General features: G+C 72.5%; 49 protein-coding genes, 1 tRNA gene and 1 pseudogene (1 of these 51 only partly in view). 31 read left to right on the plus strand and 20 right to left on the minus strand.

Features of this window, described 5'->3' with window-relative positions; genetic code table 11:
• Positions 1-1046 (minus strand): annotated as a pseudogene (locus IH25_RS0126795) (BTAD domain-containing putative transcriptional regulator); the annotation flags it as partial.
• A gap of 321 nt (positions 1047-1367) precedes the next feature.
• On the opposite strand from IH25_RS0126795, the gene IH25_RS0126800 reads away from it, so the two are divergent.
• The 5 genes from IH25_RS0126800 to IH25_RS0126820 all read left to right on the plus strand — a co-directional run bounded on the left by IH25_RS0126800 (position 1368) and on the right by IH25_RS0126820 (position 5758).
• On the plus strand, positions 1368-2486 hold the full coding sequence (locus IH25_RS0126800; RefSeq protein WP_078844431.1) for an LLM class flavin-dependent oxidoreductase: 1119 nt from the start codon (positions 1368-1370) through the stop codon (positions 2484-2486).
• 193 nt (positions 2487-2679) lie between these two features.
• Complete coding sequence (locus IH25_RS0126805; RefSeq protein ID WP_051754128.1) at positions 2680-3156, plus strand: type VII secretion target; 477 nt, start codon at positions 2680-2682, stop codon at positions 3154-3156.
• A 10-nt stretch (positions 3157-3166) separates the two neighbouring features.
• A complete protein-coding gene (locus tag IH25_RS0126810; RefSeq protein ID WP_030615793.1) occupies positions 3167-4780 on the plus strand; it encodes a hypothetical protein in 1614 nt (537 codons plus the stop codon).
• 10 nt (positions 4781-4790) lie between these two features.
• Entirely contained in the window at positions 4791-5348 is a 558-nt protein-coding gene (locus IH25_RS38650) for a protease inhibitor I42 family protein (protein WP_051754129.1), read from the plus strand.
• 23 nt (positions 5349-5371) lie between these two features.
• Complete coding sequence (locus IH25_RS0126820; RefSeq protein ID WP_030615799.1) at positions 5372-5758, plus strand: hypothetical protein; 387 nt, start codon at positions 5372-5374, stop codon at positions 5756-5758.
• On the opposite strand, the gene IH25_RS0126825 is transcribed toward IH25_RS0126820, so the two are convergent.
• Positions 5727-7217, minus strand: coding sequence for a CehA/McbA family metallohydrolase (locus tag IH25_RS0126825; protein ID WP_394298452.1), 1491 nt, complete (start codon positions 7215-7217; stop codon positions 5727-5729). The two genes, IH25_RS0126820 and IH25_RS0126825, sit on opposite strands and share 32 nt — an antisense overlap.
• Positions 7218-7312: 95 nt before the next feature.
• On the opposite strand from IH25_RS0126825, the gene IH25_RS0126830 reads away from it, so the two are divergent.
• Together IH25_RS0126830 and IH25_RS0126835 are read left to right on the plus strand one after the other, a co-directional pair.
• A complete protein-coding gene (locus tag IH25_RS0126830; protein WP_030615805.1) occupies positions 7313-9898 on the plus strand; it encodes a bifunctional FO biosynthesis protein CofGH in 2586 nt (861 codons plus the stop codon).
• A 58-nt stretch (positions 9899-9956) separates the two neighbouring features.
• A complete protein-coding gene (locus tag IH25_RS0126835; protein WP_037655668.1) occupies positions 9957-10523 on the plus strand; it encodes a hypothetical protein in 567 nt (188 codons plus the stop codon).
• Here the strand turns inward: IH25_RS0126835 and IH25_RS0126840 are convergent.
• Positions 10520-11035, minus strand: a complete 516-nt coding sequence (locus tag IH25_RS0126840) for a DUF2165 domain-containing protein (protein WP_030615811.1) — start codon at positions 11033-11035, stop codon at positions 10520-10522. The two genes, IH25_RS0126835 and IH25_RS0126840, sit on opposite strands and share 4 nt — an antisense overlap.
• Positions 11036-11238: 203 nt before the next feature.
• Here IH25_RS0126840 and IH25_RS0126845 point away from each other — a divergent pair, with 203 nt between their 5' ends.
• Positions 11239-12354, plus strand: coding sequence for an ADP-ribosylglycohydrolase family protein (locus tag IH25_RS0126845; RefSeq protein WP_030615814.1), 1116 nt, complete (start codon positions 11239-11241; stop codon positions 12352-12354).
• A 6-nt stretch (positions 12355-12360) separates the two neighbouring features.
• Here the strand turns inward: IH25_RS0126845 and IH25_RS0126850 are convergent, their stop codons facing one another.
• The 3 genes from IH25_RS0126850 to IH25_RS0126860 all read right to left on the minus strand — a co-directional run bounded on the left by IH25_RS0126850 (position 12361) and on the right by IH25_RS0126860 (position 18672).
• Positions 12361-13920 carry a sodium:solute symporter family protein gene (locus IH25_RS0126850; protein WP_030615817.1) on the minus strand — a complete coding sequence of 520 codons (1560 nt, stop codon included), beginning with the start codon at positions 13918-13920 and terminating at the stop codon, positions 12361-12363.
• 233 nt (positions 13921-14153) lie between these two features.
• Positions 14154-15989 carry a hypothetical protein gene (locus tag IH25_RS0126855; RefSeq protein ID WP_030615819.1) on the minus strand — a complete coding sequence of 612 codons (1836 nt, stop codon included), beginning with the start codon at positions 15987-15989 and terminating at the stop codon, positions 14154-14156.
• Positions 15990-16200: 211 nt separating this feature from the next.
• Entirely contained in the window at positions 16201-18672 is a 2472-nt protein-coding gene (locus IH25_RS0126860; RefSeq protein WP_051754130.1) for a D-alanyl-D-alanine carboxypeptidase family protein, read from the minus strand.
• Positions 18673-18853: 181 nt separating this feature from the next.
• Between IH25_RS0126860 and IH25_RS0126865 the strand changes: the two genes are divergently transcribed.
• The 3 genes from IH25_RS0126865 (at position 18854) to IH25_RS0126875 (ending at position 21178) form a co-directional block, all read left to right on the plus strand.
• The gene (locus IH25_RS0126865) at positions 18854-19606 is read left to right on the plus strand and encodes a GOLPH3/VPS74 family protein (protein WP_030615825.1); all 753 of its coding nucleotides are present in this window, start codon (positions 18854-18856) and stop codon (positions 19604-19606) included.
• Positions 19607-19940: 334 nt separating this feature from the next.
• Positions 19941-20798, plus strand: a complete 858-nt coding sequence (locus tag IH25_RS0126870; RefSeq protein ID WP_030615828.1) for a helix-turn-helix domain-containing protein — start codon at positions 19941-19943, stop codon at positions 20796-20798.
• 188 nt (positions 20799-20986) lie between these two features.
• A complete protein-coding gene (locus tag IH25_RS0126875; protein ID WP_030615831.1) occupies positions 20987-21178 on the plus strand; it encodes a DUF397 domain-containing protein in 192 nt (63 codons plus the stop codon).
• A gap of 189 nt (positions 21179-21367) precedes the next feature.
• On the opposite strand, the gene IH25_RS0126880 is transcribed toward IH25_RS0126875, so the two are convergent.
• Together IH25_RS0126880 and IH25_RS0126885 are read right to left on the minus strand one after the other, a co-directional pair.
• Positions 21368-21877 (minus strand): glutathione peroxidase, encoded by a 510-nt coding sequence (locus IH25_RS0126880; RefSeq protein WP_030615834.1) that lies wholly within the window; start codon positions 21875-21877, stop codon positions 21368-21370.
• Positions 21878-21926: 49 nt separating this feature from the next.
• Complete coding sequence (locus tag IH25_RS0126885) at positions 21927-22961, minus strand: ArsR family transcriptional regulator (RefSeq protein ID WP_030615837.1); 1035 nt, start codon at positions 22959-22961, stop codon at positions 21927-21929.
• 111 nt (positions 22962-23072) lie between these two features.
• Here IH25_RS0126885 and IH25_RS0126890 point away from each other — a divergent pair, with 111 nt between their 5' ends.
• Complete coding sequence (locus IH25_RS0126890) at positions 23073-24266, plus strand: MFS transporter (RefSeq protein WP_051754131.1); 1194 nt, start codon at positions 23073-23075, stop codon at positions 24264-24266.
• Positions 24267-24399: 133 nt separating this feature from the next.
• The gene (locus IH25_RS0126895; RefSeq protein ID WP_030615843.1) at positions 24400-25131 is read left to right on the plus strand and encodes a ferritin-like domain-containing protein; all 732 of its coding nucleotides are present in this window, start codon (positions 24400-24402) and stop codon (positions 25129-25131) included.
• A gap of 517 nt (positions 25132-25648) precedes the next feature.
• Here IH25_RS0126895 and IH25_RS0126900 read toward each other — a convergent pair.
• Positions 25649-25870 (minus strand): hypothetical protein, encoded by a 222-nt coding sequence (locus tag IH25_RS0126900; RefSeq protein WP_030615846.1) that lies wholly within the window; start codon positions 25868-25870, stop codon positions 25649-25651.
• A 518-nt stretch (positions 25871-26388) separates the two neighbouring features.
• On the opposite strand from IH25_RS0126900, the gene IH25_RS0126910 reads away from it, so the two are divergent.
• The 6 genes from IH25_RS0126910 (at position 26389) to IH25_RS0126935 (ending at position 32787) form a co-directional block, all read left to right on the plus strand.
• Positions 26389-27030 (plus strand): HAD family hydrolase, encoded by a 642-nt coding sequence (locus IH25_RS0126910; RefSeq protein WP_030615849.1) that lies wholly within the window; start codon positions 26389-26391, stop codon positions 27028-27030.
• 62 nt (positions 27031-27092) lie between these two features.
• Complete coding sequence (locus tag IH25_RS0126915) at positions 27093-28274, plus strand: helix-turn-helix domain-containing protein (RefSeq protein ID WP_030615852.1); 1182 nt, start codon at positions 27093-27095, stop codon at positions 28272-28274.
• 303 nt (positions 28275-28577) lie between these two features.
• Positions 28578-28982, plus strand: a complete 405-nt coding sequence (locus tag IH25_RS0126920) for an ATP-binding protein (protein ID WP_051754132.1) — start codon at positions 28578-28580, stop codon at positions 28980-28982.
• Positions 28983-29007: 25 nt separating this feature from the next.
• The gene (locus IH25_RS0126925) at positions 29008-29322 is read left to right on the plus strand and encodes a hypothetical protein (RefSeq protein ID WP_030615858.1); all 315 of its coding nucleotides are present in this window, start codon (positions 29008-29010) and stop codon (positions 29320-29322) included.
• A complete protein-coding gene (locus tag IH25_RS0126930) occupies positions 29319-30086 on the plus strand; it encodes a hypothetical protein (RefSeq protein ID WP_051754133.1) in 768 nt (255 codons plus the stop codon). The genes IH25_RS0126925 and IH25_RS0126930 overlap by 4 nt, the downstream gene beginning before the upstream one ends.
• Positions 30087-31188: 1102 nt before the next feature.
• Complete coding sequence (locus IH25_RS0126935; RefSeq protein WP_245172893.1) at positions 31189-32787, plus strand: DUF4041 domain-containing protein; 1599 nt, start codon at positions 31189-31191, stop codon at positions 32785-32787.
• A gap of 320 nt (positions 32788-33107) precedes the next feature.
• Here IH25_RS0126935 and IH25_RS0126940 read toward each other — a convergent pair.
• A tRNA-Arg gene (locus IH25_RS0126940) sits at positions 33108-33180 on the minus strand.
• A gap of 125 nt (positions 33181-33305) precedes the next feature.
• Between IH25_RS0126940 and IH25_RS0126945 the strand changes: the two genes are divergently transcribed.
• Entirely contained in the window at positions 33306-34235 is a 930-nt protein-coding gene (locus IH25_RS0126945) for a squalene/phytoene synthase family protein (protein WP_030615866.1), read from the plus strand.
• Here the strand turns inward: IH25_RS0126945 and IH25_RS0126950 are convergent.
• Positions 34213-35880, minus strand: coding sequence for an IclR family transcriptional regulator domain-containing protein (locus IH25_RS0126950; RefSeq protein WP_030615869.1), 1668 nt, complete (start codon positions 35878-35880; stop codon positions 34213-34215). The two genes, IH25_RS0126945 and IH25_RS0126950, sit on opposite strands and share 23 nt — an antisense overlap.
• Before the next feature lie 124 nt (positions 35881-36004).
• Entirely contained in the window at positions 36005-37315 is a 1311-nt protein-coding gene (locus IH25_RS0126955; RefSeq protein ID WP_030615872.1) for a M6 family metalloprotease domain-containing protein, read from the minus strand.
• 278 nt (positions 37316-37593) lie between these two features.
• Between IH25_RS0126955 and IH25_RS0126960 the strand changes: the two genes are divergently transcribed.
• A complete protein-coding gene (locus IH25_RS0126960) occupies positions 37594-38241 on the plus strand; it encodes a TetR/AcrR family transcriptional regulator (protein WP_030615874.1) in 648 nt (215 codons plus the stop codon).
• A gap of 184 nt (positions 38242-38425) precedes the next feature.
• Positions 38426-39964, plus strand: coding sequence for an MFS transporter (locus IH25_RS0126965; protein ID WP_030615876.1), 1539 nt, complete (start codon positions 38426-38428; stop codon positions 39962-39964).
• Positions 39965-39987: 23 nt separating this feature from the next.
• Here IH25_RS0126965 and IH25_RS0126970 read toward each other — a convergent pair whose 3' ends face one another.
• Positions 39988-40497: a MarR family winged helix-turn-helix transcriptional regulator gene (locus tag IH25_RS0126970; RefSeq protein ID WP_030615878.1), complete on the minus strand. Its 510-nt coding sequence runs from the start codon at positions 40495-40497 to the stop codon at positions 39988-39990.
• Positions 40498-40604: 107 nt separating this feature from the next.
• On the opposite strand from IH25_RS0126970, the gene IH25_RS0126975 reads away from it, so the two are divergent.
• Complete coding sequence (locus IH25_RS0126975; protein WP_030615879.1) at positions 40605-41396, plus strand: dioxygenase family protein; 792 nt, start codon at positions 40605-40607, stop codon at positions 41394-41396.
• Between the two features lie 54 nt (positions 41397-41450).
• Here IH25_RS0126975 and IH25_RS0126980 read toward each other — a convergent pair whose 3' ends face one another.
• A complete protein-coding gene (locus IH25_RS0126980) occupies positions 41451-41969 on the minus strand; it encodes a GNAT family N-acetyltransferase (protein WP_030615882.1) in 519 nt (172 codons plus the stop codon).
• A 191-nt stretch (positions 41970-42160) separates the two neighbouring features.
• Here IH25_RS0126980 and IH25_RS0126985 point away from each other — a divergent pair, with 191 nt between their 5' ends.
• Positions 42161-43159, plus strand: a complete 999-nt coding sequence (locus tag IH25_RS0126985; RefSeq protein ID WP_030615883.1) for a sigma-70 family RNA polymerase sigma factor — start codon at positions 42161-42163, stop codon at positions 43157-43159.
• Positions 43160-43704: 545 nt separating this feature from the next.
• The gene (locus tag IH25_RS0126990; protein ID WP_051754135.1) at positions 43705-44355 is read left to right on the plus strand and encodes a TetR/AcrR family transcriptional regulator; all 651 of its coding nucleotides are present in this window, start codon (positions 43705-43707) and stop codon (positions 44353-44355) included.
• A 117-nt stretch (positions 44356-44472) separates the two neighbouring features.
• Here IH25_RS0126990 and IH25_RS0126995 read toward each other — a convergent pair whose 3' ends face one another.
• Positions 44473-45453, minus strand: coding sequence for a helix-turn-helix transcriptional regulator (locus IH25_RS0126995; protein ID WP_030615888.1), 981 nt, complete (start codon positions 45451-45453; stop codon positions 44473-44475).
• Between the two features lie 63 nt (positions 45454-45516).
• On the opposite strand from IH25_RS0126995, the gene IH25_RS0127000 reads away from it, so the two are divergent.
• From IH25_RS0127000 to IH25_RS0127020, 5 genes are all read left to right on the plus strand, one after another.
• Entirely contained in the window at positions 45517-47052 is a 1536-nt protein-coding gene (locus IH25_RS0127000; protein ID WP_030615890.1) for an MFS transporter, read from the plus strand.
• 213 nt (positions 47053-47265) lie between these two features.
• Positions 47266-48027 (plus strand): DeoR/GlpR family DNA-binding transcription regulator, encoded by a 762-nt coding sequence (locus IH25_RS0127005; RefSeq protein ID WP_030615892.1) that lies wholly within the window; start codon positions 47266-47268, stop codon positions 48025-48027.
• The gene (pfkB, locus tag IH25_RS0127010; protein WP_030615895.1) at positions 48024-48971 is read left to right on the plus strand and encodes a 1-phosphofructokinase; all 948 of its coding nucleotides are present in this window, start codon (positions 48024-48026) and stop codon (positions 48969-48971) included. Before IH25_RS0127005 ends, pfkB begins: the two co-directional genes overlap by 4 nt.
• Before the next feature lie 154 nt (positions 48972-49125).
• Positions 49126-51279 carry a PTS fructose transporter subunit IIABC gene (locus tag IH25_RS0127015; protein ID WP_030615897.1) on the plus strand — a complete coding sequence of 718 codons (2154 nt, stop codon included), beginning with the start codon at positions 49126-49128 and terminating at the stop codon, positions 51277-51279.
• Positions 51280-51408: 129 nt separating this feature from the next.
• Positions 51409-51669 (plus strand): hypothetical protein, encoded by a 261-nt coding sequence (locus tag IH25_RS0127020; protein ID WP_030615900.1) that lies wholly within the window; start codon positions 51409-51411, stop codon positions 51667-51669.
• A 55-nt stretch (positions 51670-51724) separates the two neighbouring features.
• Here the strand turns inward: IH25_RS0127020 and IH25_RS0127025 are convergent, their stop codons facing one another.
• The 4 genes from IH25_RS0127025 to IH25_RS0127040 form a co-directional block, all read right to left on the minus strand.
• Positions 51725-52471: a DUF6227 family protein gene (locus IH25_RS0127025; protein WP_030615903.1), complete on the minus strand. Its 747-nt coding sequence runs from the start codon at positions 52469-52471 to the stop codon at positions 51725-51727.
• Between the two features lie 157 nt (positions 52472-52628).
• Positions 52629-53843: a L,D-transpeptidase gene (locus IH25_RS0127030; protein WP_030615907.1), complete on the minus strand. Its 1215-nt coding sequence runs from the start codon at positions 53841-53843 to the stop codon at positions 52629-52631.
• A gap of 137 nt (positions 53844-53980) precedes the next feature.
• Complete coding sequence (locus IH25_RS0127035; protein ID WP_030615910.1) at positions 53981-55006, minus strand: P1 family peptidase; 1026 nt, start codon at positions 55004-55006, stop codon at positions 53981-53983.
• A 36-nt stretch (positions 55007-55042) separates the two neighbouring features.
• The gene (locus IH25_RS0127040) at positions 55043-56281 is read right to left on the minus strand and encodes a low temperature requirement protein A (RefSeq protein ID WP_030615913.1); all 1239 of its coding nucleotides are present in this window, start codon (positions 56279-56281) and stop codon (positions 55043-55045) included.
• A gap of 133 nt (positions 56282-56414) precedes the next feature.
• Here IH25_RS0127040 and IH25_RS0127045 point away from each other — a divergent pair, with 133 nt between their 5' ends.
• Entirely contained in the window at positions 56415-56597 is a 183-nt protein-coding gene (locus tag IH25_RS0127045) for a hypothetical protein (protein ID WP_030615916.1), read from the plus strand.
• 73 nt (positions 56598-56670) lie between these two features.
• Here IH25_RS0127045 and mscL read toward each other — a convergent pair whose 3' ends face one another.
• Positions 56671-56790, minus strand: partial view of a large conductance mechanosensitive channel protein MscL gene (gene mscL / locus IH25_RS0127050; RefSeq protein WP_030615919.1) — the end only. 360 nt of this gene lie beyond the right edge of the window; the window shows 120 of its 480 coding nt (coding positions 361-480); the start codon falls outside the window, past its right edge; its stop codon occupies positions 56671-56673.

A 56790-nucleotide genomic window follows, 5' to 3' on the forward strand; every position in this document is an offset into this window, starting at 1 on the left:
GGCGTTGTCCAGCAGGACCAGCACCCGCCGGCCGCGCAGCAGGGAGCGGTACAGCGCCGACCGTTCCTCCAGGGAGTCGGGGATCGCCGAGTCGGCCGTACCCAGCGCGCGCAGGAAGGAACCGAGCACCGTCTCCGGCTCGGCGGGACGCGGGCCCGTGCCCTGGAGGTCGACGTACAGCTGTCCGTCGGGGAAGGCGGACCGCGCGCGGTGGGCCACGTGCACCGCCAGGGTCGTCTTGCCGACGCCGGGTCCGCCTGGAGGATGCGCTGCTGGAGGTCGCTCAGGCCGGGGCACGGGTCGACCCCGAGCTCCTCGGCCAGCAGGCGGCGGGTGTCCGCGTACACCGCGAGGGCCTCCGCCTGCCGGCCGCTGCGGTACAGCGCCAGCATCAGCAGTTCGCGCAACCGCTCCCGCAGCGGGTGCGCCGCCGTCAGAGCGGTCAGTTCCGAGACCGCCTCGGCGTGCCCGCCCTGCTCCAGGTCCATGTCCAGGCGGCATTCCAGGAGTTGCAGCCGCCACTCCTCCAGCCGGGCCCGCTGGGTCTCCGCGTACGGGCCGGGCACCCCGGCCAGCGGCTCGCCGTCCCACAGCGCCAGCGCCTGCCGCAGCAGCTTGCGGGCCGTGCCGAGATCGCCGGCGCCCCGCGCCTTCTCCGCCTCCGCCGCCAGGTCCTGCGCCACCGACGCGTCCAGCGCGCCCTCGCCCAGCCCGCGCACCGCGTACCCGCCGGACTCGCTGACCAGGACCCCGGGGTCGAGGATCTTGCGCAGCCGGGACGCGTACGTGCGCACCGCCGCCAGCGCCTGGGGCGGAGGCTCGGATCCCCAGAGCGCGTCGATCAGCTCGGCCGCCGTGGCCGTACGGCCCTCCCGCAGCAGCAGCGCGGCCAGCAGGGCGCGCTGCTGCGGGGAGCCCGTGCCGAGCGCCTTCTCGCCGCGCCAGGCCCGCACCGGACCGAGCACGCCGAAGCGCAGCGTGCCGGTCTCCGCGGTGGCCGCGGAGCCGGCGCGCCGCTGCTCGGGTACTCGCGGCCCACCGTCCATGCGTTCGTCCCCCTCGGCATCACGAACAACCCCGTCAGTTTGCCTTGTTCCGGGCGGTTGCGTCAGCCGTGCGAGACACCGATCACAAGGGCACGGCCACGGGACACAAGGCCCTCACGCGTTCCACAGGGTTCTCACACCCCCTTCGCGCGGCGGGGAGGGCCGGTCCGCGTAGCTGACGAGCCATCAGGTCAACGCTTCCATGCGCCGCCTGGAGGCCATGCGCCGGCCGTCGTCCCTTGACGGTCACGGCGGCCGGTGCGAGAGTCGCCCGACAGCTCCCTGACGGTCTGTCAGAGACTCTGAGGACGGTGAACCGCCGTGGAATTCGGGATCTTTGTACAGGGATACGTGGGCAAGCGCGCCGGGACCGACCCGCTGGCCGAGCACAAGGCGCTGATGGAGGAGACCGAGTACGTCATCCAGGCGGACAAGTCCGGCTTCAAGTACGCCTGGGCCTCCGAGCACCACTTCCTGGAGGAGTACTCGCACCTGTCCGCCAACGACGTCTTCCTCGGCTACCTCGCCCACGCCACCGAGCGGATCCACCTGGGCTCCGGGATCTTCAACCCGCTGGCCCAGGTCAACCACCCGGTGAAGGTGGCCGAGAAGGTCGCCATGCTGGACCACCTCACCGAGGGCCGTTTCGAGTTCGGCAGCGGGCGCGGCGCCGGATCGCACGAGATCCTCGGCTTCCTGCCCGGCATCACCGACATGAACCACACCAAGGAGATCTGGGAGGAGACGATCGCCGAGTTCCCCAAGATGTGGCTCCAGGACGAGTACGCCGGCTTCCAGGGCAAGCACTGGCAGCTGCCGCCGCGCAAGGTCCTGCCGAAGCCGTACGGCAAGTCCCACCCGGCGATGTGGTACGCGGCCGGGTCCCCGCCGTCGTACGCCATGGCCGCGCGCAAGGGGCTCGGGGTGCTCGGCTTCAGCGTCCAGAAGGTCTCCGACATGGAGTGGGTGCTGGAGCAGTACAAGACCGCGATCGTGGACGCCGAGCCGGTGGGCGACTTCGTCAACGACAACGTCATGGTCACCACGACCGCGATCTGCGCGCCCACGCACGCCGAGGCCGTCGAGACCGCGGTCGGCGGCGGGCTGCACTACCTGCCCTCGCTGGTGTTCCGCTACCACGACACCTTCCCCCGGCCGGAGGGGTTCCCGGTGTGGCCCGAGACGCTGCCGGAGTACACACCCGAGTTCGTGGAGCTGCTGATCGAGGAGGAGCTGCTGGTCTGCGGCGACCCCGACGAGGTGCTGCGCCAGTGCGAGCGGTGGGAGCGGGCCGGGGCGGACCAGCTGACCTTCGGGCTGCCGGTGGGGGTGCCGAAGGAGGAGACGCTGCGGACGATACGGCTGATCGGGGAGCACGTGATCCCGAAGATCGACACGGATCCGGTGCACCGGACGTCCCGATTCCGGGCTGCCGCTTGATCGCCGTCGCGGGGTGCGGGTCGTCTGCGGTCGGTCGCGCGGTTCCCCGCGCCCCTGCTTTCCTCCCGGAGCCGGAAAGGTTCATGGTGGGGCAGTGTGGCGGCTCGGTGCGGGGCCTGTGACACCCCGACGGCCCCCCGAACGGCGCGTGTTAGCCTCCCGCAGCCAGGGAGCAACGCGACGGGGGAGCTTGATGGGCGCGTCCACGGACGGCTACACGGTCAGGTCCGGCATGGCCGGGCAGGCGTCGGAACTGGACGGCGCGGGCGACGACGCCGGGCACGTGGCGGAGGCGGTCCGCCCCGTCGGGAACCAGGCCGCGGACACACTGGGCGGCGCCGAATCCGCCGCGGCGTTCGACGCGTTCGCCGCCGCCTGGGAGGCGGAGGCGACCACGCTGGAGTCGGCACTGCGCGAACTCGCGGACAAGGTCCGCGCGGCCAAGGGCGCGTACGGGGGCGCCGACCACACCGTGGCGACCCGCGCGGCGGCCGTCCCCGGCGGCGGCCCCACCACGATGCCCACCCCCGCGGGCGGCGGCACCGTCACCACCATGCCCACCCCGGCGGGCCCCGGTGCCGTGACCACCATGCCCACCCCGGCCGGCGGCGGCGCCGTCACCACCATGCCCGTGCACGCCGAGCGGCCGTCGGCCCTCTCGCGCTACTGAGAGGCGGACCATGACCGGATTCCTCGGCCCGCTGGACTCCCCGGCGGCCCGTCGCTCCTGGCTGGCCGGCCTGCGCGACAGCATCCCCAAGGCCACCTCCAAGAACGACCTGCTGGACCGGATCGACGGCGCCCTGTTCGTCCCCGCGCCGCAGGGCGACCCCGCGACCCTGGAGGCGCTGGGCAAGCGCTATCGCGGCCAGGTCGACAAGGCCGGCGATCTGCACGACCGGGTGAACAAGGTGGCCCGCAAGGGTCTGCCAGAGGTGTGGACCGGCAAGACCAGCGTCCTCGCCGCCGACGGGGTGGCCGCCGCCGCGCGGGCCGCGACGGACATGGCCGAGGCGTTCGACGGCGGCGCCAAGGCGCTGTACGCGCTCGCCGACGCCCTCGGCCACGCCCAGCGGCAGGACGCCGACGGCCGCGCCCGGCTGGAACAGGCCAAACGGCAACTCGGCCCCAAGGAAGGCTTCTTCGACATCGTCGACCGCATGATCGAGACCGACGAGGAGAAGCAGGCCCTCGTATCGGCCCGGTCGGCCGCCACCGAAGGCGTCGACCTGATGCACAAGGCCGCCGTCGCCGCCGACGACGCCGTGCGCGCCGCCACCCGGGACCTGAACAAGTGGGCGGCCGAGGCCCGCGCCGGGAAGCTGCGCACCGGCGGGCTGTCCGCGGTGGACCGGCTGATGCTCGCCGACACCAGCGGCAAGGCCGGCGCCGCCGAGTACAACGAGATCCTCACCGCCGGCGACCTGGAACGCTCCGGCCGGGCCATGGACCGGCTGCCGGCCGCCGACCGGGCCCGGATGGACCAGCTGCTCGCGGGCGCCGGGTCCCCGCAGGAGAAGGCGTACCTGATGAAGGCCCTCGCCGCCGGCCACAGCGTGGACGACATCGAGACGTTCGGCCGGAAGATCCACGGCAAGGACCCGGCCTGGCTCCAGCAGCACCTGTCCCCGATCGTCACCCAGGGCGACAGCCTGAAGGACGAGGGCGTCGACGCGGGCAGCGGCGCCAACGTCAACACCGACCTGCAGAGCTTCCGCGGCCAGCAGTGGGCGCAAGGAGGCGACGGCCGCGAGGGCACCTGTGTGGCCTCCTCCACCGTCACCGCCCGCGCCATGGTCGACCCCGTCTACGCCCTCTCGCTCACCGGCGGCCCCAGCGGCCAGGAGAACGACCCCGCCGCCTTCCGCCGCCGCCTGGTGGACGAACAGCACCGGGTGCACACCGAGGGCCACGGCGGCGCCAACTGGGACGGCATGGTCCTCGAAGGCAAGACCGAGGTCGTCAACAAGGAGATCAGCCCCGAGACCGGAAGCGCCTACGAACTCCACGAGGTCAAGAGCGCGGACGCCCGGCGCAACGTCCTGCCGGAGATAGAGAAGGCGGTCGCCGAGGGCAGGCCGGTGCCGATCGGTGTCGAGGGCTACGAGGCGGACGGCACCCGGCACGGACACGCCATGATGATCATCGGCCAGGAGGGTGACAAGCTGGAGATCTACAACCCGTGGGGCCAGACCACCTGGGTCAGCGAGGACGACTTCGTCAACGGCGGCATGGCCAAGGCCAGCAACAGCCAACTGCCCGACGCCTACGCGGTGCACCTGCCCCAGGACTGAGAGACCGACCATGACCTCCCGCACCACCCGGCTCGCCCCGGCCGCGCTCCTCGCCCTGCTCGCCCTCACCGGCTGCGGCACGGACGACGGCACCACCGGCGCGCCCACCCCCACCGTCGGCAGCACGAGCAGTGTGCGGGCCACACCGAGCGGCGGCACCGAGTACGGCACCGAGCGGCGCGACATCACCGTGCGGCCGGGCGAGCGCTTCTCCCTCACCGTCCCGTCGGCCCCCACCCTCGGCGAGCACTGGTACCTCGCCGACCCGCGGCCCGACAAGGCGGTGCTGGCCCACCGGGGCGAGCACACCACCGGCGACCGGAGCGAGGCCGACGGCAGCACCGGCTCCACCCGCTCCTTCGACTTCACCGCGCTGGCCCGGGGCCGTACGACGGTACGGCTGCTGCACTGCCCGCTGCACACGTGCACCGGCCCCGGCCCCGACGACCGCTCCACCCTGGGCCCCAGTCCCAGCGGGCCCCCGTCCCCGTACCCCACGCTGACCGCCGACCCGCACGCCCACGGCGCCGGCGCCGGCTACTACGTCTTCACGATCACCGTCCGCTGACCCGGACCGGAACCGAGGCCCGCATGCCCCCTTCGCCCGACTCCCGCACCGACGACGAGGTGCTGGCCGCCACCGACGTCGCCGGCCTGCTGCGCCACGGCCTGACCCAGGACGCCTTCCGCACCGCCCTGTTCGGCGACGGGGCGGTGGCCGCCGCAGTCACCCTGGACCGGCTCGGCGTGCTGCCCCGCTCCCTGGCGTTCCTCGCCGGGATCGTCCGGGCGGGCGGACTCGGGTACGCCGCCGAACTGCCCGAGCCGCTGCCGTCCCCGGAACCGGCCGCCCTGCTGCGGGAGTGGCTGGGCGGCGCCGCACCGGCCGCCGCCACCCCCGAGGCCGAGGAACGCGCCGCCCGCTGGCTGGAGGCGGTCGCCGAGATCATCGCGCTGCGCCGGGCCACCCGCCGCTGACCGCTCCGAGGAACACCGGGTTGGTGAACGCGGCCATCGCCCCCGGCACCGGACCCGGCGCCGTCTCGTGCCGCACCTCGGCCCGGACGTAGGCCGCGCGGGCCGGGGAGGTGCGCCACTCCACGGTCCCCGTGCCGGACCCCGGCAGCGGCTCGCCGGTGAACACCAGGCCCTGGTCGGTGAGGAACCGCACCGCGCAGCGCGGCGCGCCGGACACCTCCAGCCGCACGGTCACCGGGGTGTCCGGGGGCACCGCCAGCCGCTCCCCGATCCCGGCCCGCTCACCCCCTGCCGCCGTGACGGAGAAGTCCAGCGAGACATGGCGCGACTCGGCCACGTAGGACCGCCCGGCCCGCAGCCCCTCCTGGATCGCCTCCCGGGTCAGGGCGTCGGCGAGGACGACCGTCTGGGGCAGCCCGACCACGTCCGGATCGCGGTGGGCGTCGCTGTTGCCCATCGCGGGCAGCCATGCCCGCTCGCCCCGCGCCGCCGCCACCAGCCGCGCGTCCCAGCCCGCGAGCGCCAGTTCCTCGTCGGGCGTCCACACCCCGTTCCACACCTCCACGGCGTCCGCCTCCGCGAACCCGAACCGCCAGGAGCAGCCCACGCAGTCGCCGTGCGGATGGGCCGGCACGACCAGACCGCCGGCCCGCCGGATCGCCCGCGCGAAGTGCGCCCAGCGGCCGTCCCGGGCCCGGTAGCGCCAGTCGACGAAGGTGCCCGGGTCGGTGCCGAGCGCGAGCACGTGCCCGTTGCGGGTGGTGACCTCCTCGCCGAGCAGCACCAGCAGGTCGTCGCCGGCCGCGTCCGCCCAGTGCGGGTGCGCGGCGTTGGTGTTGTGGTCGGAGCTGTTGACGAAGTCCAGCCCGGCGGCGCGGGCCAGCGCCGCGATCTCGGCGGGGGTGCGGCGGCCGTCGGAGTGCACGGAGTGCAGATGGCAGTCGCCCCGGTACCAGTCCCGCCCCCGCCCCCGGGCCCGGCCGGGCGGATACACCGGTTCGGGTGTCGTACCGGCCGCCCCCTCGGTCAGGGTGACGGTCACCTCGTAGGCCAGCCCCTGCGGGGCCACGGTGTAGGGGCCGAGGGCGATGTGCCAGGTGCCGGGGGTGAGCGGTCCGGGCAGATATCCGGGGGTCGCCGCGTCGGCCCGCACGAAGAACTCGCTGCGTGCCCCGCCCGACCATCCCCGGAACCCCCGTCCGCCCACCTCGGTCCCCCGTGGGTCGAACAGCCCGATGTCGAGCGCGTTGCCGGGGGTGCCGGGCGGGACGGGGGGTTTGTCGTAGGTGTAGGTGACTTTCAACTCTGCCGTGCCCGCCGGGACTTCGAAGGGAAGGTACGCGAAGTCGGGCGAGCCGGGTGCGAAGGTGCCGCGCAAGGTCGTCACCCGTCCACGGTAGGCACCCCGAAGGGGCGCGGGACAGTATCGATTTGCGGCACCGCCGCGCGGACGCGACAAGCCACGACGGACCCGCACGCACCCACGACGAGAACCCGCCCCCCTCGGCGCCCCACCCCCGCCGGCATTGATCACCGCGACCGTATGCTCAAGAGATGACGACTTCCGCGACCTCCGGAACCGGCCCCACCGAGAACTCCATGCGTCGCGCCCTGAAACGTGCCCGGGACGGCGTCGCCCTCGACGTCGCCGAGGCGGCGGTGCTCCTTCAGGCACGCGGTGCGGACCTGACGGATCTCGCCGCCTCCGCCGCCCGGGTGCGGGACGCGGGCCTGGAGGCGGCGGGCAGGCCCGGCGTCATCACATACTCCAAGAGCGTCTTCATCCCCCTCACCCGGCTGTGCCGGGACAAGTGCCACTACTGCACCTTCGCCACCGTCCCCGGCAAGCTGCGCCGCGCCGGCCACGGCATGTTCCTGTCGCCCGACGAGGTGCTGGACATCGCCCGCAAGGGTGCCGCCCTCGGCTGCAAGGAAGCCCTGATCACCCTCGGCGACAAGCCCGAGGACCGCTGGCCCGAGGCGCGCGAGTGGCTGGACGCGCACGGCTACGACGACACCATCGCCTACGTCCGCGCCATCTCCATCCGCATCCTGGAGGAGACCGGCCTGCTGCCCCACCTCAACCCGGGGGTCATGACGTGGACGGACTTCCAGCGGCTGAAGCCGGTCGCGCCGAGCATGGGCATGATGCTGGAGACGACCGCCACCCGGCTGTGGTCCGAGCCCGGCGGCCCGCACTACGGCTCCCCGGACAAGGAACCGGCGGTCCGGCTGCGGGTCCTGGAGGACGCCGGGCGCTCCTCCGTGCCGTTCACCTCCGGCCTGCTGATCGGCATCGGGGAGACGTACGAGGAGCGCGCGGAGTCGCTGTTCGCGCTGCGGAAGGTCGCCCGCGCCTACCACGGCATCCAGGAGCTGATCATCCAGAACTTCCGCGCCAAGCCGGACACGGCGATGCGCGGCATGCCGGACGCCGAACTGGACGACCTGGTCGCCACGGTGGCCGTCGCCCGGCACATCATGGGCCCGAGCGCCTGCCTCCAGGCCCCGCCGAACCTGGTCGACGCCGAGTACGAGCGGCTGATCGGCGCCGGCATCGACGACTGGGGCGGGGTCTCCCCGCTGACCATCGACCACGTCAACCCCGAGCGCCCCTGGCCGCAGATCGAGGAACTCACCGAGCGGTCCCGGGCGGCCGGCTTCGAGCTGCGCGAACGCCTGTGCGTGTACCCGGAGTTCGTGCGCCGGGGCGAGCCCTGGCTGGACCCGCGGCTGCGCCCGCACGTGTCCGCGCTGGCCGACCCGGAGACGGGCCTGGCCCTGCCGGACGCGGTCGTCGAGGGCCGGCCCTGGCAGGAGCCGGAGGAGGTGTTCACCGCCACCGGCCGCACCGACCTGCACACGGCCATCGACTCGGAGGGCCGCACCGGCGACCGGCGCGCCGACTTCGACGAGGTCTACGGCGACTGGGAGGCGCTGCGCGAGGCGGCGGCCCCCGGCATGGCCCCGGAGCGGATCGACGCCGATGTGCGCGAGGCGCTGCGCACGGCCGCCGACGACCCGACCCGGCTGACCGACGCCGAGGCGCTGGCCCTGCTGCACGCGGACGGCCCGGCGCTGGACGCGCTGTGCCGGGTGGCCGACGACGTGCGCAGGTCGGCGGTCGGCGACGACGTCACCTACATCGTCACCCGCAACATCAACTTCACCAACGTCTGCTACACCGGCTGCCGGTTCTGCGCCTTCGCCCAGCGCCGCACGGACGCCGACGCCTACACGCTGTCGCTGGAGCAGGTGGCGGACCGCGCCCAGCAGGCGTGGGAGGTCGGCGCGGTCGAGGTGTGCATGCAGGGCGGCATCCACCCCGACCTGCCCGGGACGGCGTACTTCGACATCGCCAAGGCGGTGAAGAAGCGGGTGCCGGGCATGCACGTGCACGCCTTCTCGCCGATGGAGGTGGTCAACGGCGCGACCCGCACCGGCCTGTCGATCCGCGAGTGGCTGACGGCCGCGAAGGAGGCCGGGCTGGACTCCATCCCGGGTACGGCGGCGGAGATCCTGGACGACGAGGTCCGCTGGGTGCTCACCAAGGGCAAGCTGCCCACAGCCACCTGGATCGAGGTCGTCAAGACCGCCCACGAGCTGGGCATCCGCTCCTCGTCCACGATGATGTACGGGCATGTGGACCAGCCCCGGCACTGGCTCGGCCATCTGCGCACGCTGGCCGGCATCCAGCGGGAGACGGGCGGCTTCACCGAGTTCGTGACCCTGCCGTTCATCCACACCAACGCCCCGGTGTACCTGGCGGGGATCGCCCGTCCGGGCCCGACCCTGCGGGACAACCGGGCGGTGACGGCGATGGCCCGGCTCCTGCTCCACCCCTGGATTCCCAACATCCAGACAAGCTGGGTCAAACTGGGCACGGAGGGGGCGGCGGAGATGCTCCGCTCCGGCGCGAACGACGTCGGCGGCACCCTGATGGAGGAGACGATCTCCCGCATGGCGGGCTCCTCCTACGGCTCGTACAAGTCGATCCGCGACCTGATCGCGGTGGCCGAGGCGGCCGGCCGCCCGGCCAGGCCGCGCACCACCCTCTACGGCGAGGTCCCCGAGGAGCGGCGGCGGGCCGCCGAGGCGTCCGACGGACACCTGCCGGAGCTGCTGCCGGTCCTGGACTGAGTACGATTGTCCGACCCCCGATGCTGGACGGGGCCCCGTAGCGGAGGAGATGCGTCCCGTGGCTGCCCGACTGCCCTCGTGGGCCTGGGTCACCGGTCTGACGGCGGGGGCGACCGCGGTCGTCGTCGCCCTCGCCGTACAGGCGGACGCCGGGCCGCATCCCACGGCCGCCGCCGTGGCCCGGCCCGGCTCGTCGGCGCCGGCGACCCCGCACCCGTCCGCCTCGGCGCACACCCCGCAGGCGCCCGAGCTGCCGGACGACTCCGGCGACGGCCGCCGGATCGTCTACTCGCTGGGCGCCAAGCGGGTCTGGCTGGTCGACGCGACCGGCAAGCCGATCCGCACGTTCCCGGTGTGGCCGGGCACGGTCGCCCCGCGGCCCGGCCGCTACTCGATCACCCTGCGCACCCAGTCCCTCAAGGGCTCGGACGGCGTGGAGATCGAGCACGTCATGTACTTCACCAAGGCGGACGGCGTGAACGTCGCCTTCTCCAACGCGCTGGACGGCTCCTCCCCGCCCCCCGCGAACGGCCAGAAGCTGGGCGGCATCCGCCTGCACAAGGAGGACGGGGCCGCGCTGTGGTCCTTCGGCGACCAGGGCACCCGGGTCGCGGTCGTCGACTAGCGTCCGTCCCCGTCCGCGGCCCCCCGGGCGGGGAGCTGGTTGACGACCAGCGCGACCCCGCTGATCAGGAAGATCCGGGTCGCCGCGTCCAGGCCGTTCCACGCCTCCGACTGCCACATGGCGAACCACTCGCCGCCGATGGCGATGAACCCGCCGCCGAACAGCAGCATCAGCATCAGCAGCCCGTAGGTGGACCAGCGCCGCGCGGAATCGTCCCTGCCGCGCGCCCACAGCCAGGTCCCCCTGATCAGCAGCAGGGCGGCCACGCTCTCCCACACGATGATCAGCACGTACGCGGTGTCCTCCAGGGCCGTGCTCGTCACGGCCCGCCACTTCAGATTGCCGTCCTTGAACGTCGTGTCCATCGACAGCACGTGCCGGACGTAACTCTGGTTGGTCCCGAAGTCGGTGATGTTCCCGAAGGCGACCAGGGCGATGTAGAGGGCGAGTATGCCGGTGAGCACCCCGGCGGCGAGCCTGAGGCCCGTGGGGCGGTGGGGAGTGGTGGTCATGGCTGGATTCTCTCCCGGCCAACACCGGCCTCGCCCGCAGGGATTGAGCCAGAGGCCCGGTGAACCCCCAGGATCGCCGGGGCGAACGCGGCCGGTCCGCCGGACAACGACCCGTGGGGGAGGTTTTGTCCGGCTGAACGGACCGTTCCCGGTCGATTACAGTGCTGCGCGTCGTACAGGCGGGCGGTGCCAGGGGAGGTCTGGTGGGGGTGACGACCGGTGCCGTCTGGGGCCGTGCCGAACAGCAGGACTATCGCAGCAGGGTGCGCGGGACCCTGCTCGGGGTGGCGGTGGGCGACGCGCTCGGCGGGCCCGCCGACACCCTCTCCCTGGACGGGATCCGGGCCGCGTACGGCGGTGCGGGGCTGCTCGACCTGGCCCCCGGGTACGGCCGGCGCGGCAGCGTCACCCACCACACCCAGCTGACCCTGTTCACCGTGGACGGGCTGATACGCGCCCAGGTACGGCGGGACACCGGCGCCTGGCACCCGCCGACCGATCTGCACCGGGCGTATCTGCGCTGGGCGGCCACCCAGCGGGACTGGGGTCCCGACGAGCGCCGCGCGGAGGACGGCTGGCTGGCCCGCGAGGAGTGGCTGTACGCCCGCCGCGACCCCACCCGCGCGCTGCTGACCGGGTTCGGCGACCGGACCATGGGCACGCCGGAGTCCCCGAAGAACCCGGACGAGATGGGCCCCGAGGCGGTCGCCCGCTCGGCTCCCTTCGGGCTGCTCGTCGGCTGGGAGCCGCAGCTCGTCGTCCAGCTGGCCGTGGAGTGCGCGGCCCAGACCCACGGCCATCCCGTCGCCTGCCTCTCGGCGGGCGCGTACGCCGTGATCGTGCACGGGCTGGCCCGGGGCGACAGCCTGGACGGCGCCGTGCAGCGGGCGCTGGCCCTGCTCACCGCCCGCCCCGGCCACCAACCGGTCTGCGACGCCCTCCAGCACGCCCTCGGCGCGGTACGGCAGGGCATGCCGACCCCGGCCCGGGTGGAGGAGCTGGCCGGCGACGGCACGGCGGACGGGCTGCTGGCCGCCTCCGTGTACTGCGCGCTGGTGGGGGAGGACGTACGGCACGGGCTGTGCCTCGCGGTCAACCAGAGCGGCCCGTCGGCGGCGGCCGGCGCCCTCACCGGGGGCCTGCTCGGCGCCCTGCACGGCGAGACGGCCCTCCCGCCGGCCTGGCTGGCCGAGCTGGAGGGCCGCCCGACACTCCTCGAACTCGCCGACGACTTCGCGATGGAGATGACCCAGGGCCCGGCCCTGCACGGACCCTCCGGGGCGTCACCGGGCTGGCTGGCGCGCTACCCCCGGGCGTGAGCGGCCCTACGGCGCCCCCACCACGTCGTCCCCCGCCTTGGCCGGTACCGGGACCGCCGCCGCCCCGCCGCCGTCGGTGTTCACCTTCTCTATGACCGCCAGCCGCTCCGGGGTGTCCTCCGGCTTCAGGTAGCCGATCAGGACGTACAGGACCAGGGAGACCGCGAGCGGCACCGAGACCTGGTACTGGAGCGGCACACCGCCGTCCACGTTCCAGTTGATGGGGTAGTTGACCAGCCAGAAGGCCAGCAGGCCCGCCGCCCAGCTGGTGAGCGCCGCCGTCGGTCCGGAGCGGCGGAAGGCGCGCAGCAGCCCGAGCATCATCGGGATCGCGATCGGACCCATCAGACCGGCCACCCACTTGATGACGACCGTGATGATGTCCTTGAACGCGGGGGAGTTGACCTGGGTCGCGACCGCCATGGACAGGCCGAGGAAGACGACCGTGGTGACCCGGGCCGCGATCAGCCCCGAACGCTCGCCCCAGCCCCGCGCCCTGGCCGACAGCACCGGCGCGAGGTCCCGGGTGAAGACGGCCGCGATCGCGTTGGCGTCGGAGGAGCACATGGCCATGGTGTGGGAGAAGAATCCGACGATGACCAGGCCCAGCAGCCCGTGCGGCAGCAGCTGTTCGGTCATCAGCGCGTAGGAGTCGGAGCCGTCCGGCTTCTGCGCCTTCACCAGCAGCGGGGACATCCACATCGGGAAGAACAGGACGACCGGCCAGACCAGCCACAGGATGGCCGACAGCCGGGCGGAGCGCTCGGCCTGGCGGGCGCTGCCGGTGGCCATGTAGCGCTGGGCCTGGTTCAGCATGCCGCCGTTGTACTCGAACAGCTTGATGAACAGGAACGCCAGCAGGAACACGGTGCTGTACGGGCCGACCAGCGGCTTGCCGTGGCCGTGCAGCGCGGGCTCGTCCCAGGCCCCGAGGAAGCCGATGTGCTTGTCGTTCAGCTTCACCACGACCGCGATGAACATGGAGATGCCGGCCAGCAACTGGATGACGAACTGGCCCAGTTCGGTCAGCGCGTCCGCCCACAGGCCGCCGATCGTGCAGTAGACGGCGGTGATCGCGCCGGTGATGAGGATGCCCTGGTTCAGCGAGACCCCGGTGAACACCGACAACAGCGTGGCGATCGCGGCCCACTTGGCGCCCACGTCCACGATCTTCAGCAGCATGCCGGACCAGGCGAGCGCCTGCTGGGTCGGCAGGTTGTAGCGGTTCTTCAGGTACTCCAGCGGAGAGGCCACATGGAGCCGCGAGCGCAGCCGGTTGATGCGCGGCGCGAACAGCTTCGACCCGATGGCTATGCCGAGCGCGATGGGAAAGGACCAGGTGATGAAGGAGGTGACGCCGTAGGTGTAGGCGATGCCCGCGTACCCGGTGAACATCACGGCGCTGTAGCCCGACATGTGGTGCGAGATGCCGGACAGCCACCAGGGCATCTTGCCGCCGGCCGTGAAGAAGTCGGAGACGTTGTCCACGCGCTTGTGCGACCAGACGCCGATCGCGACCATCACACCGAAGTAGCCGATGAGCACGGCCCAGTCGAGACTGTTCATGTGCCCGATCGTGGTTCCGCTCACATGAACGCGACAAGCAATCGTAAGGTCAAGTCGCGGTAAAATCGTTCGTTGTAGTGACCCTCATTCACATCTATGAACTCGCATGTCCGAGTCGTCCGCGGCGTCCTTCCACCGGGAGGCGCCGGGCGGAGCACTTCACCGGGCTGGACGAGCAGGTGTCCGCGGCCACGGACACCCGCGTCACCGAGCCGCGCGACCGACCGTCGCCGTCACTTCAGCCCGTCCGGGCACGGCGTACCGCGCGGCAGCTGGTACGGCGCGGCCAGCCGGTACGTCCCGGCCTTCGGCGCCACCAGCACCGTCCACCGGTCCCCGTTCGCGTCCTCCGGTGTCTGCGTGAGACATCCGTTGACGTTCCGGTAGGTCTTGGGCGTGCCGGAGGACTCCTGCGGCGGCTTCAGGCTCTTGCCGTGCTCGTCCACGACGCTCAGCCACGGCGAGTACGGGATCCGCACCAGCACCCGGCCGGGCTTGCGCACCCGCAGCGTCATCTCCACCTGGTCGGCGCGGTCCACCACCGCGTTCGGCTCGGCGAGCGGCGCCGGGTCGGTCACCTTGAACAGCTGCCAGTTGGCGTCGCCCCAGACCTGCTTCAGATACGGCATCCCGCTGCGCAGCAGCTCCCGCTCCCGCTGGCCGCCGGACCCGTCCAGATCGTCCTTGGGCAGCACCACGTAGTGCACGGCCCAGCGCTTCAGCCACTCGTGGTAGCTGGCCGAGTTCAGCGTGTCGTCGTAGAAGAGCGGGTTGCGCTCCATGTCGGCCTGCCGGTTCCAGCCGCGGGCCAGGTTGACGTACGGCGCGAGCGCGGAGGCCTCGCGGTGCGAGCGGGCCGGGACCACCTCGACGCGGCCCTTCTCGGCGCCGCCCTTCTGCAGCTCGTTCACCAGCGGGGCCAGCTCCCGCGCCCAGGAGGCGGCCGGGGTGGTGTGGATGATGTCGTCCACCGACTTGTAGCCGAGCCAGCCGACGAAGCCGAGGAAGGCCAGCACGGTCAGGTACCACTTGCGCGACTTCGGCACGGTGTACGGCAGCGCCGCGATCAGGGTCGCGCCCGCGAACAGCATCGGCAGCCGCGAGATGTTCGATCCGATCTGCGAGCTGATCAGCCACACCAGCACCACGGCGACGCTGTAGACGGCCGCCGTCAGCCGGACGGTCACCCACCGCTTGGGCACCAGGAACAGGCACAGCAGGCCGTACAGCAGCGGCATGACCACCGAGCCGAACCCCATCGGCTGGGTCCCGGAGAACGGGAACAGCCAGGCCGACACCGCGACCACCGCCGACGGCGCGAGTCCCAGCGCCCAGGCGCCGGGCCGCCGCTTCTGGAGGAACAGGGAGACCGCGACCAGCCCCACGAACAGCCCCGCCACCGGCGAGCCCATCGTGGCGAGCGCCGCCAGCGGGGCGGTGACCAGGGCCTTCGCCCAGCGCTTGGTCCGCCACCGGTACGGCCAGCAGAACACCGCCGCGACCGCGCCGAGCGCGAACATCATGCCGAGCCCGAAGGTCACCCGCCCGGAGATCGCGTTGCACAGGAGCGCGAAGACCCCGGCGAGCGAAGCCCACAGCGGGTTCCGCACCACCCGGGAGCGGATCAGCACCAGCGTCAGCAGCCCCGCCGACACGGTGCCGGCGATCATCATCGTCGTACGGACCCCGAGCACCGACATCAGATACGGCGACACCACGCTGTACGACACCGGGTGCATGCCGCCGTACCAGGCGAGGTTGTACGCCGAGTCCGGGTGCCGGCCGACGAACTCCGCCCACGCGTCCTGGGCGGCGAGATCACCGCCGCTGTTCGCGAAGGTGAAGAACCAGATGATGTGCAGCACACCCGCGAGGGCCGTGACCGACAGCACGGGATGCCGCAGCAGACGCCGGCGCAGCGCCCCGAGCGCGGTGTCCGCTTCCGCGGCCCGGCCGGAGGGCACCTCGGGGGTGCCGCCGTCCGCGCCGTTCCCGGACAGGCGTATTCGCGCACCGGCTCCCGGGCCCGGTTCGGCGTCGTCGGCGCGTGTCGGCTCCGCTGTGGCCACTGAAGGCACTCCCCGTGTCCCGTCTTCTGTTCTCGGCCGCTTCCACGGTGTACCCGGCCGCTTTCCGATTTCTTCCGGTTCTTCCAGTTCGCGGCCCTGTCTTGCGTGACCGGCGACCTGCCCCGATTCGTGACGCTAGCACGCACCCCGTCGCCGAGGCTCCCGGGTTGGGGGCCGGTGACGGGGTGCGGGGGCGGGGGCGGTCCGGTGATCAGCCCAGACGGGTCAGCTTGGCGCCGAAGCCGGGCTCGGCCAGATCCTTCTTCAGGGCCACCGGAACCTTGACCGCGGCGGCCGTGCCGTCACCCACGGTGAGCGTGCCGACCCGGGTGCCGGCCTTCGCGGTGTGCGGCACCGACCCGGAGGCGAAGGTCAGCCTGACCTTCAGGCCCGCCCAGCCGACCGCCGTGACGTCCTCGGTGACCACGATGGGGGTGTGACCGCCGAGCCGGTCGTCCACATAGCCGACCACATCGCCCTTCTTCAGGACCTTCGTGGAGGTCAGGTCCTCCCGGGCGGCGAGCAGCGCGGTCTTGCTGACCTTGTTCGCGGTGTCCAGGATGTCCGGCTTGTGCTGTCCGAGGATCGCGCCGACGATCGTCACCGTCTGCCCGCCGACCTTCTTGCGGTCGGCGAACAGCAGGTTGCCGCCGGCCGCGGTGGTGCTGCCGGTCTTGATGCCGATCGCGCCGATCCGGTACGGCAGCTCGTTCGTGTTCGGCCAGAAGTGCCCGGAGGGGTCCGTCCAGCTGGCCACGCTGGTGATGGCGACCAGCGCCGGGACCTTCACGACCGCGCGGCCGAGCTTCACCTGGTCGTGGGCCGTGGAGACGGTGGTCTCCTTCAGGCCCGAGGGGTCGGTGTACGTGGTGCCGGTCATCCCCAGCTCCTTGGCGGTGGCGTTCATCTTCTTCACGAACGCCGCCTCCGAGCCCGCGTCCCAGCGCGCGAGGAGCCGCGCGATGTTGTTGGCGGAGGGGATCATGACGGCGGACAGGGCCTGCTTCTCGGTGAGGTACTGGCCGGCCTTGACCGTGGTGAGCGTCGACTCGCCCGCGGTGTTGTAGCCGGCCTCCTTCTCCGCCTTCTCGTCGATCTTGATCTTCGGGCCCTCCTGGCCCGGCTTCAGCGGGTGGTCGCGCAGGATGATGTACGCGGTCATGGTCTTGGCGACCGAGCCGATGGCCGCGGGCTTCTGCTCGCCGAAGTTCCCCATCGTGCCGATGCCGTCCACGTCCACCCAGCCCTGGCCCTCGCCCGGCCACGGCAGCCGGGGCGCGCCGCCGTCGAACGTGTAGGTGTCCTCGGCGGTGAGCGCGAGGGCCGGCGCCGGCAGCGGACGGAACGCCTGCACGACCGCGAAGATGATCGCCAGGAGCAGGACCAGCGGGGTCCAGATCTTGATCCGGCGCACGAGCGTGCGGACCGGGGTCTCCGGGGGCGGCGGCGTGTTGGTCAGCTCCGCCAGCAGGTCCAGCGGCGGCTTGGGCGGCAGCGGCTGCTGGGTGGTGCGCTCGGGGCCGATCCGGGGGACGGCGGTGGTGGCCTCGGCCACGGGCGCCTTGTCGTCCGGGGGCGTGCCGTCCTTCGGCGCGGGGGCCTGGCCGGCCCGGCGCATGTCGTCCTTCAGCGCGACGAACTTGCTGGTGCGCTCGGACTCGGACTCGGCGGCGGGCTTGGTGTCGGCGGGCTTGGTGTCGGCGGGCTTCGGCTTGCCGGTGTCGCCGACCTTGAGCATGGTGGTGGGCTGGTCGACGGCCGGCTTCTTGGGCTGTACGGCCTTGAAGACGGTGGTCGGCTGATCGACGCCTGCGGCGGAGGGGCCGGGCTTGGCGCCGGACTTGGCGCCGGGGGCGGCGTCTTTCTTCGCGTCGGTGTCGGTGTCCGCGTCGGCTTTGGCGCCGGTGTCGATCTTTGCGTCCGCGTCCGCGTCCGCGTCTATGCCGGCCTTGGCGTCAGGGGTCGCGTCGGAGTCGGCGCCCGCCTTGGGCTCGGCGTCGGTGCCGGGCTCGGCGTCGGCCTCTTCCTTGGCGTCCGTCGTGGCCTTCACGCCGGCGTCGGCACCGCTCTCGGCGTCGTCCTTGTCGGTGACTTCGTCCTTGCCGTCGGTGTCGGCCTTGGCGTCGACGGGGTCGTCGGCGTCGGCCTTGCTGTCCGTGTCGGCATCCGACCGGTCACCGTCACCGTCCCCGTCCCCGGTGTCGGACGAACCCTCAGAACGGGCGTCGGCACGCGAGTCGGAGGACTCGTCACTCTCACCCTCGTCCTCGGCCTCCCCGTCGGACGAACTCCCGCTCGCCGCGACCTCCTTGGACGCCCCCTCGTCCGCATCTCCCGCCGCACCGGCTCCCTTTGCAGTCGCGTCGGTCCCCGGCTCGCGGATCCACGCCGAGACGGCCGCGCGCAGGTCCGTGTCCCCGTCGGCCGGGACGGAGTCCTGGGCGCCGGAGGGCTCTTCGGGCTCGGCCGGGGTGTCGGGCTCGGCCGGGGTGTCCGGTCGTACCGTCAGGACCTTCGTCGCCGTGTCCGTACCGCGGGCCGAGGAATCCTTTTCGCGGGCCACCGTCAGCCGCGGATCGCGCGTCTCGGGAACCGAACCCGCGCTCTGGGATGTCGGTTCCGCCGACGACTCGCGCTGCTTCGACCTGTCGGGGGACTCGCCCGCCACCGATGCCTCCTCCATGCGCCGCGCGCTTGCGCGCGCGCCCTGTCCGAACCATGTACCAGTGTCCTGTGTGAGGGCTTGGCCCCTGCGGTAGACGAGAACGACATACCTGCCGGTTCCCTTACGAACCGGTCACGCACCCTCGACAGACCAATGTGAGAGGGGTCACCCTGTCATTCATCCACGCGGGGAGGCATGGATGGGCAGGAGCCGCAGAACACTTCCGGAGGAGCTTCTGCTGCTGGCACTGGACCCGGCCACGGGTACCACTGCGCAGCCGCAGTCGCTCGACCTCGGTCTGGCCGGTGCACAGCTAGTGGAGCTGGCGCTGGCCGGACGGATAGCCCCAGACGGGGATCGTATCGCCGTGGTGGTGCCACGGCCGACAGGAGATCCGACTCTGGACAGCGCGTTGGAGTTGCTGCGCAGGCGCGGCGCTCCGGTACGTGCCGTCCACTGGATCGGCGGGCCCCGGCTGGGGCTCAGGCAGACCTATCTGTCGCATCTGGAGCGGTGCGGCATGGTCGCCGCCGTACCCGGCCAGATGTGCGGGGTGCTGCCGACCACGCGTTACCAGGCGACCGACACCGCCATCAGCCGGGAGATCCGAGCCCGGCTGGATTCCGCGATCCGCACCGGCGTACCGCCGGACCCGCGGACCGCGGCGCTCGCCGCCCTGGCGCACGCCGTCGGGCTCGGCAAGCACCTGTATCCGGGGAACGAGGGACGCTCGTCCCGCTCCCGGCTGCGGGATTTGATCCGGCACGACCCCATGGGCGGGCTCGTCGCGCACGCCGTCATGGACGTACAGAACGGCGCGGCGGCCCAGCCGCGCCGGGGCTCGGCCCCGGCCGGCCGGCAGGCCGCGTCCGGAGCCAGGGCGGCGGAACCCGCACGCGGGGTTCCGATGCAGCCGCACCGCGGGTCCATGGCGCGTGCCGTGGCCCACTGAGCCGCACGCACACCCGCACGACCGCGCGCACGCACACACGCACGACCGCGGGCCGGGCCGCAGGCCCGGTGCGCACGCACCCGGTACGCACGCACCCGGTACGCACAGACCCGGTTCGGGAGCCGCTGGTCGGAGCGGGGCGGTGGGACCACTGTCGTGGTCCCGCCGTCCCGCTCGACTGCGTCCACCCGTTCGAAGGGCTTCGCGGGACGTCGTCGACGGGCGGTGCATATCCGCCGTTTCCCAGCGCCGGAAAGCACCTTGGTGGCAGTCTGCTCAACAGCAGATACGGAAAGTGTTGAGTCACAGGCAGGCAGCCGGAGGTGCACGTCCCGTGGCGTCCAATGTCAATCCCACCGTAAGGCGACGCCGGCTGGGCCAGGAGCTGCGCAGGCTCCGCGAGCTCAAGGGCATGACGGCCGAAGAGGTGGCGGAACGACTGCTGGTGTCGCAGTCGAAGATCAGCAGACTGGAGAACGGCCGCAGGAGCATCAGCCAGCGCGATGTGCGCGACCTGTGCGGGGTCTACGAGGTCGAGGACAAGCGGATCGTCGACTCGCTGATGGAGATGGCCCGGGACTCGCGGCAGCAGGGCTGGTGGCACACCTTCGGGGACATCCCGTACAGCGTGTACATCGGCCTGGAGACCGACGCGGAGTCGCTGCGGGTGTACGAACCGCAGATCGTCACCGGTCTGCTCCAGACCCGCCCCTACGCCGAGGCGCTGGTGCGCGGCGCGCTGCCGGAGACCTCGGCGGAGGAGATCGAAAAGCGCGTCGAGGTGCGGATGCGGCGGCAGGAGCGCATCACCACCGAGCGCAACCCGCTGCGGCTGTGGGTGGTGCTGGACGAGGCCGCGCTGCACCGGGTGGTGGGCAGCAGGCTGGTGATGCGCGAGCAGTTGGAGCACCTCATCGAGCTGTCCGAGCTGCCGCACGTCACCGTGCAGGTGCTGCCGTTCGAGGTGGGCGCGCACCCGGGCATCAACGGCCAGTACGCGATCCTGGAGTTCGCCGACGCGGCCGACTCCAGCGTGGTGTACCTGGAGGGCGTCACCAGCGACCTGTACCTGGAGAAGGCGCAGGACGTGCAGAAGTACGCCGTGATGTACGAGCACTTGCGGGCGCAGTCGCACAATGTGGAGGTGTCCCGGCAGTTCATCGCGGAAGCGGCGAAAAGGTTCGCCGACTGAGGCGGGAGGGGCACGGGCGCGGGATCGTACACCGCCGGTCCGCTTCGGTGGAAGGCTCGCCCGGAATATGCCATCCGGTCGAGTGAACGGCTCCTCCGTCAGGGGAAGTTGCCCGCTAGCGTCGATCATGCCAATCGGACGACACGGTTGGCGCGAACCGGACCACCGCAACCGCAACAGGAGTGGACATGGCACTGATTCAGGGCGCTTCGGAGACGTGGATGAAGTCGTCGTACTCCGGGGGCAACGGCGCCTGCGTCGAGGTCAAGGCGCCGACCGCCGCCGAGCTCGCCGTCCGTGACTCCAAGGACATCGAGGGCCCGGTGCTGGCCTTCCCGGCCGACGCCTGGAACGCCTTCGTCGCCTCCGTCAAGGCGTAGTGGCCTCCGCCGAGGCGTAAGGGCCCTTCCCGGCCCTGTCCGGCACGACAACCGCACACGCACCGCCTGAAGGGCCCTCTCGACCAGTCGCCGTCCTTGCCGAGAGGGCTCTCCCTTTTCCCGGCCGCCCGGTACCCGACACGGGCGGCCGTGGCCGGTCCGGTTCCCGCCCGGCCCGGCCGCTGTTCGTTACCGGCCCAGCTGGGACTCGATCGCGGCGACGACCTCGGCCGAGTCCGGCTCGGTCTGCGGCGAGAACCGGGCGACGACCCGGCCGTCCCGGCCGATCAGGAACTTCTCGAAGTTCCAGCGGATGTCCCCGCTGTGCCCGTCGGCGTCGGCGAATCCGACGAGCCGCTCGTACAGCGGGTGCCGGCCCGGGCCGTTCACCTCCACCTTCTCGGTCAGCGGGAAGGTCACGCCGTAGGTCGCCGAGCAGAACTCCGCGATCTCCTCGGCGCTGCCCGGCTCCTGCCCGAGGAACTGGTTGCAGGGCACGCCGAGCACGGTGAAGCCCCGTGCCGCGTACCGCTTCTGCAGCTCCTCCAGCGCCGAGTACTGCGGGGTAAGGCCGCACTTGGAGGCCACGTTCACGACGAGGACGGCGTTGCCCGCGAGCCGCGACAGCTCCGCGGAACCGCCCTGGAGGGCACCGATCTCGACGTCCAGCGGGGAGCCGCTGTGCTCAGTAGTCGTCATGCCACCGGATGCTAGTCCCTGGGCCCTTCCGCACCCGCTGCTCCCGGCCTCACGCGTCCGCCCCGCCCGCCTCGTGCCCGCTCACCCGGGACCCGCCTGCCTGGTGCCCGCCCGCCTCGTGCCCGCTCGCCTCGACCAGTACGTCCCCCGCCGTCGTCCGCACGTACAGCACCGCCCGTCCGGCCCGCCGCCGCTCCACCAGCCCCGCCTCGCGCAGCACCTTCAGATGCCGTCCGACGGAGCCGAGGCCCTGCCCGGTCACGGCGGTCAGCTGGGTCGTGCTCATGGGCGAGCCGAGCAGCACGAGCACCCCGGCCCGGGCCGCCCCCAGCAGCGCGCCCAGTCCCGCCGGGACCGTACGCCCGCCGTCCCCGGCCAGCACGCCGGCGCAGGGGTAGACCACGGCGTACCGCTCCCGTTCCGCCCAGGACACCCAGCCCTGCCGCTGCGGGGTCACCGGCACGAAGAGCAGTTCGGCGCCGGAGATGTCGCGCGGCGGATACTCGTGCTGGTTGACCTGGAACCGGTTGTCCCCGAGCCAGCGCGTCCCGCCCGGCCGCAGGCCGCCCAGCGCGCTCGCCCAGCCGCCCCGGCTCACCTGCGCCGTCCGCGCCAGCACATCCGCCTCCAGCACCCGCCGGCGCCGCTCCCAGGAGGGCCGTACGGTCTCCTCCCACACCCACTCCAGCAGCGTGGCCGCCCGCTCCGCCAGGTCGTCCCGGTCGAGCACGGCGGGCAGCGGCCCGGCGAGCGAGAGCCGCAGATGGGCGCGGGCGGCACCGGGATCGACCGCGCGCACCCGACCGACCTCCGCGGCGAAGTCCTCCCCGGGGCGCGGGGTGGGCGTCAGGAAGTCGGCGATCCACTCCCGCCCCAGCCCCGCCCGCACCAGCCGCGCGGTCACGGGGTCGGCCGCGAGCCGGGCACGGTAGGCGGGCAGATGGGCGCCCAGCCAGGCATGCTCCCCGGGATGCGCTCCCTGCCCGGCGTGCAGCAGCTTCAGGCACCCGAAGACCTCGGCGAGCGGAGAGACGACGAACCGGCTCCGGGCGAGCGTGTCGGCGTCGAGCTGCCACCACCCCATCCGAGCGGCACCTCCCCCTGGGACGTTCCGCGCGGGACGTCGCGTGCGGGACCTTTCGCGTGCGGGCGAAACAATAACGGGCGTCCGGCGGCCCGGCCGAGACTCCGGACCATGACCGGCTACCGATCCCTTTTCCGCACCCCGGAGTTCACCCCGCTCTTCCTCGCCACGGCCGCGCAGACCGCCGCCCAGACCATCGGCGGCCTCGCGCTGGGCACGCTGGTGTTCCGGGCGACGGGCTCCCCGCTGCTGTCGGCGGTGAGCATGTTCGGCCAGTCGCTCGCCCAGGTGCTGGGCGCCACCGTCCTGCTCTCGGGTGCCGACCGGCTGCCCCCGCGTACGGCGCTGTGCGCGATCGCGCTGGCCTTCGCGGCCGGTACGGCGGCCCAGGCACTGCCCGGTCTCCCGGCCGGCGCGCTCCTCGCCGTCCTGCTGCCGCTGGGCCTGGTCGCCTCGCTCGGCGGCGGGGTCCGCTGGGGCCTGCTGAACGAGATCCTCACCAAGGACGGCTATCTGCCCGGGCGTTCGCTGTTCAACATGGTGAGCGGACTGTCGCAGGTGGCCGGTTTCGCCACCGGCGGCGCCCTGCTCGCCGCCCTGTCCCCGCGCACCTGCCTGCTGCTGGCGGCGGCCCTGTACCTGACGGCCGCGCTCGTCCTGCGGCTCGGCCTGACCCCCCGCCCGCCCCGCGCGGCCGGCCGCGCCTCGGCGTCGGAGACCTGGCGCGTCAACGCCGCGCTGTGGTCGTCCCGGCCGCGCCGTCTGACGTACCTGGGCCTGTGGCTGCCCAACGGCATGGTCGTCGGCTGCGAGTCGCTGTACGTGTCGTACGCCCCGCACGCGGCCGGCACCCTGTTCGCGTGCGGGGCGCTCGGCATGTTCGCCGGGGACGTGACGGTCGGCCGGCTGCTCCCCGCCCCCGTCCGCGCCCGCCTGGCCACCCCGCTGCTGCTCCTGCTGGCGACGCCGTTCCTGGTCTTCTGCGCCCACCCGCCGCTCCCGGTGGCGGCGGCCTGCGTCACCGTGGCCTCGGCAGGCTTCGGCGCGAGCCTGGTCCAGCAGGAGCGGCTGATGCGCCTCACCCCCGACACCATGACCGGCCAGGCCCTCGGCCTGCACTCGGCGGGCATGCTGACCCTCCAGGGCCTCAGCGCGACAGCGGCGGGCACCCTGGCCCAGCTCACGTCACCCGCGACGGCGATGACGACGATGGCGACGGGCTCGGTCTGCGTCACGCTGACGCTGGCCATGGCATCCCGCCGCCCGGGGATCCACCGGGAGGAACGCGCGCTGCCCTCGAGCTGAACCGGAACGCATCCCAGGGGCTCGGCGCTGCTGACGTCATCCTGGGCCCGCGGTGAGGGTGGAACGGCGCGGGGCCGGCCGGCGTCGTCCCTCTCCGGGGCGCGGTGGACGTGTCCCGGAGAGGGGCAACCGAGTGCGGACGGACGGCTTCGCCAAGTGGACAAGGCGGTTCGAGGACGAGCGCGAGCGCAGGCGAGCCCAGGGCGACCCGGACTGGGGACACAGCCCGAGGCTGCATCCGGCGGTGTGGGCCGGCATTCAGCGCTTCCAGGTCGGCGAGAACGGTGACGGTGCCAACCTCGTCGGCAAGGCGGACGAGGCGGGCGACGGCGACTACGCGCAGGCGGTCCGGCTGTTCGTCGCCGAGGAACAGAACCACGCCCGCCTGCTCGCCCGGCTCTTGGCCGCGGGTGGCCTACCGACCCTGACCGGACACTGGAGCGACACGGTCTTCGTACGGTTGCGACGCCTCATGGGCCTGCGGATGGAACTGCTGGTGCTGATGATCGCGGAAGTGGTGGCACTCCGCTACTACCGGGCCTTGCGCGACGGCACGGACGACTCGCTCACCACGGAGGTGGCGGGGCGGATCCTCGCCGACGAGCAGCGCCACGTCCCGTTCCACTGCGAACGCCTGCACGCCTCCCTGGCAGAACTGCCTCGCGCGATACGCCGTCCGCTGATGTCCCTGTGGCGGCTCCTCCTGCTCGCCGTATCCATCGTCGTCGCAGTGGACCACGGCCCCGCACTCCGCCGACTCGGCATCGGCCGCCTCCGTTTCGTCTCCGACGTGACGGTCTCATCCGGTCCGGTCATCGCGGCGGTGCTGACATCCGACCCGGAGGCTTGGAGGCCCACGGACTGACGGGGAGAAACCCTGGGCTGCGTACGAGCCACGCCCCCCGGTCTCGACCGTCGTGCGGACCAGTGCGGGATTGCCGGGCGCATGTCCTCTGCGGAAGGCGCACCGCTCCGCGCAGCGGTGCACGGCGGGTCGGGGAAGTTGCTCGGCGGAGCCGTCCGAACGCCGGTGAACGGGGCTGAACGAGACGGAAACTGAGACTGCGGCACTCTTCACCGCAGCCTGGGAGACGGCCCGCGGCCAGTTGCCGGAGCCGTCGTCATGCGTGGACCTAGGCTGCCTTGGGCCGCGCCGCGCGTAGGCCCGGGGCGGGCTCCTGTGCGTCGAGTGGCAAGGTCTCGTCTTCCCCGAAGTCGGGGGCCTGGAAGAGGTTGGTCGTCGCCGGAGGCGGCGATGCCGCGGCGGAGCAGCGGGGCTGCCCTTCCGGGGCGGAAAACAGCGACGTCAGATCGATGAGAGGACTCTCTTTCGTTACAGGTCCCTGAAGGGGCCTGGTGTGCCGTGACCGGGCACAGCGGTCCTACAGCCTGGTCATCTTGCCGTACGGGCTCAGGATCCGCATTTGCGCCGAGCCGAAATCCACGAGCGCCGCGATTCCGTCCTCGATGCCGATGACTCGCCCGAGGCCGTACATGTCGTGGGTGACCTGATCGCCCACGGCGAAGTGCTTGGGAGCCGGTGTGACCGGAGCCTTGAAGGGGCTGGTAGGCAGATGACGCTTCGGCGCAGCAGGCTTTGTCATGACTCAGTATGACCCTACGCGCGTCCCGTTTGCTGTGGCCATCGGCACAGATCCGGACGGGCACGACCGCTCCGTGCCACTGACCTGCGGTTTCGAGACGTGATGAGGCGAAACTGGACCGCAGGTCCCCCCTCACTGACCATGGCCGGCCCCAGCATCTCGCACTGCTGTGGCACGAACATCAGCCGCCGGTAGTCGCCCAGGCGACCGGCCCCGTTGAGGTCGGAAGCAGATGCAAAAGACCACCTACCGACGTGGTCGGGGTCAGGACCGGCAGCAGGCCGAGGAGGACCGCGCGAGGATCAGCGCTCAGGACTACGCGCTGCGGTACATCGCCGCCTGGGCCCGCTCGCTGGTCGCGTACATGCGGCAGGCCAGCTGGAGCCGCCTCCGCCCCCGCAGCCCATACCTGAGGAGGTCCGCCCGTACCTCCACGACATCGGCACGTGACCGCGGCCCCGCTCTCCTCCTCCGGGAGGGCGGGGCCGCTTTCGTCATGCCCGGATACGCTCAGCCCCATGATTCGCGCTGTGATCTTCGACGTCGGCGAGACCCTCGTCCGAGACGATCGGTACTGGGCATCGTGGGCTGACTGGCTGGACATCCCCCGCCACACGCTCTCCGCGCTCGTCGGAGCGGTTGTTGCGCAAGACCGCGATAACGCCGACGCCCTCCGCCTCGTCCGACCCGACATCAACGTCGCAGCCGAGTACCGGGCACGGGAGGCCGCCGGCCGTGGCGAGCACCTGGACGACAGCGACCTGTACGACGACGTCCGGCCCGCACTGGCCGAGCTTCGCCGGCTCGGCGTCCGGGTCGTCATCGCCGGGAACCAGACCGCTCGCGCTGGTGACCTGCTACGAGCCCTTGACCTGCCGGCGGACGTGATCGCGACGTCCGGTGAGTGGGGCGTAGCCAAGCCGCAACCGGAGTTCTTCCAGCGGGCCGTCGAGGCCGGGCAGGTACCTGCCGAGGAGACGCTGTACGTCGGCGACCACCCGGCCAACGATGTGTTCCCCGCGGCGGCGGCTGGACTACGAACCGCGCACCTGCGCCGGGGACCATGGGGGCATCTCTGGGCCAGTGACCCGAACGTCATTGCGACGGCCGACTGGCGGATCGACCGACTGACCGACCTGGCCGCTATCGTCAGCGACTGAATCACCACTCGCACCGTGACGATAGGGCTACCGTGCGGTATGACGGACCGAACGGAGCTCGTATGCCAAGCAACACAGCGCGCGAGGTCGGCCACCGCGTCGCCATAATCCGCCGCGCCCGCCGCATGACGCAGGCTGACCTCGCACGTGCCGCCTTCGTCTCCCTCCCCACCATCAAGGCCATCGAACGCGGAGCCCGCTCCCCGAGTGACGACACTCTGGACTCGATCGCCGCAGCGCTCGCCGTCGACCCGAGCCACATCATCACCGGCAGCACGCGTACCGACAGCCGGGTGCACGCCTCCCTCCCTGCCATCTCCGCCGCGATCGCCGCCTACGACATCCCCGCCGACGACCCGCCGCCCACGTTGCACCAGCTGGCAACGGCCGTGGCGCAGCTGGCCGAGTGGAGACTGGCCGCGCAGTACGCCCGCATTGCCGAGCACGCCCCTCGGCTCCTCACACGCTCGCTGACCGCGCTGCACGACTGCACCGGCGCCGACAGGCTGCGCGCCGCCAAACTCCTCGCCGCCACGGCCCGGTCGGCAGACGCGGTCGCGTACAAATTCGGACACCGGGACCTGTCAGCCAGGCTCGTTGATCTGATGCGATGGGCGGCTGACCAGACCGAGGACCGCATCGCTCAGGCCACCGCTGCCTACGTCCGCACGGAAACGTTCTTCGCCGCACGCGCCCACGCCCAAGGCCTCGCCGCTCTGGAGCGCGCCATCGACGCAAGTCCCAGCCCGATCGGCCGGGACACGACTGCCGCTCGTGGCGCTCTGCATATGCGGGCGGCCGTCATCGCCGGGCGCGCCGAGAATCCGGATGCCGCCGAGCACCACCTCGCCGAGGCACGACGGCTCGGCGATACGTTGCCTGAGGACTCCTACGACGGTACCCAGTTCGGCCCGGACTCGGTGAAGGCCCACGAGGTGTCCGTCGCGGTCAGCCTGGGCCGCGATCACATCCAGGCAGCCCTAGACGTCGCAGAAGAGTGGACCCCACCGAACTCCATGCCGGCCGAACGCAGATCCGGATTCTGGATCGAGCTGGCCCGAGCACAGGTGTGGACAGGGCGCCCGGACGACGCGTTCGAGTCGCTGAAGGTTGCTCGGTTCATCGCGCCGCAGCACACTCGCGAGCACCCGTGGGCGCGGGAGGCTGCGGCCACAATCCGCAGGCTGAAGCGCGCGGACGCGGAGTCGCTGACCGCGTTCACGGAGTGGATCGGCGCCATCTGAGGGAATACACGCTGTATCCCTTGTAGCTCTTGTCGCGGCCCATGCTCTGTCTGTCCGAAAGAGACGGCAGATGGAGGTCAGGATGCGACGATGCGCTGAGCGGCTGCTTCGAGTGGCCGGGCCCGTGAGCATTGCCCGGCTCCACGGGCGAGCGTGCTGGTACTGCGGTGCGGTCGCCCGCGCGATGAAGGCAGTGGGCCGTGTCCAACGGCGCCCCGGTCAGCGGGTGTGGACCGTCGTGTCCTGTGGCTGTCACCTGAAGCATGCGCTCGCCGCAGCGGCCGGGGACGAGGGGCGTGCTCAGTGACCTCCTCCACCCCGCTGCCGCAGGTCCGCGTACTGCCCCGGCAGACGAATGCCGTGCCGGACGCGCGGCACTTCGTGGCCGACGTCCTCAAGGACTGGGGCCTGCTCGGCGTACTGGACGATGCCGCAACGGTCGTAACCGAGCTGGTGACCAACGCGGTTCAGCACACGCAGACGCCGACCGTCCGGGTCATCGTGCGCCGGATGCCGTCGGACGCGGTCCGGGTCATCGTCATCGACAAACACCCTGACCTCTGGCCCGCCCTCCAGTCCGCAGGGCCTCTCGCCAGCGGCGGGCGCGGCCTGGCCCTGGTCGATGCCGTAACGAAGTCGTGGGGCTGCACCCGGTTGCCATGGGAGAAATATGTCTGGGCCGACTTGGAGGTGGCCAAGGATGCCTGAGTTGCCCGCTCCGAGCACACGCCTGATGGCTATCCCCGCCGCGCTCGTGCCGCACATCGTGTTGCCGCGCCTGGAACTCCTGTCCGACGCCCGGACGCGGGGCGCCGAGTGTGTCTGGGGCGGCGAACGGTTGTCCATCGAGACGGCCATCGACCTCGGCAAACACGTGACCGACGACGGCTTCAGCTGGTTCCCCCGCGCATGCCTGCGCTGTACCCGGGACGCTGTGTGGAACGCGCGCAACAGCCACCCCGGTCGGTGCACCGAGTGCAGGGGCCCCGCCGCCCCGTGCGACACCCGCCGCGCCCTGCACGACCTCCTGCTGGAGCTACGCCGATGACCGGCACCAGCCCCATCCGCCCCGTCCAGTACTGGAACGGCACACCGGTGCCGTTCATCACCGCCTGGACCAAGGAGCCCACCCCGCCACAGTCGCTCGCCGTCATCGAGGGGCGCGGCGGTCCAGGACTGGGGTTCCGAGACGAGGTCAGCCACATCGACCGGCACTACGGGATTCCTTGGGTGCGCATGCCGGTCACGCGTGGCGGGCGGCCCGACTTCGTGGTCGTCAACGGCCTGCGGCAGCGGCAGGCGATGAGCCGCCTGCTCTGCCAAGTCTGCGGCGGCCCAACGGTCGGGACCCGGCCGGACGATCGCACGCTGTTCCTGGCCGGCTCGTCCGGCGGCCGGCCCATCACCGCCGGGGAGCGGACGATGTCGCCGCCCGTGCACGCGGTCTGTGCCCGCCTCGCCGTCCAGGAGTGCCCGCCGCTGCGTGACCACGGCTGGGCGGCGGCACTCGTCGGGTACACGCCGGTGTGGGGCGTGGCCGGCCCGATCTTCCACCCGCACACTCTGGAGCAACTGACAAACGACCTGTGCCGTGTCCCGTTCAGCGACACCAGGCGTATCCGCTGGGTCCTCGCCACCCGTCTCGTCATCACCCTGGAGGATGTCACCCCGGTCACCGACCTCGACGCCTTGGCCGACGAGGAGACCGAGGCCATCCGAGCCTCCAGCAGACCCGTGTCCGGCAGCGACGCCGACCGCGCCGGGCACGGCCAGACCACCAGCGCGGATCCTTCGGCAAGGGCCAGGAGGTAGGCGCTGGAGCCGCGCGGCCGCCCCCGTCCCCCGTCGGGGGGCGGCCGCCTGCACAACCAAGTCGCATAGCGAGATGTCGAGCACGTAGACGAAGCTGCATTATTCGAACGTGCGTTCACTCGATCGGGCGAATCCCCTGGTCGGTGACCCCCTGATGCATGGAGATGCGGAGGGCAAGTAAGCGTGCCGGGGTCATTCGGCGTGGTGGCCCCTCCCAGTGACCCCGGCACAGAGCCCCCGCGTTCTGGTGAAGGCCAGGGCGCGGCGGTTGCTCGCTTCTGGGCTGACCTGGGAGAACTCCATGATCGTTTAGGAGGTCCTACCAGACGAAAGGGAAAGGCCCCGGTCCCCCTTTGACCTGGGAGTTCCGGGGCCTAAGCCCTGTTCAGCCGTGTGCCCCCGGCAGGATTCGAACCTGCGACACCCGCTTTAGGAGTTTTCTCTGATCAAGGTCGTGACCTGGGGAAACTCCGCCATGACCGCGTTTGACCCGGAGAAACATGTCTCGGTGGTTTTTGCAGGTTCCCAGGGTTTCCCGGCCTCATGTGTGCGGAATCCGTTCCAGGCCGACTGCAGGGAGGCGACCTCGTGCCACAGGTCGTGGGCGCGCGCGGCGTGGCCAGGGGGAGGTATAAGACGCGGAGGAGTACGCGCCAGTGTGGTGGATCATCCCCGCTCACGGGGCCCCAGTTGCCGTGCCGGTCGCGGTTGTGGGTGCGCCAGGATCCGTGTGCGACAACGCCAAGTCGTGCGTTCTTGAGAACGGACAGGAACTTGTCCGCGGACAGAGGGGTGGCCACCTTCGCTTCACCTTTACCCGGTGCGTCAGGGGCGGCCGGCCGTGCCCGGGGGCGCCGGACCGATCCCTCGAGGACGAAGGGCACTTCGCTGCCGACGGAGAGCCATCCTGACAGCGGCGGGAGTCCAACTGCTCCCTGCGGCTCATCCACCTCGTCGGATCTGCTGCCAGGAGGGCCAAAAACAGGAGATGGCAGGACGAAGGTCCACAAGGCCGAGTACGTTCGACTCGGCCCGCTGGCTGCCGGACGGCATCGGGGTTACGCCGGCCGTCTCTCGCCCTCGCGACAGGAGTCGTTGCCCCATGACCTATCGGTTCAACCCGCCGCCCACCTGGCCCGCACCGCCGGAGGGGTGGAGCCCGCCACCGGGCTGGGAACCGGATCCCGCATGGCCCACACCCCCAGGCTGGCAGATCTGGATCCCGGAAGGGGCCGTGCCGCAGCCGAGCGCACCCGTTCCTCAGCAGTCCCCCTACGGCCCCCAGGCGACGGTCCCGGCCACAGGTGGGGGTCTGTTCGGCCGGCGCCGTAAGCAAGCGGAGTCCGAGGCGGCGCGTCTGGCGGGCGAGCTGGCGCTGATGGAAACACAGGTACGCGGTCTACAGGAAGACAACCGTCACCTGACGGAGCAATTGAGTCGTCTCATCGGAGCCGACAGCGCTCAGATAGCCGCCGAGCAGCAGCGACTGCGCCGCGCGCATGAGGAGAAGCTCCAAGAGATCGGACGGATCGACGCTCTCCTCGACGAGAAGATAGAGCACGCTGCCGAGAGAGCCGCGCAGTCCCTGGTTGACGTGCGCCGCCAAGCCGACGACATGGCTCGCCAGATGGCGGAGGCCGAACAGCACCTCACGGCCGCGCGCCGGGATCTGGTGCTCACCGATGAGACGCGGATGCTGCAAGAGGCCGGCATTTACGAGTACCGCCATCCGCTCGCCGACGCGCTCGCCTACAAGGACCGGCTCGACAGTCTCAAGGCCCGCTATAAGCAGTTGGCGAGGGACGATCGGGCAGTGCTCGGGAACCAGTACTGGATGGTGGACGGCTCAGCTGCCAAGGGCCGCAAGATGGTCCGTGACTTCTCCAAGCTGATGCTGCGCGCGTACAACGCCGAGGCGGACAACGCAGTGCGCGGCATGAAGCCGCACCGGCTCGACTCGCTGATCGACCGACTCGGCAAGACGCGGGAGTCGATCGCCCGGCTCGGCGCCACCATGCAGATCCGCATCGGCGATGACTACCACCAGTTGCGGGTACAGGAGTTGGAGCTGACGGCGGACTACCTGGTGAGGAAGGAGACCGAGCGGGAGGAGCAGCGAGAGCTACGAGCCCAGCAGCGCGAGGAGGAGCGCCTGCAGCGCGAGATCGAGCGCGAGCGGCAGCGGCTGGAGAAGGAACGCAGCCACTACGAGGGCGCCCTGCGCCGCCTGCGCTCCGGCACTGGGGATGAGGCCGCCATCGCCGAACTTGAAGGAAAGCTTGCCGAGGTGGGCGCCGAACTGGAGACGGTCGAGGCCCGCGAGGCCAACATCCGGGCCGGATACGTCTACGTCATCTCCAACGTCGGAGCGTTCGGCGAACGCATGGTCAAGATCGGTATGACCCGGCGCCTCGATCCCATGGACCGCGTCATCGAACTCGGGGATGCGTCCGTCCCCTTCCGCTTCGACGTACACGCCTTGATCTTCAGTGAGGACGCCGTCGGCCTGGAACGCCGCCTGCACCAGGAGTTCGAGTCCCGCCGCGTCAACCGGGTGAACCTACGCCGCGAGTTCTTCTACGTCACACCGGCAGACGTACGCGCTGCCCTGCAGCGGTTCGCCGGACAGCACCTCCTGGAGTTCCAGGACACGCCCGAGGCTTCTGAATGGAGGGCCAGCCAGACCGCTGCCGGGCGGTGACGGGCTCGACTCGGTCAACCTCGTCGGGTGGTCCAGACGGCAGGCGGCGCCATCCAGGCTGATCCAGGTGACCTTGGAGGTACTTCCCGCCGCGAGGTGAGCGGTCACTTCTCCGGTTGGGGTGATCGCGAGCCACACGGACACCTGCACCTCGCTGATGCCTGAGTTCGAGCAGGAGGCCGCCGATGCCCCCGTGGGGTCGGTAGAAAACCCTGTAACCAGGACGTCGCCTAGCGTTACGTCCCCGCACACACGAAAACAGCCCCCTCGGAGATCACTCCGAGGGGGCTGTTTGAAGCTCCGTGCCTGGTCAGACACTGTGCCCCCGGCAGGATTCGAACCTGCGACACCCGCTTTAGGAGAGCGGTGCTCTATCCCCTGAGCTACGAAGGCCGGGTGGTGATCGACCGGTGAGGGTCGGGTCGCCGTCGTCAGTGTAGCGGGTGGTGTGCTCGGTGTACCGGGGGTGCGGTTGAGCGGGGGCGGCTCCTGTCCGGGGCATCGCCAGGGTGGGGTCCGTGAGTGGGTGGAAGCGTGCGCTGGACGCCGCCGGTGTCCTGGAGCCGGGGCTGCGGCGGGACTACGGAGTCCAGCGGGAGCTGGTCGCGCGTTTCCGGCGGACCTCCTATCTGGCGGTGCGGACGCTGTTGCCCGGCGCGCTGCTGCCCCACGTGGTCGTGGCGACCGCCGTGATGCACCACGGGGACAACCTGCTGGACACCGGGTCGCGAGCGCGGCGGGTGGAGGCGTGGGCGGTCTGGGAGCGGCGGGTGCGGGCGGCGCTGGAGACGGGGCGCGGGGATGATCCGCTGCTGCGAGCGCTCGTTCATACCGTTGCCGTCCATCCGCGGATGCGTGCGGCGCTGGACGCGTACCTGGACTGCGCGCCCGCCGAACTGGAGTTCGCCGGGTTCGCCGGTGAGGACGACTACCAGGGCTACGTGGATGCCTACTCCCTGCCCGCCTTCATGCTGATCGGCTGTCTGCTGGGTCCGGACGCCGAGGACGGCCGTTATCGCGCCGTCTGCCGGGCGTTCATCGACGGCAGTCAGCGGCTCGACTTCGTCAACGACATCGCCGAGGACTTGGCCGAGGGGCGGCTGGGCGTCCCGGCCGGGACGCTGGAGCGCTTCTCGGTGCGGAGGGAGGACCTGGCGGCCGGGCGGGCGGCGCCCGGGGTGCGGGAGCTGGTCCGGGACCAGGTCGGGCTGGCGGAGGCCGCCCTGCGGCGGGCCCGGGCGGTGTCCGGCCTCGTCCCGGCGACCAGCCGGCCCTTGCTGGAGGTGCTGGTCGAGGTGGAGTTGCTGACCGCCTCGGCCGTGCGGGCCCGCGGTCCGGAGGTGCTGCGCGGCTCGGTGGGCCCGTCGCCGGTGGCCGCCCTCGGGGTGCTCTTGCGTGCGCGGAGCAAGACGCGCCGAGCGGGAGTCAGGTCGTGGGGACCTTGGTGAAGCGGGACGCCCGGTGCAGGTCGCGCTGGATGTCGTCGGCCGTCGCGCGGAGCGCGGGCAGGAGGTGCTCGACGCAGTCCTCCAGGCTGCGGCGGGCCGCGTGCGTGGCCACGTTCACGGCGGCGACCGCGCGGCCCGTGCGGTCCCGGACCGGTACGGCGACCGAGCGCAGCCCGGACTCCAGTTCCTCGTCGACCAGCGCGTAGCCCCGGGCCCTGGCCTCGGCCAGTTCGGGAGCGGCGGGGGCGCCGGTGTCCGCCAGGAGGACGCGGCCCAGGGAGGTCGCGGCGGCCGGCAGGCGCGCGCCCACCGGTATGCGCACGGTCAGCACACCGCCCGTCCCCGCGCCCGCCGTGTACTGGATCTCCGTGCCGTCGGCGGTCAGCACCGCCAGCGCCGCCGGCTCGGCCACCCGGTCCGCCAGCGCCCGCAGATGCGGTTCCGCCAGGCGGGGCAGCGTCGTCCGGGACAGCGGCGGGAAGCCGAGGTCCAGCACGCGCGGGGTGAGGGCGAAGGCGCGGTCCTCGTGCGGGGCGGCGGCCACCAGGCCCAGGTACTCGTGGGTGAGCAGGGCCCGGCGGGCGGTCGCCCGGGGCAGTCCGGTCGCCCGGGCCACGTCCGTCAGGGACAGCGCCGGGCGGCCCTCGCCGAACGCGGTCAGCACCGTCAGGCCCCGGGCCAGCGACTCCACGAAGTCCCGGCCCAGTTCCTGCTTGGACGCCGTGGTCCAGGTCGCGAGTCCGGCGGGCGCGGGCCCCGGCTCGGGCGGGGGCGCGGTGCGCAGGTCGGCCTCCATCGCCGCCACCGCCGTACGCAGCCGGGGCAGCAGGGCGGCGGGCAGCTCCGCCGCCGGGTGCCGGCTGGTGTGGCTGACCACGCTCGCCACGCAGGCCACGCGGCCGGTGCGGGGGTCGCGCACCGGGGCGGACACCGCGACCAGGCCCGGTTCGATCAGCTGGTCGTCCACGGCCCAGCCGTCCCGGCGGGCCGCCCCCACCCGGTCCGCGAAGGCCGCCTCGACGGCGGCAGCGGTGTCGGTGGTGCGGGCGGTGTCGTGGGCCGGGGCGGGTTCCGGGCGCGGGGGGACGGCCGGGAACGCCGTGTCCCGCGGGTCCTCGGCCCGGCGGGTGCGCCAGCGGGCCCAGTCCCGCTCCGTCCACTCGGTGGCGAACAGCGCGCCGGGCGCGGTCCGTTCGGCCGGCAGCAGGTCGCCGATGCGGAAGCTGACCGACAGCGCCCGGCGGCGGGTGGCCTGGTGGATGAAGCGGATGCCGTCGCGGTCGGCGACCGCCAGCGACACCGACTCGTCCAGCTCGTCGGCGAGGGCGTCGGCGCGCGCGCCGAGCAGGGCGGGCAGCCGCAGGGCGGCCAGGTAGGCGTTGCCCAGCTCCAGCACGCCCGGGGTGAGGACGACGTCCCGGCCGTCGAGGCGTACGTAGCCCATGCGGGCCAGGGTCGCGGTGATCCGGTCCACCGTGGAGCGGGCCAGTCCGGTGGCCCGCTCCAGCGCGCTCGGGCTCAGCGTGCCGCCCGCCTCGGCCAGCCGGCGCAGCACCCCGACTCCGCGCACCAGCGGTCCGACCGCCTCCGCCGGCACCCCGGCCCCGGCACGGGCGCCGGCCTCCACTGCGGTCATCGCGGGCATCGTCTCTCCGGTACGGCGTCGGGGCACGCCTACGGTAAACCCCGTACCGGGACGGGCGGCGGGGACAGGTCGTCGTACGGGCGGCAGAGGTGCTCGTGAACCCCGTACCGGGCTGGGCGGCGGGTCAGGACTCGTCCGCCGCCTGCACCACTGCGCCGCCCCGGCTCACCCGGACCCGGTAGTTGCCCTCCGCGTCCGTCGAGACCACCCGCACGCTGATGCCGTGCCGTGGGTCCTCGAAGGTCTCGCCGGGGGCGAACGGGGCGTCGGAGAGTTCCGCGTGGACGTTGGGGCTGCGGGTGCAGCCGCCGCTGCCGCGGTGGCTGTCGAAGACGGTGACCGGGCCGCGGCCGGTGTCCACCGCCGCGTCGATCCGGTAGATCAGGACGCCGGGACGGCACACCGCCTCGTCGTTGCCGCCCTGGGCGCGGACCTCCAGCGCATAGGTGGTGCGCGCGGTGACCGGGATGAGGACCAGCTTGCCGCCGCCCTGCTGGAACAGCGGGGAGAGGGTGAAGTCGGCGCCGCCCGGTGCCGCCGCGCACCCGACCTGCCCGCCGTCCAGCCAGCCCAGCTTCCACTTGTGCCAGCCGAGCAGGTCGTTGTTGGCCCCCCAGTCCTCGCTCATGATGTCCCAGTGCCCGACCGCGCCCCCGCCGTCCTGCGTGTACAGGTCGGGCAGGCCGAAGGTGTGGCCGTTCTCGTGCGGCAGCACCCGGTACCCGGTGCGGTCGTAGGAGCCGGAGCCGTCGTCCTGGCGGGAGTAGACGAAGGAGGCGTTGGAGATGCGCACACCGTCGGCAACCGGGGCGTCCTCGTTGCCGGCGAAGGTCACGGACAGCACGGTGTCCAGGGCGGAGGGGCCGGCGTTCGGGGTGACGAGCACGTTCAGCAGGTCGTAGTCGCGGAAGTCCACCGCCGGGTCGGCGGCGGCCACGAGATCCTGCACCAGGCTGCGGTAGCCGGGGTCGAAGGGCGCGCCGCGCTCTATGCCGTACTCCTGGAACGGCTTCGGCATGCGCAGCCAGGTGGTGACGGGGGTCTCGGGGCGGTAGTCGAGGCGGCCGTACGACGCGGTGTGGAACCAGTCCTGGGTGCGCGGGAAGAACTCGTGGAAGCGGTCCATCGGGTCGCCCTCGCCGGGCGCGTCGGGGAAGTCGACCATCAGGGTCAGGGCGTGGACGGTGCCGGTGGAGCGGGAGTAGCCGGGCGGGGTGGGCAGGCCCTCGGTCATCTGCACGTCCAGACCGCCACGGATCATGCAGGGCAGCAGCGCGGTGGAGCGGGCCGGTCCGAGGGGCCCGGCGGCGGTGGGCGCCGTCAGGTGTCCGCTCCCGGCCGAGGTGCCGACCGCGAGGGTCAGCGCGCTCACCAGGGTCAGGGCGGCCACCCGGCGCGGGCGTATGCGGCGGCGGGGCTGCGGCTGCGGCTGCATGCAGGGACCTTTCGCGCCACGGCAGCCACCGGTGTGTCGGCTGCACCCTTGCGCTCACCCTGGGGTGGCGGGGCGGCGGGCGCGCGCTGGAGGAGACCGAAGGTGGGAAACCGGGTCCGCGACCGGGTGAAACCCGGCGGACGGTGCTTGTGCTCCAGGTCACAACGATTCTGCGGCGGGATCGGAAATAACCGGGGACGCTCTCCCCGTTTAGCCCTGTGTCCGAGCGAAACGGGGAGTCCTTCCCCGGAACGCCCCCTCGATCCAAGGAGTACGCCGTGCCCACCGCCACCGCCCCCGCCGAGCGCAAGGTGACCCGGCCGCGCGCCGACGCCCTGCGCAACCGGGAGCGGATCGTCGGCGCCGCCCGGGAGATGATCGTCGAGCACGGCCCGGACGTGCCGATCGACGAGATCGCCCGCCGGGCCGGCGTCGGCAACGCCACGGTGTACCGCAACTTCCCCGACCGGGACGCCCTCGTGCGCGAGGTCGTCTGCTCCGTCATGGACCGTACGGCCGCGGCGGCCGAGCTGGCCCTCGCGGAGAGCGGGGACGCCTTCACCGCCCTGGAGCACTTCGTGCACGCCGCCGCCGACGAGCGGATCGGTGCGCTGTGCCCCATGGTGTCCGACACGTTCGACCAGCACCACCCCGACCTGCAGGCCTCCCGTGAGCGCGTCGAGCGGCTCATCGAGGAGGTCATGGGCCGGGCCAAGGCGGCCGGGCAGCTCCGGCCGGACGTCGGCGTGGGTGATCTGATGATCGCCGTGGGCCAGCTGAGCCGGCCCCCGGCCGGCACGGACTGCCCGCGCGGCGACCGCTTCGTCCACCGCCTGCTGCAGTTGTTCCTCGACGGCCTGCGGGCGCCCGCCCGCTCCGCCCTGCCGGGCACGGCCCTCAGCATCAAGGAGCTGCGCGCCTCCTGACCGATTAGTTCAGCTCCCGCGCCCGGTCCACCGACAGTACGGCGGTTCGTACGGCCGTTCCCTTTCTGTTCACCGTTCCGCCTTACTCCGTTTTCTCAGCATTTTTCAGCACGCCGATCCTCACCACGCTGTCCGTCACCAGCCCTGAGTACCAAGGCTCCGAAGTCCTGAAGTGGGTATCCCCATGTCCGAAACAGCCCGCAAGGCTGCCGGCCTCGCCGCCCCGAGCGGTGACGCCAACCGCTGGAAGGCGCTCGTCTTCATCGCGCTCGCCCAGCTGATGGTCGTCCTGGACGCCACCATCGTGAACATCGCCCTGCCCGCCGCCCAGGAGGACCTGGGCATATCCGACGGCAACAAGCAGTGGGTGATCACGGCCTACGCGCTCGCCTTCGGCGGTCTGCTGCTGTTCGGCGGCCGGGTCGCCGACCTGTGGGGCCGCAAGCGCACCTTCGTGCTCGGCCTGGCCGGCTTCGCCGCCGCCTCCGCGCTCGGCGGCGCCGCCACCACCGGCCCGCTGATGTTCGGCGCCCGCGCCCTCCAGGGTGTCTTCGGCGCGCTGCTCGCCCCGGCCGCGCTGTCCCTGCTCGCCGTGATGTTCACGGACGCCAAGGAGCGCGCCAAGGCGTTCGGCATCTACGGCGCCATCGCGGGCGGCGGCGGTGCCGTCGGCCTGATCCTCGGCGGCTTCCTCACCGAGTACCTGAACTGGCGCTGGACCTTCTTCGTGAACGTCCCGTTCGCCGTGGTCGCCGCGGCCGGCGCCTACTTCGTCATCCGCGAGCCGGAGGGCGGCCGCAACCGCAACCCGCTCGACATCCCGGGCGTCCTGCTGTCCACCCTCGGCCTGGTCGCGCTCGTCTACGGCTTCACCCGCGCCGAGTCCGACGGCTGGAGCGACACGGTGACCGTGACGATGTTCGTCGCCTCCGTCGTGCTGCTGCTGGCGTTCGTGCTGGTCGAGGCCAAGGTCAAGGCCCCGCTGCTGCCGCTGCGCGTGGTGACCGACCGCAACCGCGGCGGTATCTACCTCTCGCTGGGTCTCGCGATCATCGGCATGTTCGGCCTGTTCCTCTTCCTGACCTACTACCTGCAGATCGTGAAGGGCTACTCGCCGGTCAAGACCGGTTTCGCCTTCCTGCCGATGGTGGTCGGCATGATCACCGGCTCCACCCAGATCGGCACCCGGCTGATGACCCGGCTGCCGGCCCGGCTGCTGATGGGCCCCGGCTTCCTGGTCGCCGGCGTCGGCATGCTGCTGCTGACCCAGCTGGAGATCGACTCCTCGTACCCGGCGCTGCTGCTGCCCGCCATGCTGCTGCTCGGCCTCGGCATGGGTACGGCGTTCATGCCGGCGATGTCCCTGGCCACCCAGGGGGTCCAGCCCCGGGACGCCGGTGTCGCCTCCGCGATGGTCAACACCTCGCAGCAGGTGGGCGGCGCGATCGGCACCGCCCTGCTGAACACGATCGCCTCCTCGGCGACCACCTCGTACGTCAAGGACCACATCGCCGGCGCCACCGGCCGGCCGCAGCAGCAGCTGGTGGGCCTCCAGGGCATGGTCCACGGCTACACGGCCGCGATCTGGGTCGCCGTCGGCATCCTGGCGCTCGCCTCGCTGATCGCGTTCACCTTCGTCAACGCCGGCCGCCCGAGCATGGCCCCCGTGACGGCGGGCGAGGGCGCCGAGGACGAGCTCCCGGTGCCGGTGGTGGCCCACTGACCGCCCGGTGAGCCACCGGTGAGCTAGCGGAGCCAGGGCAGGTCCGCACCCGCTTCCTTGGGCTGGAGGCCCTCGGCGACGATCTCCATGATCTCGCCGAGGGCCTTCTGCTGTTCCGGGCTCAGCCGGTCGAACAGCGCCTGGCGCACGGCGGCCACATGGCCGGGCGCGGTGCGCCGCAGCACCTCGACGCCCTCGTCGGTGAGCACGGCGAACTGGCCGCGCTTGTCGGCGGGGCAGTCCTCCCGGCGGACCCAGCCGTTCTTCTCCAGCCGGGCGACGGCGTGCGAGAGCCGGGAGCGGGTGATCTTCGCCTGCATCGCCAGCTCGGTCATCCGCAGCCGGCGGCGCGGGGCCTCGGCGAGGCCGACGAGCAGGCCGTAGTAGACGTGCGGCATCCCGGCGTCGCGCTGGAGCTGCCGGTCGAGGTGGTCCTCCAGGAGGGTGGTGGCGTGCAGATAGGCGCGCCAGACGTGCTGTTCCTCGTCGGTCAGCCAGCGGGGCCCTGCGGCGGAGTCCGGTGCCTTGTTCATGTATCCACTCTACGAGGCGGCTTCTTGAAACTTGAACAAGCGACGGGTAGGGTTCCGGGCTGAAACTTGAGAGTTCAAGCAGGGTCAGACCCACGGGAGCCGCCGCGATGTCCGCCACCGTCCAGGAGCGCATGCCCGCCCTGTACCTCAGCCACGGCGCCCCGCCGCTCGCCGACGACCCGGTCTGGCCCGGCCAGCTCGCCGCCTGGTCCGCCGCCCTGCCCCGCCCGCGCGCCGTCCTCATGGTCTCCGCCCACTGGGAGGAGGCCCCGCTCGCCCTCGGCGCGGTCGAGACCGTCCCGCTCGTCTACGACTTCTGGGGCTTCCCCGAGCGCTACTACAGGGTCCGCTACGCCGCCCCGGGCGCCCCCGCGCTCGCCGACGCCGTCCGCAAGCTGCTGCGCGCCCCCGGGCTCCCCGTACAGGACATCCCCGACCGGGGCCTGGACCACGGCGCCTACGTGCCGCTCGTCGAGATGTACCCGGACGCCGGCGTCCCCGTCCTGCAGATCTCCCTGCCCACCCTCGACCCGGTCCGCCTGATGGACCTCGGCCGCAGGCTCGCCCCGCTGCGCGACGAGGGCGTGCTGATCGTCGGCTCCGGCTTCTTCACCCACAACCTCGCCGCCCTGCGGCACACCGGGCCGGGCGTGCCGAGCTGGTCGGCGGAGTTCGACGACTGGGGCCGGCGCGCCCTGGAGGCCCGCGACTGGGACGCCCTGCTCGACTTCCTGGACAAGGCCCCGGCCGGCCGCTACGCCCATCCGCGCACCGAACACTTCGCCCCGCTCTTCGTCACCATGGGCGCGGCGGAGGCCGGCGGCGATCTGGACGGGCAGAAGTCGGTGATCGACGGGTTCTGGATGGGAATGGCGAAGCGGTCCGTGCAGTTCGGATGAGGAGCGGCCCGGGGTGTGGCGCCCCGGGCGGAGCTCCTTCCCGTACCGCCTCGCTCAGAGTTCCTTCTCGTACCAGGCCACGTCCCAGTAGCGGCCGAACTTGCGGCCGACCTCGTGGAACGTGCCGACGTGCCGGAAGCCGAAGCGGGCGTGCAGCCGCTCGGAGGGCTCGTTGGGCCGGGCGATCCCGGCGTAGGCGCGGTGTATGTCCTCCCCGGCCAGGGCCTTGAACAGGGCGTCGTAGAGCAGGGTGCCGATGCCGCGCCGGCCCGCGTCGGGGGCGACGTACACCGAGGTCTCCACGGACGTCCCGTACGCGGGCTTCGGCCGGAAGGGGCTGGAGGTGGCGTAGCCCAGGATCCGCTGGGCGCCGGTGTCCGTGGCAACCATCAGCCGGTGGGGGCCGTCTTCCGGGTGGGAGAGCAGCCAGGAGCGGCGCTCCGAAGGGGTGAACACCGCGGTGTCGAATGTGATGGCCGTCTCACGGACGTAGTGGTTGTAGATCTCCGTCAGCGCTTCGAGGTCCGCCTCGACCCCCGGTCTGACCTGCGCTTCGACCCGTTCCGACGGCATTTCGCCTCCCCAAGTGGCGGACAGGGTACTGCATGATCAGAAAAATCGCGGGTCGGGTTGGGAATTCTGTCCGGATTCCAGTCGTTGTTTCCCTCGGATGCAGGGCACTCGGAGAGAGTCCCGGAGACAGCCCCTTCAGTGCCGCGCGTTCGCAGGACCACCCGCCCGACCACCATCGCAAGGGAGCACGCATGGCAACCCGTGCCGTCGCCCGTCGTCAGTCCGCCACCGGCGAGACGGCCGACTCGGCAAGCAGTGTTCGCGCTCATGGCGGCGAGATCGCAGACCGCGACCTGGTCGGCATGTATCTGGACGAGATCGCGCGTACGCCGCTGCTCGACGCCGCCAAGGAAGTCGAGTTGTCCCAGACCATCGAGGCGGGTGTGTTCGCGCAGCAGGTGCTGGACGGCGAGGAGGAGTCCCGCTCGGACGCCACCCGCGAGGAACTTCAGGCCCTGGTGGCCGCCGGTGAGCGCGCCAAGGACGTCTTCATCCGCTCCAACCTCCGCCTGGTCGTCGCGGTCGCCCGGCGCTACCCGCGCAGCGGTCTGCCCCTGCTGGACCTGATCCAGGAGGGCAACGCCGGCCTGGTGCGCGCCGTGGAGAAGTTCGACTACCGCAAGGGCTTCAAGTTCTCGACGTACGCCACCTGGTGGATCCGTCAGGCCATCACCCGCTCCATCGCCGACCAGTCCCGCACGATCCGGCTCCCCGTCCACCTGGTGGAGGAGCTGGGCCGCATCCGCCGCGTGCAGCGCGAGTTCAACCGTGAGCACGGCCGCGACCCGGAGCCCGCGGAGGTCGCCGCGGAGCTGGGCTCGACGCCGGAGCGCGTCGTCGACGTCCTGGACTGGGCCCGCGACCCGGTCTCGCTGAACATGTCGGTGGACGACCAGGGCGAGACCCAGTTCGGCGACCTGCTGGAGGACACCTCGGCGGTCTCCCCGGAGCAGTCGGTCCTCACCCTGCTGCGCAGCGAGGAGCTGGACGACCTGATCGGCCGCCTGGACCAGCGCACGGCCTCCATCATCAAGATGCGGTACGGCATCGAGGACGGCCGCGAGCGCACCCTGACCGAGGTCGGCAAGGAGCACGGTCTCACCCGTGAGCGGATCCGCCAGATCGAGAAGCACGCCCTGCTGGAGCTGAAGAAGCTGGCCCGCGACACGGGGTTCGACGCGGCGGCGTGACACCCGGCCCTCCGGGGCCTGCCGTAGGGGAAGCGTCCCGGGGCGCACCGCGCGAGGCGGTGCGCGCGCCGGGCGGCGCGGGTGGCGGAAGACGGCGCAAACATGGCGCGGTCCCGTCGCTTCAACGGCCGGGCGCGAGGGAACAACCCTTCCGGGCCCGCAAGCGGGCCCGGGGCGGCACTCCCCACACCCCCACACCGCACCCCTGGCCGACGACGACGCCGGCCGACCCACGTGAGCCACGTCCCGTCGCGATCCCCCCCGGCGCCGGGACCTCCCGAGCCGGGCTCCGGCGCCTATCCCCCCCCAGGCGCCGGGGCCCGGCCTCTTCTGTCCGGTGAGGGTGCCACCACCCCTCGCGGGGGGCCGGGTACTGGAACGGCGGCCCACCCCGTACCTGAACCCCGGGGTGGACCGCCGGATGGCAGATTCTGCCACACGGGCATAGCCTGCCGGGCATGAGCACCACCCAAACCCCCGCCCACCAGCCGTTTTCCGCCTCCGTGCCGGTGTCCCTCACCGAACGCCGGAAGGCCGAGACACGGATGGAGATCGCCCGGGCGGCGGCGGCCCTCTTCGTGCGGCAGGGCCTGCGGGCGACCCGCGCCGAGGACATCGCCCAGGCCGCGGGCATCGCCCCGCGCACGTTCTACCGCTATTTCGCCACCAAGGAGGAGGCGGTCGCCCCCCTCTACGCCGCCGGCGCCCAGCGCTGGATCGAGGCGGTCCGCACGGCCCCGGCCGGCCTGCCCGTCCCGCAGGCCCTGGAACACGCGGTCCGCCACACCCTCACCCCCGGCCTCGGCGTCTCCGCCGCGTCCTGGGAGTGGCTGCGCACGCTGGTCCGCCTGGCCGACACCAGTCCGGCCCTGCGCAAGGTCTGGGCGGAGGTGTGCCAGGCGTCGGAGGGCGCGCTGGCGGAGATCCTCGCGGTCCGGGAGGGCGGCCCGACGGCGCCGGTGGCCCAGGAGGCCCCGGAGCCGGTGCCGCTCACCCCGCGGCTCCGGTTCGCGGCGGCCGTGGCCGGGGCCGCCGTACGCGTCGCCGTGGAGTCCTGGGCCGCCACGGCGACCCACCCCACCGGCCCCGAGGGTCCGGCAGGCCTGGCCGTACGCAACCTGCGCGCGCTGCGGGACTTCGCGTGGCCGGGAACCCCCGAGGACGACCGGCCGGAAGCGACGGCCCTACAGCCCTGAGGTCCCGTAGGCCCCTTACGGGCCTTACAGGCCTTACGGGTCCTATCGGTCGCTACGGCCCTTACGGGTCCGTACGGCCCTTACGACCCCTGCGGCCCTGACGGGTCCCTAGGACCCCTACGGCCCCTCCGGTCCGGCGTTCGCGGCCCTGGTCAGGCGGTCGCCCAACTGCCGTACGCACTCCACCAGCCCGCCCGGACCGCGCACCGCGAACTCCACCCCCGTCATCGCCAGCCGGACCGCCAGCCACTCCATGGGGTCGCCCGTGGTGCCCCGCAGGACGCAGCCGCCCGTACCGTCGTCCTCGGGCACCCCGAGCCAGGCGGGAAGGCGCGCGGAGACCTGCTCCGCCGGCCCGGCGAACCGCACCTCGAAGGCGTACGTCTCCTGCCGCCGGTGGATGGACTGCCGCAGGTACTCGGCGGCGCTCCCCGCCGGCAGCTCCCGCGGCGCGAACCGGACGCCGGTCGCGAACGGCTCGCTGACCCGGTCCACCCGGAAGGTGCGCCAGTCCGCCCGGTCGACGTCGTAGGCCACCAGGTACCAGCGCCGTCCCGTCGACACCAGCCGGTGCGGCTCGGTCAGCCGGCGGGAGGCGCTGCCGTCCTTGTCGCGGTAGGCGAACCGCAGCCGTTCGTGCCCCGCCACCGTGGACGCCATCACGGTCAGCGTCTCCGGCGCGATGCCCGGCCCGTCGCCGAGGGCCAGCGGCGTCGTCGCGGCCTGGAGCGTGGACACCCGGTGGCGCAGCCGGGACGGCAGCACCTGCTCCAGCTTGGCCAGCGCCCGTACGGCCGCCTCGTCCACCCCTTCGATGGCGTGCCCGGCACCCGCCCGCAGGCCCACCGCGATCGCCACGGCCTCCTCGTCGTCCAGCACCAGCGGCGGCATCGCCTTGCCCGCGACCAGCCGGTACCCGCCGTCCGCGCCCCTCGTCGCCTGCACCGGATACCCCAGCTCCCGCAGCCGGTCCACATCCCGCCGCACGGTCCGCCGGGACACCCCCAGCCGGTCGGCCAGCTCGCCCCCGGGCCACTCCCGGGGCGTCTGGAGCAGGGACAGCAGCTGGAGCAGCCGGGCCGGTGTGTCGGTCGTCATGCCTACGAGCATGCCGCGCCTATAGGTCAAGATCTGACCTATAGCGGCCCTAGATTCCTCCTCATGACCACTCCGACGGCGCCTCCCGCCCCACCCTCCGACCGCACCCGCTGGCTGGCCCTGGCCATCGTCATGACCGCGGCCTTCATGGACCTCGTGGACGTGACGATCGTCAACATCGCCATCCCGTCCATCCAGCGGAACGAACACGCCTCGGTGGGCCAGATCCAGTGGATAACCGCCGGCTATGCCCTCGCCTTCGCCGCCGGACTGATCACCGGCGGCCGGCTCGGTGACATCCACGGCCGCAAGCGGCTGTTCCTCGTCGGCATCGGCGGCTTCACCCTCGCCTCCGCCCTGTGCGGCTTCGCGACGAACCCGGAGATGCTCGTCGCCTCCCGGTTCCTCCAGGGCGGCATGGCCGCGCTGATGGTGCCGCAGGTGCTGTCGATCGTGCACGCCACCTTCCCGGCCCACGAACGCGGCAAGGTCTTCGGCCTGTTCGGCGCGATCGTCGGCCTCGGCGCGGTCTCCGGACCGCTGCTCGGCGCCCTGCTGACGGAATGGAACCTGTTCGGCCTCGAATGGCGGCCCATCTTCCTCATCAACCTGCCCGTCGGCGTGCTCGCCTGGCTGCTGGGCCGCCGCTTCATCACCGAGTCCCGCGCCCCCAAGGCGCTGAAGCTGGACCTCGTCGGGGTCGCCCTGGTCACGCTGGGCCTGCTCATGCTGCTCTACCCGCTGATCCGCGGGCGCGAGCTGGGCTGGCCGCTGTGGGGGTACGTCTCGATGGCCGGCGCCCTCGTCGTCTTCGCGGGGCTGGTGGCGTACGAGCGGCGCAAGGCGGCGCGGGACGGCTCCCCGCTGGTCGAGCTGTCGCTGTTCCGGGTGAAGAGCTTCGCCGCCGGCATCGCCGTACAGACCGTGTTCGGGGTCGCGCTCGGCATCTTCTTCCTGGTCTGGACGCTGTACATGCAGGTCGGCCTGGGCTGGAGCCCGCTGCGGGCCGGGCTGACCGGGGTGCCGTTCTCGCTCGCGGTGTCCACGGCGGCCGGGCTGTCGGTGCAGCAGCTGGTGCCGCGGTTCGGCCGCAAGGTGCTCCAGGCGGGCGCGCTGGTGATGGGCGCGGGCGTGCTGCTCTACCTGTGGGAGGCCGGCCACTACGGCCTCGCCATCGCCTCCTGGCAGATGGCCCTGCCGCTGGTCGTGATGGGACTCGGCATGGGCCTGATCGTCGCCCCGCTGACCGACGCGGTGCTCTCGGAGGTGCCGCGCGAGCACGCCGGTTCCGCGTCCGGGCTGATCAACACCGTGCAGCAGATGGGCAACGCGCTCGGGCTGGGACTGGTGGCGGTGGTCTTCTACGGGCAGATCGGCGACCGGCTCGCCCCCGACCGGGTCGGCCCGGCCTTCGTACACGCCTTCCAGCACGCGCTGTGGTACGTCGCCGGGATCATGGGCGTGATCTTCCTGCTGATGTCCGCTCTGCCCAAGCGCCCGGCCCAGCACGTGGAGGGCGCGGGGGAGGAGACGCCGGCGCAGGCCGTGGAGGTGACGCCGGCGGTGGAGCGGGAGCCCGAGCCGCAGCCGGCGGGCTGACCGCGTCACGACGAGGGGACCCGACGAGGGGCCCGGCACCGGTCGGGTGCCGGGCCCCTCGTCGTCACGGCCGGACGCGGCACCCGGGAATCCGAGTCCGCCCATAAGTCCGCTCGTGCCCGATTGAAGTCCGAACCTGTTTACTTTCCGGGAACCCGGACGTAGCCTCCTTGGGAAACCACACGTTCGGGCACGAGGCGGAGGCGAACGGACATGTACGCACCGGAGCGGCAGCAGGAGATCCTCCGGCTCGCCCGGGACGGCGGCCGGGTGGACGTGCTGTCGCTGGCCGAGGAGTTCCAGGTCACCGCGGAGACGATCCGCCGCGACCTGAAGGCCCTCGACCGCGCCGGCCTGGTCCGCCGGGTGCACGGCGGTGCCATCCCGGCCGGCCGCCTCGACTTCGAGCCGGACCTCGCCGAGCGCGAGTCCACCGCCGCCGACGAGAAGGACCGCATCGCCAAGGCGGCCCTCGCCGAACTGCCCGCCGAGGGCACGGTGATCCTCGACGCCGGTACGACGGTGGCCCGCCTCGCCGCCACCATCCCGCTGGAGTCGTCCCTCACCGTCGTCACGCACAGCCTGCCCATCGCCGCCCGGCTCGCCGACCACCCGGGCATCCAGCTCCACCTGGTGGGCGGCCGGGTACGGCACCGTACGCGCGCCGCCGTGGACGCCTGGGCGCTGCGCGCGTACGGCGAGATCCGCGCCGACGTGCTGTTCGTCGCCGCCAACGGCTTCTCCGCCGGGCACGGCCTGACCACCCCCGACCTCGCCGAGGCCGCGGTCAAACGGGCCGCGGTCGGCGCCGCGCGGCGGGTGGTGCTGCTGGCCGACTCCGGCAAGCACGGCCAGGAGCACTTCGCCCGCTTCGGCGGCCTGGGCGACGTGGACCTGCTGATCACCGACAGCGGGCTGAGCCCGGACGACGCCGCCGCCATCGAGCGCGGCGGCACGGAAGTAGTGCGCGCATGATCCTCACCGTCACCCCCAACCCCTCCCTGGACCGCACCTACGAGGTGCCCGCCCTGGAGCGCGGCGAGGTCATCCGCGCCGACGGCGAGCGCATGGACCCCGGCGGCAAGGGCGTGAACGTCTCCCGGGCCGTCGCCGCCGCCGGCCGGCGCACCCTCGCCGTCCTGCCCCTCGGCGGCGCGCCGGGCGCGCTCGTCGCCGACCTGCTGGACGCACAGGGCATCGAGGTCGCGCCGGTCCCGGTCGCCGGCGCCACCCGCTCCAACATCGCGCTCGCGGAAGCCGACGGGGTGCTCACGAAGATCAACGCGCCGGGCCCCGAACTGTCGGCGGCCGAACAGGAACTCCTGCTGGACACCGTACGGTCGCACTCCCGCGCCGCCGACTGGATCGCCTGCTGCGGCAGCCTGCCCCGCGGGCTCGCCCCCTCCTGGTACGCCGACCTCGTCACCCGGGCGCACGCCGCCGGTGCGCGGATCGCGCTGGACACCTCGGGGCGCGCCCTCCTGGAGGCGCTGCGCGCGCGGCCCGACGTGGTGAAGCCGAACGCCGAGGAGCTGGCGGAAGCCGTCGGCCGCCCCCTGGCCACCGTGGGCGACGCGCTCAAGGCGGCCGAGGAACTGCGCGCGCTGGGCGCCCGCGCCGTCCTGGCGAGCCTGGGCGCCGACGGACAGCTCCTGGTGGCGGACGCCGGTGCCTGGTTCGGCAGCGCCCGGGTGTCCGCCGTCCGCAGCAATGTCGGCGCCGGGGACGCCTCCCTGGCCGGCTTCCTCATCGCCGGCGGCACCGGTCCCGAGGCTCTCGCCTCCGCCGTCGCCCACGGCGCCGCCGCGGTCGGGCTCCCCGGCAGCGTGATGCCGACGCCCGCCGACCTGGATCCGGCGGCGGTGACCGTCACGGCGGACATCCCGCAGAACCGTGAACTGACGGAGCCGGTCTCATGACCCCGCCCGTCCGCCACGGCACCCGTCCGGGCTTTCGCCGGCTGGGCGGACAGGCCGGTCCCGTCCCCGGCACCACCCCGCCCCCTCACCGCATCCCCGTCCCCACCCCCGCCGACCCCTGTCCCCGGGCGGCACGCGCGCGAAGGAGCCCGCGATGAGCGAGATGATCGGCGCGGACCTGGTCGACCTCGACCTGTCCGCCGACACCAAGGAGGCGGCGGCCCGCGCCCTCGCCGCACGCATGGTGGCCCGGGGCCGGGTGACCGACCTGGAGGGCTTCCTCGCCGACGTGGCCGCCCGCGAGGCCCAGATGCCGACCGGGCTCGACGGCGGCATCGGCATCCCGCACTGCCGCAGCGCCCATGTCACCGAGCCGACCCTCGCCTTCGGCCGCAGCGCCGCCGGAATCGACTTCGGCGCCCCGGACGGCCCGGCCGACCTCGTCTTCCTGATCGCGGCACCCGCCGGCGCCGACGACGCCCACCTCACGATCCTCTCCTCCCTCGCCCGCAAGCTGATGGACGCCGAGTTCACGGCCGCGCTGCGGGCGGCGGACACCGCGGAGACGGCGGCGGCCCTGATCCGCGGCGACGAGCCGCCGACGGCTCAGGGAGCGCGGACCGCCGCCGCGAGCGCCACCGGGGAGACCGCGGGCGCCTCCGAAGACACCGCTGTGGTTCCGGCGGCGGCCTCCGCCGGAACCACGGCGGGCAGCACGGCTCCCCCGGCGGCGACGGGCGCCGCCGGGTCCGGTACGCCCGCTGAGCCCGGTACGCCGGCCCCCGCCCCGGACGAGCCCCGGCCCTTCCGGATCGTGGCCGTCACCTCCTGTCCCACCGGCATCGCCCACACCTACATGGCGGCCGAGTCCCTGGAGAACGCGGGCCGGGAGGCCGGGGTCGAGCTGGTCGTCGAGACGCAGGGCTCGGCCGGTTTCGCCCGGCTGGACCCGGCGGTGATCGCGGCGGCGGACGGCGTGATCCTCGCGCACGACGTCCCCGTACGCGACAAGGACCGCTTCACCGGCAAGCCGACCGTCGACGTGGGCGTGAAGGCGGGCATCAACCGCCCCGCCGAACTCATCGCGGAGGTCCGCGAGAAGGCGGCGCGCGGCGAGGTGAGCGCTCCGGCGCACGCACCGGCGGGCACGCCCGTCGAACGCGCGGGCGACGCCACCGAGGGCTACGGCACCAAGCTCCGCACCTGGCTGATGTCCGGCGTCAGCTACATGGTCCCGTTCGTCGCCGCCGGCGGTCTCCTCATCGCCCTCGGCTTCGCGATCGGCGGCTGGCAGGTGAACAAGGCGCCCTCCGTCATGGACCACTTCGTGTGGACGCAGACCGACAGCTGGGGCGCGCTGCTCTTCCAGATCGGTGGCGTCGCCTTCAAGTTCCTCGTCCCGGTCCTGGCCGGCTACATCGCCTACGGCATGGCCGACCGGCCCGGCCTCGTCCCCGGCTTCGTGGGCGGCGCGATAGCGCTGGACGCGGGCGCGGGCTTCCTCGGCGGCCTGGCGGCCGGTCTGATCGCCGGCGGCGTGGTGCTGGCGATCCAGCGGGTGCCGATCCCGGCGGTGCTGCGCGGCATCATGCCGGTGGTGGTGATCCCGCTGGTCTCCTCGGCGGTCATCGGTTTCCTGATGCTCGTCGTCATCGGCAAGCCGATCGCCTCCGCGCAAAAGGGCCTCACCGACTGGCTGAGCGGGCTCACCGGCACCAACGCCGTCCTGCTCGGCGCCCTGCTCGGCCTGATGATGTGCTTCGACCTGGGCGGCCCGGTCAACAAGGTCGCCTACGCCTTCGCCACCGCCGGCATCGCCGTCACCGACCCCAGCGACTCGGCGATGCAGATCATGGCGGCGGTGATGGCGGCCGGCATGGTCCCGCCGCTGGCGATGGCCCTGGCCACCACCGTGCGCGGCCGGCTGTTCACCCCCGCCGAGCGCGAGAACGGCAAGGCCGCCTGGGTGCTGGGCGCCTCCTTCATCTCCGAGGGCGCGATCCCGTTCGCGGCGGCCGACCCGCTGCGGGTCATCCCGTCCGCGATGGCGGGCGGCGCGCTCACCGGCGCCCTGTCGATGGCCTTCGGCGCCACCCTGCGCGCCCCGCACGGCGGCGTCTTCGTGGTCCCGCTGATCGGCAGCCCGCTGCTGTACCTGGTGGCCATCGCGGCCGGGGTGTGCGTCACCACCGCGCTGGTGGTCCTCCTCAAGGGGATGCGCGGGCAGGCCCCCGAGTCCGGCACCACCGGCCCCGCCGCGCAGGAGGCCGGAGCTCCGAAGGACACCGGGCAGCCGGTGGCCGCCTGACCGCGCGGTCCCGGCCGCCACCCTTCACGGCGTCTTGTCCCTTTGCACCGCTGTGAGTTGTTCACGGCACCTGCGAGATACATCACGGTCCGGGGCCATGGTCCCGGACCGTGGTGTCTACTGGGAGCCATGCCTGAGCACGCCACGACTCTCCAGCTGATCGGCGTGACCGTCCTCGCGGTGGCGGCCGTCGCGTGGGCCGGCGTCCTGCTGCGCCTGCTGCGCCGCGCGGGTCTCGTCGCCGGGGCGGCCGGCGCCCGGCGCCGCACCGTGCCGCTCCCGGCCGTGCCGAGCCAGACCCTGGTCGGCCCGCCCCGGGAGTCCGTCGAGCTGACCCCCGCCGAACAGGACGCCTTCGCGGGCCTGGTACGCCACCTCGCCAACGGCTGACCCACCGCACCGCCCGGCCGGCCCCCGCGCCCGGCGGGCACCGGGGCCGGCCGCGTCACCCCTGCCGCGCCGCGCGCCGCTCCATCGCTTCCCGGGCCGCCTCCTCCGACATGTACACCTCGCACATGTGCCGCCCGTCGGGCGTGGCCGTGTGCTCCACCTCCCACAGGGAGATCTCGGTGCCGTCCGGCAGCAGGAAGGCGTGCTCGTACAGCGCGTAGTTCAGACCCGTCCGGCCGGCCCGTCCCGGCCTGCCGAACGCCTGGGTGATCTCGTGCGCGGTCGCCGTCGCCAGCAGCGCCGCCGTCTTCGCGCCGGGGCGGTCGGGGTTCTCCGCGCGGCGCAGCAGCCGGCGCGCGTGGTCCGCCGAGCCGTCCGAGGCGAACACGTGCCGGGGCTCGGGGACCGCCCACAGCCGCAGCAGCGCGGGCAGTTCCCCCTCCGGGGTGTCCGTCGGCATCCCGAGCCGGGCCGCGGCGGTCCGCAGCTCCTCCTCGTCCACATACACCTCGTGCTCCGGCGCGCTGCCCGGAGTGGAGTTGTGCACCAGCTCCCACAGCGTGACCGCCGAGCCGTCGGCGAGCAGCCAGGTGTGCCGGTGGGTCTCCCGGCGCAGCCCCGAGCTGTGGTAGGCCGAGTGCAGCGAACTGTCGTGCGCGAGCGCGCAGTCCAGCCGCCGTATCACCTCGTCCGGCAGCTCGAAGGAGTTCAGGGCACGGCCGAGGAGTCGCGCGAGATGCTCCTCCGGAGACTCGGGCGACTCGGCTGGTTCGTACGCTTCGGTCTCGTACGGAACGCTCAAGGCATCTCCCGGCGTTGCTGCATGTCACCTTGTGGGTGCATACCGTAGCCCCTCGGCCGGACCTCGTGTCCGGGAACCGAGAAAACGTACGCCGGGAAAACGCGCGGGCCGCGCGAAGAGTTCCCGCGCGGCCCGCCGCTGAGTCAAAAACCGCCGGTCAGACGGCACTTCCCGCGGTCCAGGTGCTCCACGGCATGTTCCAGCCGTTGAGGCCGTTGTCGGGGGCGACCGTGGTGTCCGGGGAGTTCTTCACGATCACGACGTCCCCGATGAGCGAGTTGTCGTAGAACCACTTGGCCGACGTGTCGCCCTGTGCCCCCTGCACGTCCGCGAGGCCGACGCAGCCGTGGCTGGTACCGGTCCGGCCGAACGGCGGGTTGCCCTTGTTGTACCAGTAGTTGCCGTGGATGAACGTCCCCGACGTCGTCAGCCGCATCGCGTGCGGCACGTCCGGTATGTCGTACTCCCCGCCGAAGCCCACCGTCGAGCCGTTCATGCGGGTCTGCGTGAACTTCTCGGAGATCACCATCTGCCCGTTGTACGTCGTGTGCTCCGGGCTGCCCGCCGAGATCGGCACCGACTTGAGGGTCTGCCCGTCCCGCACCACCGTCATCGTCTGCGTGTTGACGTCGACCGTGGAGACCTGCGACCGCCCGACGGTGAAGGAGACGGTCTTCTTCTGCACGCCGTAGACGCCCCGCGCGCCCTGCACGCCGTCCAGGTCGATGTTCATGGTGACCTTGGAGCCGGCCTTCCAGTACTCCTGCGGCCGGAAGTCCAGCCGCCGGTCGCCGAACCAGTGCCCGGCCACCTGCTGGCCGCTGCTGGTGTTGACCGTGATGTGGGACTGCACGGCCTTCTTGTCCGTGATCGACTTGTCGAAGGTGAACGACACGGGCATGCCCACCCCGACCGTCGCGCCGTTGTCCGGCGTGTAGGTCCCGATGAAGCTGTTCGCGGAGCTGACGGTGGTGAAGATGGAGTTCGCCGCCGCCGTGCGGCCCTCGGGGTCCTTCGCGGTCACGTTTATCTCGTACTTCGTCCCGCGCTCCAGCCGCTGCTCCGGCTTCCAGGTGCGGCCGTCCGCCGATATCGCCCCGGGCACGGCCTGCCCGGAGCCCGCCACGGTCATCTTCACCTCGGTCAGCTTGCCGTCGCTGACCTTCACCCCGGTGGCGTTGATGGACGCCCCGGTCGAACCGTCCTTGGCCGATATCGCTATCTTCGCCGTCGACGTCTTGGGGGAATCACCGCCCTTGCCGTCGTTCCCGGCGTCGGCGTCGCCGCCGCAGGCGGTCAGGGTGAGGGCGCCGACCATCAGGGCGGCACAGGCCACCAGTGCGCGCCGCGCTGCAATGTCCGGCGTTGTCACGGGCTGCTCCAGGTTCGTGTGAGGTGCGGGTTCCGTTCCGGTCGTGAGGAAAGAGGGCGCGGGCGCGGGGGGAGGTTCCCGTCGGCCCCCGCTGACGCCATCACGTGACAGAACCGCGACAATCCGGCCCGCCCGCGCTACCCCTTCCCGTACAACTCCGTGTACGACGGCCAGACTCCGCCCGGCCCGGCGGCCGGCTCCGCGGCCCGCACCGCCCGTACGATCGCCCGCGTCACCAGGTCCGCGCCGGCCGCCAGGAGGTCGTTCGGCGCCAACGGGTGCGCGTCGAGCGGGCGGTCGCCGGTCGCCAGCGCGAACACCGTGTCCCCGTCGTGCAGGAGGTGCACCGGCCGCACCGCCCGGGCGATCCCGTCGTGCGCGGTGCCCGCCAGCTTCTGCGCCTGCGCCTTGGTCAGGGCGGCGTCCGTCGCGACCACCGCCAGCGTCGTGTTGAGCGGCGGCGGCGCGTTGCCGGCGGCGGCCTCGGCCAGGCGCCGCCGCGCGGCCTCGTGCACCCGCTCCTTCGGGTAGGCCACCCGCCCCTGGAACAACTCCCCGTACAGCACCCCCGTCTCCGGATCCAGCACGGCTCCCGCCGCGTTGACGACCACCAGCGCGGCCACCGTGATCCCCGAGCCGAGCACCGTGCTCGCGGTGCCCACCCCGCCCTTCAGCTGCCCGGCGACCGCGCCCGTGCCGGCGCCCACGCACCCCTCGGGCACCGGCGCCCCGGGCGCGCTCGCCGCCGCGGCCGCCACCGCCGCCCGGCCCGTCGCCGCGTCCGGGCGGGCCCGGAAGTCCCCGCCGCGCCCCAGGTCGAAGACGCACGCCGCGGGCACCACCGGCACGACATGCGCCGGGTCCGGCCCGACGGACACCCCGCGGCCCCGCTCCTCCAGCCAGGCCATCACCCCGGACGCCGCGTCGAGTCCGTACGCGCTCCCTCCGGTCAGCACCACCGCGTCGACCCTCTGCACCACGTTGCGCGGGTCGAGCGCGTCGGTCTCCTTGGTGCCGGGTCCGCCGCCGCGCACGTCCACCGCGGCGACGGCGCCACCCTCGGGCGCCAGGACCACCGTGGTCCCGGTGAGCCAGCCGTCACCGGCCCGGGTGGCGTGACCCACCCGCAGCCCGGCGACATCCGTCAAAGCGTCAGCTGTCATGGACGCCAGTGTGACCCAGTGCCCTCCCCGGAGGGATCAGCCGGCCGGGGAGGCCACCTCCGGCCCGCGCTCCCGGGTGGCCGGGCGTGCCGTCAGCACCACCCCGGTCGCCACCGAAGCCGCGGACACCAGCCCCGCCGTGAGCACCGCCCAGTCGCCCAGGAACGTGCAGCAGATCACCAGCAGGGCGGTGACCGGCAGCACCAGCTGCTGGGCGAGGCCCACCTTGAAGTGCCGGGAGTGCAGCGCCCACACCGTCAGCAGGAACAGCGCCGTCGGCAGGGTGACCGCGGCCGACGCGGCGAGGGTGGAGAGGTGCGCCTTGCCGGTCGCCTGCTCCACGGCCACCTCCAGGCCCGCGCCGACCGCCGCCGCCGAGGCGAACACCAGGTACTGGCCGTAGCCCCAGACGAACGCCCGCCTGCGGGAGCGTAGATGCCCGTGGATGGGGACCACGAAGTAGATCCACCACGCGGCGAAGACGATCAGCAGCCCGCCCGCCGCGATGGGCAGCAGCTCGGCCGGCGCGCTGTGCTCGGCCACCGCCGACTTCACGGCGACCGTGGCCGCGGCGATCGTCTCGCCGAGCACGATGATCGTGAACAGTCCGTACCGTTCGGCGATGTGATGCGGGTGCCAGGAGGTCATCCGCTTCCGTTCGGCGTACAGCGGCACGCACAGCTCCACGAGCGCCATCACCAGGAACACCCAGGGCCGCGCGGGCTCCGGCAGCAGCACCAGGCCGAGCCAGCCCACCTGGCACAGCAGCACCCCGCCCGCGTACCGCAGGGCCGTCGTCCGCTCCGCGCCCCCGGCCGACGCGGCGGCTCTCAGCCACTGCCAGACCATCGCCAGCCGCATGATCACATAGCCGAGCCAGACCAGCCGGAAGTCGTGGTCGGTGAAGGCCCGGGAGATACCGGCCGCCAGGACCAGCACACCGGCGATCTGCACCAGCGTGACGATCCGGTAGAGCGCGTCGTCGTTGTCGTACGCCGAGGCGAACCAGGTGAAATTCATCCAGGCCCACCAGATCGCGTAGAACGCCATCGCGTAGTCCAGGATCCCGGTGCCCGCGTGTCCTTCCGCGACGGCGTGCACCAGCTGTACGCCCGCCTGCGCGACCGCCACCACGAAGCACAGGTCGAAGAACAGCTCCAGCGGGGAGGCGACGCGGTGCGCCTCCTCCCGCCCGCGTGCGGTGAGCCGTTGCAGGGGGCGCGGGGGCCGCGGCGCGCCGGAGGAGGCGGGCGGGGGCGCTGAACTCGACATCATGATTCCCAGCACAGCAGAAACCGGCCGCGAAATCCTGTTCGCGATCCCGTGCGCACCAGGGGCGGGCCGGTCGCCCGGCGCCGGGGGCGGACAGCCCGCCGGGCCGCCGGTACCGGAGCCGTACCCTGGTGGCATGAGCACCGCTCCCGAACCCGCCCCCGAGCCGCGCGCCCCGAAGCCCGCGCTGGTCTTCGACGACCCGCTGGACCAGCAGTCCTCGGACGACACCGACCGCGGGTGGGGCGAGCGGTCCGACGGCGACAGCGCCGCCGACCTCAGGCGCTTCCTGGACGAGAAGCCGCCCCACCACCTCTGAACGGACCAGCGCGTCTGCACAGGCCAACGCGTCTGAACGGACCAGCGCCTCTCAACAGACCGCGGGAGCGTCGCTAGCGCTCGTCGCCGTGTCCCGTGCCGCGCTGTGCGACCAGGGCGTCCCGGATCTCCTTGAGCACCTCCAGCTCGCTCACCTCCACGATCTCCTTGGTGCCCTCGCGCGCCGCCTTCCG

Origin of the sequence: Streptomyces achromogenes subsp. achromogenes, assembly GCF_000720835.1 — a bacterium.
Lineage (GTDB): Bacteria > Actinomycetota > Actinomycetes > Streptomycetales > Streptomycetaceae > Streptomyces > Streptomyces achromogenes.

What these genes read in the sequence shown, in the direction of transcription:
- IH25_RS0126805 (WP_051754128.1), top strand. Translation starts at nt 2,680, where the DNA reads ATGGGCGCGTCCACGGACGGCTACACGGTCAGGTCCGGCATGGCCGGG.
- IH25_RS0126810 (WP_030615793.1), top strand. Translation starts at nt 3,167, where the DNA reads ATGACCGGATTCCTCGGCCCGCTGGACTCCCCGGCGGCCCGTCGCTCC.
- IH25_RS38650 (WP_051754129.1), top strand. Translation starts at nt 4,791, where the DNA reads ATGACCTCCCGCACCACCCGGCTCGCCCCGGCCGCGCTCCTCGCCCTG.
- IH25_RS0126820 (WP_030615799.1), top strand. Translation starts at nt 5,372, where the DNA reads ATGCCCCCTTCGCCCGACTCCCGCACCGACGACGAGGTGCTGGCCGCC.
- IH25_RS0126830 (WP_030615805.1), top strand. Translation starts at nt 7,313, where the DNA reads ATGACGACTTCCGCGACCTCCGGAACCGGCCCCACCGAGAACTCCATG.
- IH25_RS0126840 (WP_030615811.1), bottom strand. Translation starts at nt 11,035, where the DNA reads ATGACCACCACTCCCCACCGCCCCACGGGCCTCAGGCTCGCCGCCGGG.
- IH25_RS0126850 (WP_030615817.1), bottom strand. Translation starts at nt 13,920, where the DNA reads ATGAACAGTCTCGACTGGGCCGTGCTCATCGGCTACTTCGGTGTGATG.
- IH25_RS0126860 (WP_051754130.1), bottom strand. Translation starts at nt 18,672, where the DNA reads ATGGAGGAGGCATCGGTGGCGGGCGAGTCCCCCGACAGGTCGAAGCAG.
- IH25_RS0126865 (WP_030615825.1), top strand. Translation starts at nt 18,854, where the DNA reads ATGGGCAGGAGCCGCAGAACACTTCCGGAGGAGCTTCTGCTGCTGGCA.
- IH25_RS0126875 (WP_030615831.1), top strand. Translation starts at nt 20,987, where the DNA reads ATGGCACTGATTCAGGGCGCTTCGGAGACGTGGATGAAGTCGTCGTAC.
- IH25_RS0126880 (WP_030615834.1), bottom strand. Translation starts at nt 21,877, where the DNA reads ATGACGACTACTGAGCACAGCGGCTCCCCGCTGGACGTCGAGATCGGT.
- IH25_RS0126885 (WP_030615837.1), bottom strand. Translation starts at nt 22,961, where the DNA reads ATGGGGTGGTGGCAGCTCGACGCCGACACGCTCGCCCGGAGCCGGTTC.
- IH25_RS0126890 (WP_051754131.1), top strand. Translation starts at nt 23,073, where the DNA reads ATGACCGGCTACCGATCCCTTTTCCGCACCCCGGAGTTCACCCCGCTC.
- IH25_RS0126900 (WP_030615846.1), bottom strand. Translation starts at nt 25,870, where the DNA reads ATGACAAAGCCTGCTGCGCCGAAGCGTCATCTGCCTACCAGCCCCTTC.
- IH25_RS0126910 (WP_030615849.1), top strand. Translation starts at nt 26,389, where the DNA reads ATGATTCGCGCTGTGATCTTCGACGTCGGCGAGACCCTCGTCCGAGAC.
- IH25_RS0126915 (WP_030615852.1), top strand. Translation starts at nt 27,093, where the DNA reads ATGCCAAGCAACACAGCGCGCGAGGTCGGCCACCGCGTCGCCATAATC.
- IH25_RS0126925 (WP_030615858.1), top strand. Translation starts at nt 29,008, where the DNA reads ATGGCTATCCCCGCCGCGCTCGTGCCGCACATCGTGTTGCCGCGCCTG.
- IH25_RS0126930 (WP_051754133.1), top strand. Translation starts at nt 29,319, where the DNA reads ATGACCGGCACCAGCCCCATCCGCCCCGTCCAGTACTGGAACGGCACA.
- IH25_RS0126935 (WP_245172893.1), top strand. Translation starts at nt 31,189, where the DNA reads ATGACCTATCGGTTCAACCCGCCGCCCACCTGGCCCGCACCGCCGGAG.
- IH25_RS0126950 (WP_030615869.1), bottom strand. Translation starts at nt 35,880, where the DNA reads ATGCCCGCGATGACCGCAGTGGAGGCCGGCGCCCGTGCCGGGGCCGGG.
- IH25_RS0126955 (WP_030615872.1), bottom strand. Translation starts at nt 37,315, where the DNA reads ATGCAGCCGCAGCCGCAGCCCCGCCGCCGCATACGCCCGCGCCGGGTG.
- IH25_RS0126965 (WP_030615876.1), top strand. Translation starts at nt 38,426, where the DNA reads ATGTCCGAAACAGCCCGCAAGGCTGCCGGCCTCGCCGCCCCGAGCGGT.
- IH25_RS0126970 (WP_030615878.1), bottom strand. Translation starts at nt 40,497, where the DNA reads ATGAACAAGGCACCGGACTCCGCCGCAGGGCCCCGCTGGCTGACCGAC.
- IH25_RS0126975 (WP_030615879.1), top strand. Translation starts at nt 40,605, where the DNA reads ATGTCCGCCACCGTCCAGGAGCGCATGCCCGCCCTGTACCTCAGCCAC.
- IH25_RS0126980 (WP_030615882.1), bottom strand. Translation starts at nt 41,969, where the DNA reads ATGCCGTCGGAACGGGTCGAAGCGCAGGTCAGACCGGGGGTCGAGGCG.
- IH25_RS0126985 (WP_030615883.1), top strand. Translation starts at nt 42,161, where the DNA reads ATGGCAACCCGTGCCGTCGCCCGTCGTCAGTCCGCCACCGGCGAGACG.
- IH25_RS0126990 (WP_051754135.1), top strand. Translation starts at nt 43,705, where the DNA reads ATGGAGATCGCCCGGGCGGCGGCGGCCCTCTTCGTGCGGCAGGGCCTG.
- IH25_RS0126995 (WP_030615888.1), bottom strand. Translation starts at nt 45,453, where the DNA reads ATGACGACCGACACACCGGCCCGGCTGCTCCAGCTGCTGTCCCTGCTC.
- IH25_RS0127000 (WP_030615890.1), top strand. Translation starts at nt 45,517, where the DNA reads ATGACCACTCCGACGGCGCCTCCCGCCCCACCCTCCGACCGCACCCGC.
- IH25_RS0127005 (WP_030615892.1), top strand. Translation starts at nt 47,266, where the DNA reads ATGTACGCACCGGAGCGGCAGCAGGAGATCCTCCGGCTCGCCCGGGAC.
- pfkB (WP_030615895.1), top strand. Translation starts at nt 48,024, where the DNA reads ATGATCCTCACCGTCACCCCCAACCCCTCCCTGGACCGCACCTACGAG.
- IH25_RS0127015 (WP_030615897.1), top strand. Translation starts at nt 49,126, where the DNA reads ATGAGCGAGATGATCGGCGCGGACCTGGTCGACCTCGACCTGTCCGCC.
- IH25_RS0127020 (WP_030615900.1), top strand. Translation starts at nt 51,409, where the DNA reads ATGCCTGAGCACGCCACGACTCTCCAGCTGATCGGCGTGACCGTCCTC.
- IH25_RS0127035 (WP_030615910.1), bottom strand. Translation starts at nt 55,006, where the DNA reads ATGACAGCTGACGCTTTGACGGATGTCGCCGGGCTGCGGGTGGGTCAC.
- IH25_RS0127040 (WP_030615913.1), bottom strand. Translation starts at nt 56,281, where the DNA reads ATGATGTCGAGTTCAGCGCCCCCGCCCGCCTCCTCCGGCGCGCCGCGG.
- IH25_RS0127045 (WP_030615916.1), top strand. Translation starts at nt 56,415, where the DNA reads ATGAGCACCGCTCCCGAACCCGCCCCCGAGCCGCGCGCCCCGAAGCCC.